Genomic DNA, 57,163 nt, shown 5'->3' with positions numbered 1-57,163 from the left:
ATGGCCCAGGAACCACAGGTTCCAGCCAAGATAGCCGGTGGCGGTGACATCGAACTGCTGGTCGTTGCGCAGGAACTGCTCCGTTTCCTGATCCTTGCGGTCCATCCTGGACAGCGTTTCCTCGAGGTGGTCCCGGGCGAGGGAAAAGTCGCCGAGCCATAGTGAGGCATTGCCGTAGAGGTAGTGTCCAAGTGCCGTGAAGGCATTGGCGTGTACCGATTCGGCCAGTTCGATCATGCGGCCTGCGATCAGGCGGCTTTCGCTGAAGGACTTGCGGCTGCTGGCACCGAACCAATAGCTGCGCAGCAGCGCCAGGCTTTGCCGGGGTTCGACGTCGTGGTCCTTGCTGATCTCCAGTGCGCGCCGGTAGAGACGTTCCGATTTGGCGCCGTAATACCCTTGGGTGATGGCAAGCGGATAGGCCAGATTGATCAGCAGATCGAGTTCGATGCTCCACAACCGGGCCCTTTCAGGGCTGTGTTCCAGCAACTGCAGCCCGCGTTCGAAATGACTGGTGGCCTCGACGTAGGCTGCCATGCCGGCTGCGTCGCGGCCGCTTTTGAGCCACCAGCCGACCGCGTCTGCGTAACTGCCCGTTTCCGTCAGATGCCAGGCGATGGCGCCGGCATCGGGATCGTTTTCCGATTGCAGCAGCGCGGCGTATTGCTGATGCAGTGCCCGCCGTTGGCTGCGCGTGGCCGATTGATAGGTCGTCTGGTGAACCAGGGCATGGGTGAAGTGGTAATGTTCGTTATCGTCCGCGGGCTGGTCGATGAGATGGCGTTGCGTCAGGCGATCGAGTCCCGCAGAGACCGTTTCTTCCGGCAACTGGAGCAGACCGGCAAGATGGGCGGTACTGAATTCGCGGCCGATGATGGCTGCCGCACGCAGCAGCGGCTTATCTGCGCCGGCCTGCTCGATACGGGTACTGATCAGTTCCTGAAGCTTGCCAGGCAGCGCGTCGTCCAGGGCATCGTCGTGGAGCATGTGGGTCAGTTCCACGATGAACAAGGGGTTGCCTTCCGATTGTTTGGCGATCACCAGGGCGAAGTCTCCGCTGGTCTTGTCGGGCGGGGCGATACGCTGGGTGAGGTGGAGCGAGGACTTCAGGTCGAGTGGCCGGAGCTGCAGGATCCGGGCCCTGTCAATGAGGTTGGCGGGAAGGCAGGCGGTACTGCGCATGGTCAGACAGATGTGAACGCGTGCCCGGGCGAGCCGCGTGGCCAGATAGCCCAGCAGCGCCAGCGTGGAAGGGTCTGCCCAATGGAGATCCTCGATCACGAGCAGCAAGGGCGTCGCTTCCGCGCTCGTTTCCAGCAGGGCGGCGACGGCCTCGGCCAGCTGATGGCGCTCGCCGTCGCCGCTGTGGGCATTCGTGTCCTGCTCCTGGGGACTCGATGGGCGCGCGAGCAGCCATTGCAATGGCTTGATGATGGCTTCGCCCTGGTTCGGGAACCCGGCATAGTGCTCGCTTAGCGCCCGGGTCACGAGCGTGTCGGGGCAATGCCGCGGCAGATCGAGATGGCGCCGGAAGAAGTGCATGATCGGGTGGTAGGGGGTCTGCTGCATCAGGGGATCGCAATAGGTCTCCCGCAGCAGGGGGCGGTCGGCCTTTTCGTGCAGGGCCTGCAACAGCCGGGTCTTGCCCAGGCCGGCATCGCCGACGAGTACGGTGATCGTGCATCGTCCGCTCTGGGCCTGTTCCCAGTCGTCGAGCAGGCATTCGAGTTCGGCATCGCGGCCGATCAGCGGCGGTTTCTGCGCACGGCCGTCCATCAGTGCGCCCTGGCTGCCCCGATGGACGCGCCAGACGGACAGGGGACGTTTTTGTTCCGCCATACTCAGCGGCGGCAGGGCCGTGAGTTCGAAATGATCGCGTATGCAGCGTCGCGTGGCTTCGCTGATCGCGATGATGCCTGGACGCGCGGACACCTGCAGACGCACCGCGATATCGGTGGTCATGCCGATGGTATCGGGGCGCGAGGTTTCGCCGGTCAGGATGATGGGGCCGGTGTGGATGCCGGTGGCGAGCTTGCGTCCGATCGGATCGGACACCTGATTGACGACACCGATGGCGGCGCGTACGGCATGCGTGGCGGCGCGCTCGTCCGCGGTTGGCCAGCCGAAATACGCCAGGATGCCGGTGCTGCGCGCCGCGGCGATCCAGCCGTTGTGCTCCTCGATGATGCGTACGGCCAGGGCGATCGGTTCGGCAACCTCCTCTGCAAATGCTTCGGGATCCTCGATGTCCTGGTAGGCGAATCCGCACCGCAGGACCGTGATCTGCCGGTACTCGTGCGCGAGCCCGGCATGGTGTTCCCCGTGCCATGCGGGATTGCGCGTCCGGGTGTCGGTTTGCGGGGTTGCGGTCTGTTCGATGCGCTCGAGCAGCCTGCGGCTTTCGGGCGAGGGGGCGATGCCCAACTCGCGATCGAGTGATTCGGCCATGGCGCGGTAGTGGGCAATGGCGGCGCCGCGCTGGCCGTTATCGGCGAGCAGGCGAATCAGGCGGCGGTGCCCGTCTTCGTCCCAAGGGGCGAGTTCGACATAGCGGCCGGCCCAGCGCAATGCAGCCATTGGGTCGTTCTGGGATTCGTAGCGCGTGCAGGCCGCTTCCAGCATGGTCAGCATCAGGCGATGCGTACGCGCGCGTCGCTCCTCCAGCCACAACCCGAAATCCTCTCCCGCCTCGTTGCGCAGATCTTCCATGAACATGCCGCGATAGAGACCGAGGCGGTACAGCAGCGATTCCATGTCGTCGTCGCGCGCATGGAGGAACTGATCGAGATCGAGGCGGTAGTCGCTATGTCGGTTGAACCAGACGCGGTGGCGGTCGGTTTCAAGGAAGTCGCCCGCGGCACCGTTGCCAAGCAGGCTGCGCAGCCGGAACAGCGTTTGGCGCAGGTTGTGGCGCCCGCGCTCCGCCGGCAGGTCAGGCCACAGCATTTCGGCCAGCGCTTCGCGGCTGTGCGGCCGGTCGCTTTCCGCGGCCAGATAGGACAGCAGCATGAAACCCTTGTCATGCGGCGCGCCCGAAAATTGCCGGTTCTGAAACTCGATTTCGATCGGGCCGAGCAGCGAGAGCCTGAGTGCCTGCATTGTGTCGCGGATCCTGATGAATCCGTCTCCCACATCAAGCCTGACGGACGTGTGACGGAACCCCTTTATGATTTTGACCGAGTCTAACAGGTTCCCCCTGCCCGGCGTATAGGCGAATCCGGACGCCGCCGCGTCGGTTGCGTGAGGGGCGGCGTTCAGGGCGTGCCCTGGCCGGCGATCCCGGTGACGGAGTGCCGGGTGGGGACGCAAAGGGGTGTGCCGGAGCCGCTGACGGTGGCGTGACGGTAGGGGGAATACCCTGCAAGTGTGGCAATGGAGCCTGTCTTGATGCGATCAGACGAGGGTTGAACGATGGCGAACGAACGGAAGGCATGGTGGCAATGGTGGCGGCGACCCCGCACGGCGACGGTGGGTGGGGTCGATCCATTGGCCGATGTACGCAATTTGTACCGCGATCTTGGTCTTGAGCCCTCGTCGTATCAGCGCTTCGACGAGCCGCCGCCGCCGCCGTCGGCGTGGGTCGACGAAAGCCGGTCGGAAGAATTCATCCCGCCTTCGAGGGCGCAAGGCACGACCGCAAGGCGGCACGTCGAAGCCGGGGGCGATGCGGTGATGACACTGGAACGCGCGGATCTGCCGCGCGCGGATATCCCGGCGCCATCGGAGCCGGTCGCCCGTTCGCGTGCCGCTGTGACCGGGCAACCGCTTGCGCCGTCTCAAGTGGTTAAAGCGCCCGAGCAGGCGACGTCGGCCTCGCGATTTTCCCTGCTGAACCGGCTTGAGTCCGGTGGCCGGCAGGATGAGCGGACGCTGGCGCCGGTCATCGGGCTGGTGTCCTACACCGGTGGCGTCGGCAAGAGCACGCTGGCCGCAGCGCTCGGTGCTGCCTTTGCTCGCCTGAATCGGCGCTGCGCCCTGGTCGGACAGACTCCGTACTCGCCATTGGCTTATTACTTCGGCGGGCCCGATATCGAAAGTGCGCGCAGTGGTGCGGCAATCGTGCATTACTCGCAGGCCATCGAGGGTGGCGGCAAACCGGTCGACTTGCTGATCGGCGACGCGCCGACCGCGGAACTGATCGAGAATGTCCGCCATCGTGCGTCGCAGGCATCGGTGGTGGTGATGGATATGGAGGCCTCGCCCCACGTGGCCGAGGATTTGCCTTTCTTCGACATGGCCATCGTCCCCGTGCGTCCGGACATCAACGCCCTGGTGATGATCGAACGCATCGAGCGGGCGCTTGACGAGGCTGTCCATCGTCCGCGTTACGGCACGTGGTATCTGCTCAATCAGTTCGACGCCGCGCGTGAGTTGCACGTCCAGGTTTCGGAGGCCTTGCGCAAGCGCCTGGGAAGCCGTCTGCTGACGCTTTCGTTGCCGCTGGACAATTCGGTGCAGGAGGCGCTGGCCAACGGTCAGCCGCCCCAGGTTTACCGTGCCTACACACCGTTCGCCCGCGCCATCGACGAATTTGAAGCCTGGCTCGAGGACATGATTCAGCCGGATTCGACCAGCACCCCGCCGGGAGGTGCGTGAGATGGATCGTATCAAACGTGTGTTCAGGCTTGAGGAAACCCTACTCATGGCCGCCTTCGTGGCCGGAGTGATCCTGTTCTCGCCGATGATCGCCGTGCCGTTCGAATGGCAGGCTCAGGCCTTGCTGGGCCTTGGGTTCGTAGTGCTCGCGATTCTGGTTAATCGTCTGTTCAAGGCGCACTGGATAACCTATTTCCTGATGGCGCTATCGTTGTTCGCAACGGCCCGTTATGCCTACTGGCGCGCTACGGAGACACTCGGTTTCGGCGTGGCCGGCTACCACTGGTATGACATCGCGATCACCCTGACCCTGTTCCTGGCCGAGGTCTATGCCTGGCTGGTGCTGGTGCTCGGCTTTCTGCAGACGGCCTACCCGCTGCAACGCAAACCGCAGCCGCTGCCCACCTCGACGCAGGACTGGCCGACGGTCGACGTTTACATCCCCACCTACAACGAATCGCTCGATGTCGTACGGCCCACGGTGCTGGCGGCCATGCAAATGGACTGGCCGCGGGACAAGTTTGCCGTGTATCTGCTCGACGACGGCGTGCGCAGCGAATTCCGTGATTTCGCGCGCGATGTCGGCGTGGGTTACATCACCCGCTCGGAGCACAAACATGCCAAGGCAGGCAACCTGAACCATGCGCTCGGCAAAACGGACGGCGAATACATTGCGATCTTCGATTCCGATCACGTGCCGACCCGTTCGTTCCTGCAGGTGGCGATGGGCTGGTTCCTGCGCGACGACAAACTCGGCCTGGTGCAGACGCCGCATCACTTTTATTCGCCCGATCCCTTCGAGCGCAACCTGAATGTGTTCAAGCGGGTGCCGAACGAAGGCGAGCTTTTCTACGGTGTGGTACAGGACGGCAACGACCTGTGGAATGCCGCTTTTTTCTGCGGATCCTGTGCCGTGATGCGTCGGGAAGCGCTGGAGCAGATCGGCGGCATCGCGACGGAAACGGTCACCGAGGACGCGCATACCTCGCTCAAGCTGCAGCGTCTCGGCTGGAATTCGGCCTATCTCAACGTGCCGCAGGCTGCCGGACTTGCCACGGACAGTTTCTCGGGGCACGTCGGTCAGCGTATCCGCTGGGCGCGCGGCATGGCGCAGATCATGCGCGTCGACAACCCGCTGACCGGCCCAGGGCTCAAGCCGATGCAGCGTCTCTGCTATCTCAACGCGATGCTGCATTTCTTTTTCGCGGTGCCGCGGCTGATCTTCCTCACGGCGCCGCTGCTGTATCTGTATTTCGGCGTTTACGTGATCAACGCCTATGCGCTCAGTATCGCGGCCTATTCGCTGCCGCATCTGGCACTGGCCATGATCGCGAACTCGCGCGTGCAGGGGCGTCATCGCAACTCCTTCTGGAACGAGGTCTACGAGACGGCGCTGGCGCCGTACATCCTGCTGCCCACCCTGCTGGCGGTGATCAACCCGAAGCTGGGCAAGTTCAACGTCACGGCCAAGGGTGGCCTGGTGCGCAAGGCCTATTTCGATCGGCGTTTCGCCGCACCTTTCGTGGTGCTGTTCCTGCTCAACGCGGGGGGGCTGGTGGCGGCGGTGATGCGCTGGCATCTGGAGCCGCATGCGGATACCGCAACCATCGTCATGACCACGGCCTGGACGATCTACAACCTGCTCATGATCAGCGTGGTGCTCGGCGTGAACTGGGAAACGCGTCAGGTGAGGGAGAAGGTCCGCGTGCCGCTCTCCCTGCCGGCCATGATCTACCGGCAGGACGGCCATCGCATGCTGGCCAAGACCGTGGATGTTTCCGAGGGCGGGACGAGCCTGCAGGTATCGGCGCGCATGCCGCTGGGCGACAGCGTGATCATCGGCGTGGTTTACGACGGAAGCGAATACCGTTTTCCGGCGACAGTGACTTTCTCGGAGGAGAATTTGATGCGGCTCAGGTTCAGCGATCTCAATAACGAACAGACCGGTGATCTCGTGCGGATCATCTATGGTCGTGCCGATGCCTGGGTGGGTTGGGGCGAGGCGCGGCAGGAAGACCGGCCCTGGCGCAGCCTGGTGCAGGTCGGATTGCTGGCCATCGTCGGCGTCGGTCGCCTGCTGCGCGGCATCTGGACGCGTGCGCCGCGCGCCCAAGCAAAACCGGCGGGCGCCAGCGCGGCCAAGAGCGGCGCGACCAGCACCATGCTGGCTGTGCTGCTGCTGACGGGGATCGCGGGGTTGGCCGGGCTGCCGCAGCCGGTTCAGGCGGAAACCGCCGCCGCGCAGGGCAGCATTTCGCGCCACTGGACCCTGGGCGACCTCGGCGCCAAGCGCGGGTTGCGTATGACCGGAGTCGACGGCGTTCAGGGCGTGGCCCTGTCGATCCCGCCCGACCAAGTCGTGGCCAAGGCCGAAATGACCATGCGCTACCATCTTTCGCCAGGCTTGCTGCCGCGGGTCAGTCAGATCAATGTCCTGCTCAACGACCAGGTAGTACGTGCCATACCGGTACAGCCCGGGGACAATCAGGGCAACGAGCATACGGTGACGTTTCCGGTCAATCCGAACCTGTTCTCGGAATACAATCACCTCGGCTTCCAGCTGATCGGGCACTATACCGACCAGTGTGAGGATCCCAGCAACAGCACCCTGTGGGCCACCATTTCGCCGCGCACCGAGCTGACGATTTCGGGCGCGCGTCTGGCGTTGAGCAACAATCTGCGTTACCTGCCCGCGCCGTTCTTCTACAAGTCGCTGCAGGATCGACTCAAGCTGCCCTTCGTCTTTTTCACCCAGCCGGGCAGTACCACGTTGCAGGCGGCGGGAATCGTGGCCTCCTGGTTCGGTGATCTGGCCAGCTACCGCGGCACCGACTTTCCGGTCGATATCGGCAGCCTGCCGTCCTCCGGCAATGCGGTGGTCTTTGCCACATCGCAAAATCTACCGCCGCTGGCCGGACTGCCCGTCGTGAGTGGGCCTATGATCGCGGTGACCGCCAATCCCAACGATACCTACGGCAAGATTCTGTGGGTGTTGGGCGAGAACGAGGCCCAACTCGTCACGGCAGCCCGTGGGCTCGTGCTTGGGTCGGCGATGCTCGAGGGTGCGGATACGCAGGTGGCAAGCGTGGAGATGCCGCCGTTGTCCAAGCCGGACGACGCGCCACGCTGGGTGCCCAGCACGGGACCGGTACGTCTGGATGCGCTGGCCGGCTGGAACCCCATGGCCGTGAAGGGTACGGGCACATTGCCGTTCACCTTCTACCTGCCGCCTTCATTGTTCCTGTGGGATCGTCCTGGAGTGCCGGTGAATCTGCACTATGGCTACAATTCGGTCCCGATTGCCGCCAATTCGACGCTTAATTTGAATGCCAACGGCAATTTCGTACATGCCTTCGATCTGCCCCAGGGCGCTGGGGTCGATCAGCAGCAGAAGCAGGAGCTGAGCTTCCCGGCCAGCGTCCTGCATCCCTATGCCAATTCCATGAGCGCGACGTTCTATTTCGTGCCGGTCAAGGGCAAGTGCACGCAGACCAACGTCTACAATGCCGCGGGCGTGATCTACCCCGATTCCACCATCGATCTGCGCGGGATTCCGCATTACACCCGCTTGCCCGCGCTCTCGATCTGGATGAACGGCGGTTATCCCTTTACCCGATATGCGGATCTGTCGCGCACGGCCGTCGTGCTGCCGGCCACGGCAGATGTATCGATGCTGCATGCTTATCTGAATGTCATGGGGATGTTCGGGCAGCAGACCGGTATGCCGGGCATACGGGTGGCGGTGGTCAGGCCGCATGAAGCCGGGAGCGTGGCGGCGAGGAATCTGCTGGCCTTCACCACACCGGATGGAGCGGCGATGCAGCAATGGGGCGATCACCTGCCCCTGGTGTATGGCCATGATGGCATCAAGCTGAACAATCTGGCTGGCTGGTTTGCCGAGTCGCGCTGGCACCTGCCCTGGTGGAATGGCGACGATCGCCATTACGGCGAGGCGGCGCTCGGACGGTTCGCGTCGTCCGGCGCGATCCCACAGGCCGTGATCGAGGAAGGCGTGTCGCCGCTGCATCACTCACGAGCCCTGCTGGTGATGTCGGCCAGGGGCGATGCCGGTTGGGAGGCGTTGCTCGACACGCTGGCGAGCGCCGACAAGCGCAAGCACGTGTTCGGCAATCTGAGTATCGTGCACGGCGACGAGGTCAGTTCGTTCATTCTGCATACGCCGGATTACTACGTCGGCAAACTGCCGGCCTGGACCTGGCTGCGTTACCACATGAGCCGTCATCCCTGGGTGATTTGGATTGGCGTGGTGATCGCTGCGCTGATCCTCGCCTGGCTGGTCGGTGCCTTGCTGCGTCGCCGTGCCGCCAAGCGGTTGCCTGCCAACTGACGATGGGACGCGGCAGCCATCTGATGGTGCTGCTACGCGGCAGCGGGATCGGCCTTGTGCTGATCCTGCTGTCGGCCTGCGCACAGGTCCATAGCGCGGTCGATCCGGCGCGCTTCGAGCATCTGTGGGACGCCTATGCCAAGCACTTCATCGATCCGCAGGGCCGGGTGATCGATCGGGCCTATCCAGACCAGCGCACGACTTCGGAGTCACAGGCCTATGCGATGTTCTTCGCGCTGGCGGCCAACCAGCCCACTCGGTTTGCCCGTCTACTGTCCTGGACGCAGGCCAATCTTGCCGGCGGCGAACTGGGCGAGCGTCTGCCAGCCTGGCTGTGGGGCAAGCGCGCCAATGGTGAATGGGGCGTGCTCGACCCGAATTCGGCTTCGGATGCGGATCTGTGGATGGCGTATACCCTGCTGCAGGCCGGTCGGTTGTGGCATCAGGATGATTACACGCGCTTGGGACGCCGGTTGGCCGCGACGATCGCCCTCAAGGAGGTCGTCGACATCCGCGGTCAGGGGCCGATGCTGCTGCCCGGTCGCGAGGGCTTCGGCCCCCATGCGGATGGTTGCTACACCTTCAATCCGAGTTATGTGCCCTTGCCCCTGTTGACCGCATTGGGCCGAGCGCTTGGCGCGCCATGGTCCGCGATGGCGAAGGGATTGCCTGGATTCATGGAGGCCGTCGCCGCGCGGGGGTTCGCGCCCAACTGGGTCCGCTGGTGCCCGAAGGGCGGATATGGCCCGCCTGAGCGATATCCGAACACAGGCAGCTACGACGCGATCCGTGTCTATCTCTGGGCGGGCATGACCCCGCCGGACACACAGGGGGCCCGCGGCTTGATGGCCGCGCTTTGGGGCATGGCGAACTATCTGCACCTTCATGCCCAACCGCCGGTTGTGGTGGACATGGCAACCGGCGTTGGGCAGGGCGATGGCCCGGTCGGTTTTTCGGCCGCGCTGCTGCCCTACCTGCACACACTGGGGACAAGCGCCCTGATGAAGCGGCAACTGAAAATCGTCGAACGGGAGCGCCAGGCGGACGGGCTTTATGGCCAGCCGGCGCATTACTACGACCAGAACCTGACCTTGTTTGCGCTGGGTTACCTGGGTGGCGTCTACCGTTTCGATCCCGATGGCAAGCTTGAGGTGAACTGGCGATGAAGCGACATATCTGGATGCCTACCGTGATGGCGGGCGTATTGAGCCTGAGCGCACCGGTGCTGACACTGGCGGCCGATCCGGCCAACAGCGCGGCGGTGCAGCTGTTGATTCAGCGTGCCGCATACTGGCAGCAGCACGGCCGCGAGGATCTTGCGGTCAAGAGCTGGCGTCAGGCGCTCGCTGCCGACCCCAATCAGGCTGAGGCGCTGGCCGGTCTTGGATTGTATTCCGCCCATCAGGGGCGTCTGGGCGATGCCAGGCGCTACATGGAGCGGCTTCAGCGCGTGGCGCCCCAGTCTGATGCCATCGCAAAGATTCGGGGGTTGCTGGTGCTGGGGCCGGATGCCGGCCCCAAGCTGGCCGAGGCCGCCCGCTATGTCAGCGAAAAGCGTTATGCGGCAGCCGTTTCGGTCTATCGTAGCGTGTTCAACGGGCCGCCGCCGCCAAAGTGGGCGGAAACCTATTACCAGACCCTGGCGAAGGTGTCGGGTGGTTGGCAAACAGCGGTCAGCGAACTGCGCAGCCAGGTTCAGCTGCACCCCAATCAGGTCGCCTACCGTCGTGTGCTGGGACAGCTGCTGAGCTATCACGCCGATACTCGTATCGAGGGCATCAAACTGCTTGCGGCATTGGCTCGGGAGAAGGTGTCCGGTGCACGTTCCGATTGGCGCCAGGCACTGGCCTGGATGGGCAACGATCCCAAGGCGATCCCGTATCTGCGCGCCTATCTGGCCAGTTACAGGGATGCCGAGCTGAGCGCGCAACTGCGGCAGGCTGAGGGGCTGCAGGCGGGGATTCAGAAACAGCGCCGCCATGGCCGCGAACTGGCCGATGCCTATGCCGCCCTGCGCGCGGGGCACCTGAATCTTGCCGACGAGCGCTTCAAGCACATCCTCGCCCGCGACCCGAAGAATGACAAGGCGGTGGAGGGGCTGGCCGACGTGGCCATGCGCGCACAGGATTTCGAACAGGCTGCGCGATACTACGACCAGGCCCGTGCACTGGCGCATGGCGCCAAGACCAAGGCGCGTCTGGTGGCCGCCGCGCGCAATGCGCGTTACTGGTCATGGATGCACGCCGGGCAGCAGGCCGTGGAAAAAGCCGATTATCGTGGCGCGGTCAACGCATACCACCAGGCGCTCAACCTCAAGCAGAAGGATCCGGCCGCCCTGGCCGCCCTGGGCGGCGCCTACCAGCAACTCGGGGAAAACAAGGCAGCCACCCGGGTATTCGAGACGTTGACCACCGCGGCGCCGGGCGATCCGAAGGCCTGGTTGGCGGCACTTCAGTCGCTGCAGGCGATGGACAGCCCCGCGCAGGTGATATCCACGAACGAGCGTATGCCCGTCGCGGTTCAGCGTCGCCTGCAGCCGAATCTGGATTATGCGAGCGTCATGGCCTGGGCGGAGGCGGCCACGGACCATCGCCCGCAGGCCATCGAGCGCCTGCGCAAGGCGATAGCAGCCGGTGGCGCACAAGCGCCCGTCGATCTGCAGTTGCAACTTGCCTGGCTGTTGTACCAAGCCGAGGACGACATGGCGCTGCACGCACTGCTGACACGCCTGCAGGGGCACGGGGATTTGACGGATGATCAGCGTTCGCAGTTGCGCGCGCTCTACCTCAACGGCGCGCGCCGCGAGGCGCAAATGGCGCTGGAAAACGGGCATCCGGAGATTGCGAAGGCCATTCTACGCGGTGCCCAGGCCTTGTATCCGAACGATGCCGGGGTGCAACGCGTGCGGGCCGATCTGTTGGTGCAGGAGGGACATTATGCCGAAGCGGTGGCGATCTATCGCCGCGTAGGCCCCGGCAAATCCGTCAGCGGCTATCAGGCAGCCGTCGGCGCCGCTCTGGCGGCGGGCGAAACCGGCCAGGCCAGCCGCTGGGTTGCCGAAGGCCTCGCGCAGCGTCCGGACGATGTGGCACTCAAGTCGCTGGCCGCCAAGGTCGATCTGCAGCGGGGCGATGCGGATGCGGCGCGCAAGGCTCTGCGCAGCGCCTTGGCGACATTGCCAGGGCAAATGGAGGCGGAAGGCGATCCGGGCGTTGGCGGTCAGGCATCGAAGGCTTATCCCTTTGCCAGCGGTGCGAATGCGTCACCCGCATATCCCTTTGCCGAGGGGGCGCAGGCGACGACGAAGCCGGCTGTGTCGCCGGTCCTGGCCTCCACGCGCACCGGGGTCGCGCCGGCCGACGCTCCCGTGGTTCGCGACCGGCTCGAACGGGAGTTGTCGGCCATCGAGGCGCACATGAGCCCCTATGTCGATGCGGCTTTCTTCGGCCGTTCGCGTAGCGGCACCACCGGTCTGGATCAGATGGCGCTGTTCGGCAGCCAGTTCGAGGGGGGCACGGCGGTGGATTACAACACGCGGGTAACGGTGCGTCTGGCGCCGATCGCCGTCGACGCCGGTACGGTAAGCGGGGCTGCCGCGAGCCTGATCGGTACCGCCCCCATTTATGGCGCCTCGCCGGGCAATTACGCCAAGGCCAGCGGGTTGGCCCTGGCGATGACGCTCAGTCGCCCCAATCTGGCCGTGACGTTGGGTACCTCCCCGCTGGGCTTTCTGGAACACAGCTTGATCGGCACCTTCAACTGGCAACCCTCGGGCGGTCCGCTTACGTTGATGGCCTTCCGGCACAGCTTACGCGATAGCGTACTGTCCTATGCCGGCATCAAGGATCCCAAGACCGGATTGGTCTGGGGTGGCGTGTTTGCCAGCGGTCTCGGCATGAGCTTTGGTCTGGACGAGTCGTCAAGGGTGCTTTACGGTAGTCTCAGTCTCGCTGCCGTCGACGGCAAGCACGTGCAGAGCAACTCGCGAGTGGAAGCGAACCTCGGCGCGAGCTGGCGGATCGTCGATCAGGAGCGCGCGCGTATCGGCATCGGCTTCGACCTGCTGTCGATGTTCTATGCCAACAATTCCAGTCATTTCACCTATGGTCAGGGCGGCTATTTCAGTCCGCAGTACTATTTCCGCCCGGCACTGACGATGAAGTGGGAGGGGCAGGCGCGCAGCCGCCTCAGCTACCGCTTCGAGGGGCTGGTCGGTTGGCAGATATTTCACGAGAACAGCAGCCAGTACTTCCCGCTGGATGCGAACATGCAAGCCCAGTCGAACAATGCCTACTATCCTGCAAACACCGTGGGGAGCGTGGGTTACGGGCTGCGCTTCACGGGTACGTACGCCTGGACGCCCCGGCTGTTCGTGAGCGGCTTCTTCGGCTCCGACAACAGTCAGGATTACACCAACCTGTCGGGTGGTGTGGTGGTGCGCTACTGGTTCAATCGCCAGCCCATTGGGGCGTCGCGCGGCACGGAAAACGCCGTCATCAAGCCCTGGATGCTCGGGCTGGACAACCCAGGAAGCTGATGTGGCAGGCTCAGGCGCGCGCAGCCTCACGGTAGCGCGCGTCGAGCCGCTCGATCCGAGATTCGAGCGTCGCGGCATCGCCGTCTTCATTGAGGATGATGTCGTCCGCCACGGCCAAGCGCGCCTCGCGGGATGATTGCGCCGCGAGTATGGCCCGGGCCTCGTCCTCGCGGATGCCGTCACGCACCATGACCCGGCGGATTTGGGTTTCCGGCGCACAGTCGACAAGCAGGATCCTATCGACCTGATCCTGCCAACCGCTCTCGACCAGCAGCGGGATCATCAGCAAGACGTAGGGGCCCTGCGCGACGGCACTGGCGCTCTGCATCGTCGCACGGATGCGCGGGTGGAGGATCGCTTCCAGGTGGCGCCTGGCGTCGGGGTCGCCGAAAATCCGCGCGCGCAAGCGGCGGCGGTCGAGCCGTCCGTCCGCCTGCAGTACTTCCGGGCCGAATGTGTGCACGATTTCGGCAAGCGCCGGCTGGCCCGGCGCGACCAGTTCGCGGGCGATCCGATCACTGTCGATGACGTTGATGCCGCGTGCGGCGAAGCGTCCGGCCACGGTGGATTTCCCGCAGCCGATGCCGCCGGTCAGGCCAACCCGGTAGATCATCCGCCGATATGCGCAAAGCGCAGATAGGCGTCGGTCAACACATGCCCCCACAACAGCGCGATCCACCCGGCTGCGGCGAGATAGGGGCCGAAGGGGATCGGTATTTCGCGCTGGTGTCGGCGCAAGGCCATCAACGAAAGCCCGACCATGGCGCCTACCAGTGAGGACAGCAGAATGGTCAGCGGCAGCAGTTGCCATCCGAACCACGCGCCGAGCAGTGCGAGCAGCTTGAAATCGCCATAACCCATGCCTTCCTTGCCGGTGAGCAGGCGGAACAGATGAAAAATCGCCCACAGGCTGAGATAGCCTGCGGCGGCGCCGATGACCGCGTCGGGCAGGGGGACGAAAAGGCCGTCGACGTTGAACAGAAGGCCGAGCCACAGCAGCGGCAGGGTGATGCTATCGGGCAGCAGCTGGGTGTCAAGATCGATGGCGGCCGCGGCGAGCAGCCCCCAGCTAAGCACGGCGCCGGCCGCGGTTTCCCAGCCCAGGCCGAAGCGTAGCCCGACCATGACGGCGAGTAGCGCGCCCATCAGTTCGACGAGAGGATATCGCACGGCAATCGGTCCGCGACAGGCGGCGCAGCGGCCGCGCTGCCACAGGTAACTGAGGACCGGGATGTTTTCGACGGCTCTGATGCGATGGCCGCAATGCGGGCATGTGGAAGCAGGGGTGATGAGGTTGTAGGGGGACTCCTCCGCTGGCGGGGCAAGGGGCGCGGATGCCGCCGTGGGTGCAGGTATAGCGGCCAATTCGGCGCATTCCCGTCGCCATTGCCGTTCCATCATGCGCGGCAGCCGATGAATGACGACGTTGAGGAAGCTGCCAACCACGAGTCCGGTCAAGCCAAGCAATACGAGATACGGGAGCGGTAAGGGTGGGTTCATCGGACAGGGTATCGCTGCGAGTTGACGGGTCGCGAGCTAGCGGGCGCGTGCTCGCGGCGATACGGCGAGGGGCTCAGACGACCTTGCCGAGGTTGAAGATCGGCAGATACATGGCGATGACCAGGCCACCTACGATGACGCCGAGGATGACCATGATCAAGGGTTCGAGCAGCGTCGAAAGGCCGTCGACCATGACGTCGACCTCTTCCTCATAGAAATCGGCAACCTTGGCGAGCATGTTATCGAGGGCGCCGGATTCCTCGCCGATGGCCACCATCTGCAGGCTCATATTCGGGAACAGGTGGGTGAATTGGCGCATCGACTGCCGCAACTGGGTGCCGGATGCCGTGTCCTCGCGCATTTTCATCGTGGCTTCCGCGTAATGCACGTTGCCGGTCGCGCCGGCAACGGACTCCAGGGCCTCGACCAGGGGAACGCCCGCGGCGAACATCGTGGACAGCGTGCGTGCGAAACGTGCGATGGCGGATTTGCTGGCGAGCGTGCCGAAGATCGGCACATGCAACGTCCAGCCGTCGATCAGGCGGTGAAATGCATACGAGCGTTTGTAGGCGCGCGCAAAAGCCCAGATGCCGACGCCGATACCGGTGAAGATCACCCACCACCACTGCTGGAATAGCTTCGACAGATGAATGACAAAAAGGGTGAAGGCCGGCAGCGAGGCGCCGAAACCGTCGAACAGTTTCTGGAATTGCGGCACTACGAAGATGAGCAGGATGGCGGTGACGATGAAGGCGACGCTGACCACCGCGGCGGGATACATCATGGCCTTCTTGATCTTGGCCTTGATCGCCTCGGTTTTTTCCTTGTAGGTGGCGATCTTGTCCAGTAGGTTCTCGAGCGAGCCAGATTGCTCGCCGGCCTGAACAAGATTGACGAACAGCTCGTCGAACTGGTCGGGGTACTTGGTTAGGGCGTCGGCCAGCGTATTGCCGCCCTCGACGTCGCCCTTGAGGCCGAACACCATCTTCTGCATGGCGGGCTTTTCGTGACCTTGGGCGATGATATCCAGCGACTGGACCAATGGGACGCCGGAACTCATCATGGTCGCGAGCTGGCGGGCGAGGACGGCGATGTCCTTGCCGTCGATCTTTTTGCCGCCACCGAACAGGGATTTGGCCTTTTTGCGGATTTTGGTCGGATTGATGCCCTCACGCCGGAGCTGGGACTTGAGCAGGGCCTCGCTCTGGGCCTCGTTTTCGCCCTTGATGCGGATGCCCTTGCGGTCGACGCCTTCCCATACGAAGATCGATTTGCTCAGTGCCTTTTGTGCCATGGCTTCGTCTCTGTTCTGCGTGTGGCGTCAGTGCGGTTCAGTCCTTGGTGACGCGGTTGAGTTCGTCGAGGCTGGTGATGCCGTCCTTGACCTTTTTGAGTCCGGAGGCACGCAGGTCCGCAATACCCTCCTTCCCCGCTTGCGCCGCCAGATCCATGGCATTGCCGCCCGCCATGATCAGGCGCCCCATTTCCTCGGAAACGGGCATGACCTGATAAATACCCAGCCGCCCCTTGTAGCCGCCGCTACACTTGTTGCAGCCTTGCGGGTTGGGTTTGTACAGCTTGATGCTGCCGACTTCGCCGGGCGAAAAGCCTTCCTCGATCAGCGCCTCATCCGGCACATCATGCACTTGCTTGCAGTGCGGGCAAAGTCTGCGTGCGAGGCGCTGGGCGATGATGAGCGAAACCGAGTTGGCGATGTTGTAGGCGGGAACGCCCATGTTCATCAGTCGCGTCAGGGTCTGGGGCGCGTCGTTGGTATGCAGCGTGGATAGCACCAGATGGCCGGTCTGGGCTGCCTTGATGGCGATTTCCGCCGTCTCGAGATCGCGTATTTCGCCCACCATCACGATGTCGGGGTCCTGACGCAGAAACGCGCGCAGGGCCTCGGCGAAGGTCAGGCCCACCTTGGGATTGACGTTGACCTGATTGATGCCGGGCATGTTGATTTCCGCCGGATCCTCGGCGGTGGAGATATTCCGGTCCTCGGTGTTGAGAATACCAAGGCCCGTATACAGGGTCACGGTCTTGCCGCTGCCGGTGGGGCCGGTGACCAGGATCATGCCGTAGGGCTTGCTCAGCGCATCCATGTAGAGCTTACGCTGGTCGTCCTCGAAACCGAGGGCCTCGATGCCGAGCTGGGCGCTGCTGGGATCGAGTATGCGCAGCACGATCTTTTCGCCGAACAGCGTTGGCAGGCTGTTGACGCGGAAGTCGATCGCCCGGTTCTTGCTGATCTGCAGCTTGATGCGGCCGTCCTGCGGCTTGCGGCGCTCGACCACGTCCATGCGCGACATGACCTTGATGCGAGAGGATATCTTTGCAGCCATGGCGACCGGCGGCCGCGCGAGTTCGTGTAGCATGCCGTCTACGCGCAGGCGCAGGCGGAAGTATTTTTCGTAGGGCTCGAAGTGGATATCCGATGCGCCGCGCTTGATGGCATCGAGCAGAACCTTGTTGACGTAGCGGACTACCGGCGCGTCGTCCTGGTCGGAGGCGGCAGCCGTTGCTGCGTTGGCGTCTTCCTGCGTATCCGCGACCTCGAGCTGGTCTAGGCCTTCGAGGTCGGCGTCACCCATCAGATCGCTCATGGACGAATCCATGGCGCTCAAGGCTTCGTCGATGGTCTTGTCGAGCTTGTCGTCCTCGACCATCAAGGGTTCAGTCTGGATCCCGGTGTTGAACTTAAGCTCGTCGACCGCGCCCAGATTCATGGGGTCGGCAATGGCCACGAAGAGGCGGTTGCCGCGCTGGAACAGAGGCAGGGCGCGGTTCTGGCGGACCTGCTTTTCGTTGATGAGGGACTTGGGAAGATGTTCGAGATCGAAAACCGAAAGGTCGAACAGGGGAATGCCGAATTCCTCGGCGGCGGCGAGCGCGACCTGCGGCGGTGTCAGACGGCCTTCCTTGGTCAGCAGGCTGACCAAGGGGATGCGCTTCTGCTGCGACTGTTCCTGCAGCCGGTAAGCCTCCTCCTCCTTGAGCAGGCCACTGCGAACCAGATGACGCGCGAGGCCGCTGAGCCTCAACTGCGTCGCAGGTGTTGACATGAATGGGCTCCCGGGGTTCTGTATTTTTAGCTTAGTAATGTCAGTATGTTAGCGCCTGTGGGTATAAAGTCAACGGAGGCGCTTAAGGTGCGTCGTTTGCACCGCTTTTCCGTGAGCGGCGTGGCCTGCCAGCGGATCAATCCGACATGACGGAGTGTCGAATATGCAACGGAATGGCCGCGTGAGCCGGGTTGTGTGTCGTTTACGGAAATCCTGGAAGCCGGGGCAGCTGGTGCAGGGGACGGTATACATGACCTTCGGCATGGCGGGGCGAACCCTTGTGCAAGGCGTGGTGTTTATCGCCGTTGCGCGAATAATGGGGGCGGGGAATTACGGCGCATATGCAGCAGTGCTGGCGCTGGCCATGGCGATGGGCGGGTTTGTGGGTGTTGGAGCTCCTGTGTTGATGATGCGTGAGGTTGCACGTGCAGAACAGCCTTTCGGGCGGATTTGGGGTGGAGTGCTCACGGTGATGCTGGTGAGCATGCCTGTAATATTAGTGTTGTATTTGGCGACGACATGGTGGCTTCTCCCTGAAGGGGTGGGTCTTACAGTGATTGTGATGGTGGGGTTTGCTGAAATTGTATGCGCGCCTTTCACGCTTTCAGCCATACAGGCGTATCAAGGCCATGACCGGATAGGGAGGGCGTCCACGCTGGTGTTTGTCCCCGTCCTGCCGAGATTCGCAGCTGTGGGAATACTGATTGCGTTCGAATACATCGATGCATCAGTAAATCTCCTGGAGGTATGGTCTTTCTTGTATGTGTGCTCGTCAACGCTCTCAATGATCTACGCGCTGACGCTTGTCAGAAAAGAGCTGGGATGCGCGATATTCCCCGGGTGGCATGAGGTATTGCATACACTGAAATGCGGATTGCCATTTGCATTCGTGAATACCGCGTTGAAACTGTATGCAGATATTGATAAAGCATTGATTGCGCGATTGGTCACGCTGGAGGCGGCCGGCGCTTATTCGGCAGGTTATCGCGTGATGGATCTCGCGATGATTCCCATGAATGCATGGTTGACTGCAACGACTGCGAGGTTTTTCAAGGCGGGGCAGTCCGGGTTGGGCGACGCGTTGAAATACGGGTGGCGTATCGTGCCATTGCCGGCTGTATACGCCGTTGTGGTCGGTTTTGCATTGTATGCATCGGCGGATATGTTGCCGCATGTGCTGGGCCGGAGCTACGGCGCAGCAGTCGATGTGCTGAAATGACTGGCTTGGTTGCCGCTCCTGGCATTGCCGAGGTTGTTTCTTCAATCGTCCCTGGTTGGAGCGGATCGTCAAATCATGGTGGTCAGGGTCATTGCGATTGGAGCGCTTGCCAACGTGATTCTGAATCTATGGCTGATACCTCGCTGGGGATGGAGAGGCGCCGTTGCGGCAACGTATTTTGTGGAAATTGCAATGACATTTGGGTTCGCTGTTTATTCTTATGCGGTTCGTTACCAGGTGAGATGATGAGGCGCTCGCCATCCTGAATCGATTGATAGATGGAAATAACCGGCGTTCGTGTCTATATAGATATTTGGGTCTTGCAAGGTGGAAATGAATGATCGGGTGATTGCGGTTGCAATCAATTATTTCGGTGCGGACGTGACCGAGCGATGCGTGAAAAGTCTTTTGGGACAGGTGTCGTCGTTTATTATCGTGGATAATTCCGATGATTCTATGGAATTTTCCCGTTTAAACGAGCGATTGCGGTCATTGGCGGATACTGTGGCCGGGTTTGATATGACGATTATCGATGCCGGAGACAATCTGGGTTTTGGGCGTGCCGCGCAGCTGGGTATCGATGTGGCTAAGCGCGCCGATTCCTGCGCGGCAATCCTGCTCATCAATAATGATGCGATAGCGTGTGAGGGCATGGTTGAGGGACTGGTCGAGTGTCTGGACAGACATGCGTCCCCTGCGCTTTTGGCGCCAGTGTCGACGCATGGCTCGGTGCCAGGGCGCCTTTGGTACCACAAGATTCTCGGCCTGATCATGACGCATCCCGTCCCGGGAGCGATCAGTTATCTCAATGGCGCATGCTTGTTGATACCTTATGCATTGGCAAAGGCGGATCTTTTCGACCCTGATTTTTTTATGTATGGAGAGGACGTGTTGCTTTCATGGCGATTGGTCAATCAGGGTGTGGAGTTGGTGGTTGTCGAGCACGCATGCTATGCCCATGCGGGTGGATGGTCCTCAAGAAAAGGGGGTGTTTTTTACGAGTATCATATGGCTAGAGCACATATCCTGCTTGCAAAAAAACTTGCAACCTCTGCACCAGAGCGTTGGCTTTTTTTGCTGGGTAGGATTTTAGGGTTGAGTGCGCGCGCGGTGGCGCGTTGCGCTCGTTTTAGAACGCTTTCGCCAGTGCGGGCCTTGGTGCATGCGTGGTTGGGCCTGCCCCCTGGTCAATACTGACCACAGCGGGGTGGCGATAATAACGATTGATATAGATTCAAGTATTTATCTATTGCGGTTTCTTCCGAGAACTGGCTGGTGGCCAGTTGTCTGGCCGCAAGGCTGATTTGTTCGTATCTTGCGCGATCGGCTGCGAGCAGGCGGATTGCGGATGCAAAATCTCCTGTCTGATCGGTTTTGCAAAGAAATCCACTGATGCCGTGTTTTACGACTTCCGGCAGGGCGGAGCCATTCGTAGCAATGACTGGAAGCCCGCAGGCCTGTGCTTCCAGCGCGACCATGCCGAAGCCTTCCAGTCTGGACGGGAATAACAGGGCGTCGCATTGGCGGTAAAGTTGCGCGAGTGCCGTTTCGTTTTCGCATCGCGGTATTTGCTTGATGTTGGGTGGCAGCGCATCGAGCTGTCGGCTCCTGAGTCCGGCGCGGACCCAGAGTTCGAAGTCCATGCCTAGTGTTTGCATGATCGGGGCAAGCAGATCCGCGCCTTTTCGCGCCGACCAATTGCCTACGAACAAGAGGCGGAAGGGTTTGTGTGGCTTGTCTGGTGCTGGATATGCCTGAAACGCACCCTTCGGGTCGATGCCGATCGGTACGACGTGTATGCCAGTGGTGCCAAACGTGGCTTGTATCTGTCGGGCGCTATATTCGCTGATGCTGATGACGCGAGCCGCTCGCTCGAGATTCTGGCGTTCCACTGCCTTGATCCACAGCTTGTGGTAAAGACTTTGTGCAAGATTTTTGTATGGCGTTAATGCGGGGTCGTGTACGCAATGCAGCGCGGTGGCAACAACCGGTAACCCGTCGGGAATGAAGCGCGGTGGCAGCCAAGTGTTGATGTGTATGATATTGGCCCATTTCGGTGCGGGTATGACGGGTACGCTCCAGGGGGCATATTCGGCATGATGCGGCAGCCAGGCGATTTCGGCTCGGACGTCTCGTGCACGTAATCCTGCAACCAATCGCTCCGTAAAAACATCGGCCCCGCTGCCGGCATGGAGGGTTGGAAACCAGATGGCGGGTGGCCTCATGGTATCGGACATGACGGATGTGGCCGCTAGCCGCTGCGAAATAAAGCTGTTGAATGAGTCGGCTGATGGTCTATGGCCATGTCGTGGAGTCGGGTTGGGTTGGCGGAATGGCGTGGGACTATTGTGTGTGTTTGCCTGATCGATTACGCGATAAGCGAACGCATTCTGATGATTTTGATCCACTACCGTTCTCGGGCATGTTCTTCGAAAAAACAGCGCTATAGCCTAAGGGCATGAAGCCCACGTCTTGAAACACTGAAGCGAGCAGTCGGCCTGAGATGTTGTTGAATAAGATCAACATTGCCCCTATGGGCGCTAACAGAACCTTGATATGGCGCTGTGTAAACGCATCAAGAATGCCTTTTGCCAGAGCCAGGTTGGTTAAGGTGACGGCTGTTTCTATCGCATTACTATGAGGTGTCAGTTCCGTCAGTATGACCGGGTACCTGTTTTCGTGTTGTTGTATGCCTTGGATGGTCCAGCGGTAAAAATCGTACGGTAAATCGTGTATCGGGTAGATGAACGGGGTCTGCCAGTAGATTTTACCTTGATGCCGAGTCACTCTGACTGCTTCTGAAAAGGCCTTTTCCGGCTGAGGGATATGTTCCAGGACATCAAGCAGGCAAACAGAATCGAAGGTCTTGTCAGCAAATGGGAGTTGTTGGCCATCAGCGAGTATGTGGGGTTTGCCTGCATAGCCCAGCCCAGTTGTCGCGGGATAGTCGAGGCCAATATATTCGACTCGATTATGGAGCTGGGCGCGCAGATTCTGATTGCCGCAGCCGACGTCCAGTAGCCTACCGCTTACGATGTCGACTGCTGGCCATTGCTTACGCCGTTTCCAGGATCGGTACATAAGCCACTGGGGGTGTAGTGGCGTGTGCTTGAGCGGCGCGAGCATCCGGCGAAATTTCGCGTGTATCATGGCGTAATTTGAGGCGTGTTCGCGATTGTGTCGGCGGTCATTGTGTCTTGGCGCATGTTTTTCGTTGAATGTTCACCTGATCCGGCAGATGTCGCGTAAGCGTATTGCGAAAATTTCCCACGCAAACCTTGATGCGAACAGGCGCGCTGAATGGCACCGAATCGTTTGGGGGGCTGAGGCGGACAGCTGAGTGCATACCGCATGCGCAAAGCTCGCGTAGTCATCGCGCGGGATTAATGCGCCAGAGACGGTGTCTGCCAGGGCGTCGCCGACACCCCCCACATCGAAGGCAACCGTTGGCAGGCCGTGGGCCGCTGCTTCTATTGCTACCATGCCAAAGCCTTCGTTGTCGTATGGGCGCTGCTGCGCCGGGAAAACAGACACATCCGCGGCGAAATAGGCGGCATCGAGCTCCGGATCGTCTTGGACGCGTTCGCCGAGGAACAGTACATGGGATTGCAGGGCTGTGTCATTCAATGAGGCATTGATGCGTGTGCGTTCGCCGGTGGTTCCCAGTAGCGAGCCTGAGGGCTCGTCGCCGATGACGACGAGTTTGGCAGCAGGGCAGCGACGGATAATGTCTGGCAGCGCGTGGTCAATGAAGTCGGCGAGTCCTTTGCGCGCCGTGATGCGGCCTACATACAGCATGATCGGGCCGTCGCCAAGATCGTAGCGCTTGCGGAACTGCTCGCGCAGGGAGGCAGCTGTCGCAAGGTCGGGTAGGGCGACGCCTGGATGCAGAAGCGCGATGCGGGACTCATCAACGCCCGCGTCGATCGCAAGTCCGCGTGTAAAGCGGCTGTTCACCAGGACGCGATCGAAATGTTTGAAGCAGGGGCGCCACAGCAGGCGGTAAACGGGATGGCGTGCCTCGATATCGAGGCCGTGCAGGTACACCACACAGCGACCGCCAATGAGTCGTGCCGCCAGCCAGGCGAATGGGGCGGTCAGGCCGCTGCCGGCGACGACGAGTTTCGGGCGCAGGCGCAGGCTTTGCTTCAGCCCGGAAAAAAGCGCACCCAGCAGAAAGCGCCACAATGGCCGGAGTGGGGTCTCGCTGGCACCGACATCGGGTGGCAGGTGAGCGGAACAGCGTTCGGGGCCGACGACCTGAACCTGCCATTCCTCGCGCAGGCCCTCGACGATATGCCATACCAGCCGTTCCATGCCACCGATCATTGGCGGGAGGTTGCGTGTGATGACGAGCGCGTGCGGCTTGCTCAAGGTGCTTCGTCGCGGGTCTGGGCGTACATCAGGTTTGCGATCTGCTCGGAAATGAGGCCGAGCAGAAAGACCAGGGCGCCGGTAACGAACAGCAGGACGCTCATGTTGGTGAAGGTCCCGTTGTGCAGATAGGTGTACAGATAACGTAACAGACCGAAGGCAAAGAAAACGGCGCCGGTGGGGGCGAAGACCTTGAGAGGCGAATACAGCGTACCGATCTTGAAGATGATCAGGAGGAATCGCAGGCCGTCACGCAGCGGCCGCACATGGCTTTTGCCACCGCGCTTGAGCGCCTCGATCGGCAGATAATCGACCGCATAACCGGCCCTGAAAAAGGCCATGGTGATGGTCGTTGGGTATGAAAAGCCGTTCGGCAGGAGATACAGAAAGCGCCTAAAGCGGGCGGCGCGCACGGCGCGGAATCCGGATGTCAGATCGTGGATCGCATGGCCGGTTACCCAGCTCGCGAGGTGATTGTAGAGGGTGTTGGCGGCAAGGCGCCCGAACGAGGCCTGCGATCCGGCATCCCGTGCGCCGACCACCATGTCGTAACCGTCTTCTATGCGTGCGAGCAGGCGTGCGACGTCCTTCGGCTGGTGTTGGCCATCGCCATCCATGAACACGATGACATCGCCGCGCGCCGCGCGCGCACCGCTCTTGATGGCCGCGCCGTTGCCCATCGCGTACGGGTGACTGATGACCCGGTCCGCGCCATTTGCGCTGGCTACCTCGTCGGTATGGTCGGTCGAACCGTCGTCGACGACCACGATCTCGGCCTGAGGATACAGGTCGCGCAGCGACGGCAGCAGCTCACGGAGGTTGTCCGCCTCATTGCGGGCGGGCAGGACGATGCTGATGCGCGTTTCATTCATGGGCCTTTAGCTCGGCTTTTTTCGCGGGCATGCGTTCGTGTTGTTTGGCGGCACCGGCACGGATTTTACGCGCCTCCGCCAGCCTTGCTCGCAGGTTTTTCAAGGCGTCGTCCAGGTGATTGAGGCGATTGAGTCTTTGCAGGTGCGCGATATCCTGTTCGGCAGCCGCAAAGTCGCCGAGATAGATGTCGAGCCGGGCCAGGTTGATCCAGTATTGCGACAGGTTGGGCGCGAGCTTGACCGCGGTTTTCATGAGCTGCCGGGCAAGCGAGTAATCATGCAGCACGTTGAGGGCGTAATTGCTGTAGATGGTGATGAGGTTGGCGCTGTTCGGGCTTTGCTCGAAGGCCGCCTGGAACACGCGGATCATCCGCCCGGTGGGGAAGGAGCATCCGCCCATGGCGCAGTTGACCATGGCCGTGAGGCCATTGATGTCCTGTGCCGTGGCCGGGCGTCGCGCGAGGGTGTGTTCGATGTCCTGCCACCATTGGGTCTTGAGCGGCAGCTTGAGCTTGGCGTGCATGATCAGCAGCGCAGACGCCGGCAGAATACTGGCGTGCGGCACGGCCGCGGCCTTTTCCAGGGCTGCGGTCGCCAGCGGCAGCATGGGGGACTGGGCGTTGTCTACCAGACTGGCGTAGGTGCGTCCAAGCCCGTAGGTGGCGCGCGGCGAGTGGGGATGTGCCGCTGCGGACAGGACCGCAAACCGGATAGGATTGGCCCATTCGTGCACGCGCAACGCGGTAATGGCGCCATAGAGCGCTATGAGTCCGACGATCAGGATGCGGCGCGGCAGCGCGAGTCGCTGGACCGGCGCTTCCAGCAGGGTCATCGAAAACAGGGCCATCAGCAGGCCGAAATCGGGCAGGTAGTTGCGTTGCTCGAACACGAGTTCCAGATTGAATATAGTTGCGGTCAGCAGCTGGCCGCCGAGAAACCAGAGTATGCCGAGACTCAGTAACGGGCGTTGACGTCGCTGCCATAGGGCCAGGGCGACGAGCGCGACGATGCCGAGGATCGAGAGCAGGGTGGTCGGCGGCGAGAGCAGGCCGGTGGAAAAGGGAAAATCGTCATGATAGAGGCTAAGTGCGCCGAGATTGGGCAGTAGCGACCAGGCGATATAGAGCAGCACCACGCGCGGCTCGGTGAGCAGGCGCTCGTGCATGGTGAATAATCGCCCCGAGTGCTCGAAGGTGGCCTGAATGCCTGGCCACATCCACGCGAGCCCGGCGATGCCCGGGAGTATCAGGACGAGAAGATAGAGCAGGTAAAGGCGCCGGTCGCGCCGGCCGTCGACGCGCGCGAATCCAAAGAGAGTCCACTCCAGTATCAGCGTGTAGACGGGGATCAATGCACCGTCTTCCTTGGACAGCACGCTCAGGGGCGCGAACACGAGAAATCCGAGCAGAATCCGCCACAGGCCCGGCCTCCCTTCGAGCATGCGCAGGCGTCCGCTCAGGTACAGCCCGATGGCGATCAGGGCGAAGGTCGCCGACAGGCTGGTCATGCGCTGAACGATGTAGAGCACGGCCGTGAGATTGATCGGCAGCAGCATCCAGGCGGCCGCGATCGCCAGCGCGGTCCAGGCTAGCAGACCCGCATCGAGTTCGGGGCGAAAACGGCGTCGATACGCCTTGAGTATCAAAGAGGCGACCGCGAAAACGAGCAGGCCGTTGAGCGCATGGATGACGATATTGGTAGCCTTCATCGAATAGGGGGCTGGCCCCCAGAAATACTCGTCGAGGGCGAAGCTCAGCATGCTGATGGGGCGGTCCAGCGGCCCGGAATGCGAAGAAAAGGCAGCGGCGAGCAGGGTGTTGGGATGCAGGTTGTGGATGTGGAGTGCCGCGTTCTGCACGATGTTGCCGTAGTCGTCCAGCAGGAATCCGCCGTGTACGCCTGGCCAGTAGATCCAGGCCGTCAGTGCGGATGTGAAGAGCAGGGTTATCCAGAGTAGCGTACGTGATCGCGCGGACATGCGTGTCCTCAGGGTGGAGAGGCATCGTGGATTGTACCGGACTCGCGGCCGCCGCGAGTCCGGGCGGTAGAGAGGGGGCTAGCGGCAGACCGCAGGGGCGTACTTGCCGGGCAGTGTGGCGGTGTTGCTGCTCAGGGGCGTCTGCGCGGGTTTGTTGGCCGCGTAGCAGGTCCATTCGATCACGCCGTCGTGTGCGTAGGGCTGCAGCAGGAGCGTCCTGCCGTTGGCCGTGCCGCCGAGGTTGTTCTTGTAGGTGATGATGATCAGGCCCTGGCTGCCGATCGTGACGTTGCTGGTGTTGGTGCCCGATATGGTCGCGGGCAGCCCGTAGCTCGCATTGCCGCCGGCTGCGGGGAAGGTGCCGAGGTAGCCGTAGGTGTCCCACACGGCGGATTTGGCGGTGTTGGCCAAAGTCAGGCCCTCGGTGATCTTGGCGCGGATGCTGTAATCCTGGTAGGCCGGGATGGCAATGGCGGCCAGGATGCCGATGATGGCCACCACGATCATCAGTTCGATGAGCGTGAAGCCGCGCTGCGCATGGTGGGTGATGTTCATAAAGGTCGCCGTGTTGGAATTGTTATGGAATGTCGTGGACAACCCAATTCAAGCAAAACCCGCGCCATTTTGCTTGTTTTGGTGTGTTATGCCTATGATTTTTAGGCAAAAAAATGCCCCGCTCGAAGGCGGGGCGCCAGCTCAGGCCTGAAGATCCTGGGTAGTTTTGCTTATCTTAGGTTGGAATTGTTCGAAGCTCTTCAGGTCGCTTGTTGTTGTCTGTTTAGCGGCAGTTGGCCGGGGCATACTTGGCGGGCAAGGTGCCGGCTCCCGGGGGAGTGGGCGTGGCACCTGTAGGCGCCGATGCGCCGGCTGCCATGCAGTACCACTGGATGCTGCCGGAATTGGCGATATTCGGCGCCAATACCAGGGTGCTGCCGGAAACGGCCGTGCCACCAAGGTTGTTGTAGGTGATCGTGATCACGCCGTTGGCCCCCACAGACACGCCTTGCGTGTACTGGCTGTTGATGGAGGTCGACGTGGCGAGTCCGTAACTGGCATTGCTGCCGGATGAGAAGGTACCGTTGGCCGCATACGTCGTCGCAACCGCCGTTTTGGCTGCCGCCGCGAGATTAAGGCCGTCGGTGACCTTGGCGCGAATGGTGTAATCCTGATAGGCCGGGATGGCGATGGCGGCCAGGATACCGATGATGGCCACCACGATCATCAATTCGATGAGGGTGAAACCCTGTTGAACCTTCTTCATTGTGAAATCTCCAGATGCTTGCGTGTTCTGCGGGGTCCGCGAGGTTGGGCCAATTCGGCGCCCTATTCGAGGGTATACAGTTATCGTGCCACTTTCATGGATGCGTTTGCGTGCGGCGTCTGGCAGCCCTGGGTCGGGTGCTGGCGTCAGTAAATGACGGCATGTGTCAATAAGTGACAAAAATTGTCACTCGATGCCCAGCTTTTTGAGGCGGTAGCGTAACTGCCGGAAACTGATGCCGAGCAGTTCCGCGGCCTGCGTCTTGTTCCAACGGGTTTGTTCGAGCGCGCGGCGAATGGCTTCGCGCTGCTGATTGGCCAGGTGGACGTCAAGTGCGCTGTCGCCCGTCGCGGCCGTGGTGAGGTCGTCGCCCGCAAGCGGGATGCCCGCGACGGTGGCGGCGGGCAGATGCAGATCGGTGGTGTGCAGGGTGCGGCCTTCGCACAACGTGGCCGCGCGTTCAAGGATATTTTCAAGTTCGCGCACGTTGCCCGGAAAGGTGTGGCGCTGCAGGGCTTGCAGGGCGTCGTCGGCAAGTGCCAGCGGCGTTTGGCCCCACCGTGCCGCGATGCGTTCAAGCAGGTGTGCGGCGAGCAGGGGGATGTCATCAACCCGGTCGCGTAGCGGCGGGGCCTGCAATTCGATCACATTGAGGCGAAAGTACAGGTCCTGACGAAAGCGGTTGCCGGCAACCTCCGCCGCGAGATTCTTATGGGTGGCGCTGAGGATGCGTACATCGACCGGAATTTCCTGGCTGGCGCCGACCGGGCGAATCTTGCGTTCCTGGATGGCGCGCAACAGTTTGACCTGCATGGCGAGCGGCAGGTCGGCAACCTCGTCGAGAAACAGGGTGCCGCCATCGGCGGCCTGAAACAGACCGGGTCTGTCCGCCGATGCGCCGGTAAAGCTGCCCTTGAGATGGCCGAAGAACTCGCTTTCCATCAGTTCCGGTGGGATGGCGCCGCAATTGACGGGTACGAACGGGGCGGTGCGTCGCGGACCGAGGTCGTGGATTTGCCGTGCGATGAGTTCCTTGCCGGTGCCCGATTCGCCGTGGATGTAGACCGGGGCCTGGCTGCGGGCGAGCTTGGCTACCGTTTCACGGATGTTCTGCATCGCCGGCGAATCGCCGAGCAGGGGTTGCCGTCTGCGCTCGGGCTGGGCCGGCGCGCCATCTTGGCTCAGTCTGAGCGCGCTGCCGACCAGGGCGCGCAAACGCTCGAGGTCGAGCGGTTTGGCGACGAAGTCGAAGGCGCCTGCCTTGAGCGCGGCAATGGCGGTTTCCATGGTGCCGTGGGCGCTGATCACGGCGACGGGCAAGTCCGGATGCTGCCTCTGGATGAAATCGACAAGCTGGATGCCGGACCCGTCGGGCAGCCTGAGATCGGTCAGGCAAAGGTCGAAGCTGCCCTCGCGCAAGCGTGTGGTGGCTTCCTTCAGGTCGCCTGCGGAACGAGTCTCCAGGCCCATGCGCCCCAGCGTGATTTCGAGCAGTTCACGGATGTCGGGCTCGTCGTCGACGATCAGTACGTGTCGGATGCTCATGTCCGGCAAAGCGCGTGCGGGTTGTGTCTCGGGCCTTCGATCATGGCATCAATATAGCGTGTCAGGGCGAAGTGGCGCACCCTGCCCCCGGCATGCCGCGATGGTCAAGCCCCCGTACTTGCCCGCCGCAGAACGGGCAGGAAGCATCGAAAACAGCTGCCGCCGCCGGGGACGGGGATGTACTCGAGGTGGCCACTGTTGAGCGTACACAGTTCGCTGGCGATATAAAGGCCGAGTCCCGTGCCGGAAGTCGAGGTCGTGAAGAATGGTTCGAAGAGGTGGGAAACCACCTCGGGCGGCACGCCCGGTCCCTGATCGATCACGTCGAGGCGAATCTGCTGAGCTCCCGGCGGGCGATGGGCCGCGAAGGTCAGTGACAGGCGTCCGTCCGCCTGTCGGCGTCCATAGCGATTCGCGTTCTCGCACAGGCTCCAGAATATCTGCGCCAGATGGCCTTCGTCACAGACGGCGATGAGGCTGGTATCGTCAAGATGGAGGCGGATTTCCGCCCCGGCTTCGCCGAGTCGCGCGCGTACTTCGCTGGCCTGGGTTTGCAGCCAGACCTTGAGATCGAGCGGGCGGGTGCGCGGCGGATCCTTGCGCGAGAGGCGCAACACATCGTCGACGATGGCGTCCATGCGCGTGCTTTGGGTCCGGATGATCTCAACGAGGCGGACGTCTTGAGCGCCGAGCGAGGGTGATTCATGTAGCAGCTGCGCGGCGTGACTGATTGCCGAGAGCGGGTTGCGAATCTCGTGTGCGATGCTGGCGGCGAGGCGTCCGAGCGAGGCGAGCTTGGCAGATTGGACCTGCGCGGCGAGTTCGGCTTGATCCTCGAGCGTGATCAGCGTGGCCTGACGGTCGAGACCGAGGGGGATGAAGCGGATGCGTAGTTCCAGGCCCTGTCCCGGCAGGGCCAGCGTGCGGTGCAGCCCGTCCGGTGCCGCCTGCCATTGCTGATAGAGCGTGTTCAGTGCGGGCGACAGGCGCGGCAGGGCATCGAGATGGGCGCCGCTGGCATGTCCCATCAACTGCCATGCGGCGTCGTTGATCAGGCGTATCTCGCCGTGCGGTTCGGCCACGATCAGGCCGGTATTGAAATGCTCGACGATATGTTCGTTGAGTTCGGCCAGATTGGCCAGGTCGAGTCCGCGCCGTACCGCCAGCGCCTCGTTGGCGCGTGCACGGTGCGCAAGGGCGGCGCTGACCACTGCGGTCACGAACAGGGCGAGCCCGAGCAGTCCGCTCTGGGTGTAGGCGGTTTCCGCCTGCAGGCCGCTCAGATGCAGGTAGATCTGGTCGAGCAGCAGCAGCAACGAAGCGCTGGCGGCGGCGAACAGGGCGCTGATCTCCGAGAGCAGCAGCCCGGCGGCGCCGATGGCGGGTATCAGGAGGACTTCGACGCCGCTGGTGACGCCGCCGCTACTGTGGGCGAGCAGGATGACCGCAAGCACGTCGCCGGCTGCCAGCAGGTTGGCCTGGATATGAAACGCAGGCCAGCGCAGGCGCATCATGGCCATGGCCAGCAGGCCGAGCCCGAGGTAGGAGATCAGGGTCAGGAAGAACAGGCCGGGCGAGAGATGGCCGAGGGACTGCGGCGCCAGGCCGAAACGCCACAACGCCAGGAACAAGGCGGCGACGAACAACCGGTAGACGTTGAACAGGCGCAGCGGTTGCCAGCTCTGGCGTTCCCCGCCGGCGCGATCGGTTCCGGGCATGATTCAGTGTTTTCCGGCGTCGTCGGTTTCCATGTGCTCGCGCGAACAGTAGCGTCGGCCCCGATGCGTCAGCGACTCGGCCGCGGGCAGGTGGATGCCGCAGTGATCGCAGCGCACCATGTCAAGTTCCCGCACCGGTGGCTGCTGCGTGTCGCCGGACGGTCTGGCGATGAGGCGGCGGTAGAGATAATAGCCGACGACGGCCAGTGCAAGCAGGAACAGCAATCGTGACATGGTGCCCTCGGTCGAGCGGGGTGGCTTTGCTCCCCAGGATTTTTCCCGCACAATAAAGTGCGGTTGTGATCGGCCGCATGTCCGCGCCGAGTACGGCGCCGCCCGGTCGCGGTAGCGGTCAGCATAAACGACCTTAAGGATAAAGCACTCGCCCATGCACCTGCACGAATATCAGGCCAAGGAGGTTTTCTCCCACTACGGTATCCCCGTGCCCCGGGGCGTAAGGGTCGAAAGTGGCGAGGCCGTCGCCGAGGCGATCGAGACGCTGGGCGGCGGCGCCTGGGTGGCCAAGGCCCAGGTGCATGCCGGCGGCCGGGGCAAGGCGGGCGGTGTCAGGCGCGCGGTGGGCGGCAAGGCCCTGCGCGAGACCGTAGAGAGCCTCCTGGGCTCGCGGCTCGTCACCGGGCAGACGGGGCCAGAGGGATTGCCGGTCGCCTCGGTGCTGATCGAATCGTTGACCGACATACAGCGTGAACTCTATCTCAGCCTGCTGGTGGATCGCGGTCATCGGCGCGTGGCCGTGGTGGCTTCGAGCGCCGGCGGCATAGATATCGAGAGCGTGGCTGCCGAGACGCCCGATCTGATCCTGACCGCGCATGCGCATCCGGTGGCCGGTCTGCAGGCGTGGCAGGGGCGGCAACTCGGTTTTGCCTTGGGGCTTGACGCGCCGCAGGTCGCGCAATTTAGCGTGCTGCTGTCACGCCTTTACCGATTGTTCACGGATATCGATGCGGCGCTGATCGAGATCAATCCGCTGGTGGTCACCGGTGGCGGCGATCTGATCGCGCTCGATGCCAAGATCAATCTCGACGACAACGCGCTGTACCGTCAGCAGCGGCTGGCCGAACGGGAAGACGAAACCCAGACGGACCCCGCCGAGGCCTTCGCGCGCGGGCACGGACTCAACTACATCAGGCTCGACGGAGACATCGGCTGCATGGTGAACGGCGCGGGCTTGGCGATGGCCACCATGGACCTCATCAAGCTGAGCGGCGGACGGCCGGCGAATTTCCTCGACGTCGGCGGTGCGGCGACCGCGGAACGGGTGGCCGAGGCCTTCAAGCTGATTCTGTCCGGCGAGCACATACGTGCGGTGCTGGTGAATATCTTCGGTGGCATCGTGCGCTGCGACCTGATCGCCGAAGGCATCGTGCAGGCCGTGCGCGAGGTGGCCGTGAGCGTGCCTGTCGTGGTGCGCCTCGAGGGTACGAATGCCGACAAGGGGCGCGCCATCCTGGCCGATTCCGGCCTCAACATCCTGCCTGCTGAGGATCTTGCCGATGCCGCCGCGCGTGCGGTCGCGGCCGCGGGAGGCGAGGCATGAGTATCTTGGTCGATCAGTCGACGCGCGTCATCTGCCAGGGCTTTACCGGCAAGCAAGGCACCTTTCACTCCGAGCAGGCACTGGCCTATGGCACCCGCCTGGTGGGTGGGGTGACGCCCGGCAAGGGCGGGCAGACGCATCTTGGGCTGCCCGTATTCGATACCGTGCATGACGCGGTGCGCGAGACCGGCGCCGAGGCGAGCATGATCTACGTGCCCGCAGCGTATGCCGGGGACGCTATCCTGGAGGCCGCTGATGCGGGGATTCGGGTGATCGTGTGCATCACCGAGGGCATCCCGGTGCTCGACATGCTGCGGGTGCGTGCCACGCTGGCGGACTATCCGGATGCCTGCCTGATCGGACCCAACTGCCCCGGCGTCATCACGCCGGGCGGGTGCAAGATCGGCATCATGCCGGGCGCCATCCACATGCCCGGACGCATCGGCATCGTATCCCGCTCCGGAACGCTGACCTACGAGGCGGTACATCAGACTACGCGCGCAGGGCTTGGACAGTCGACCTGCGTCGGCATCGGCGGCGACCCCATTCAAGGGCTCGATTTCGTCGATTGCCTGAAATTGTTCAACGAGGATCCCCGGACCGAGGGCGTGATCCTGGTCGGGGAGATCGGCGGTCAGGCCGAAGAGGAAGCGGCCGCCTATATCCAGGCTCAGATGAACAAACCGGTAGTGGCCTACATCGCCGGCGTGACCGCTCCGCCTGGCAAGCGCATGGGGCATGCCGGCGCGATCATCTCCGGCGGGCGGGGTACCGCGGCGCAGAAGTTCTCCGTACTGGAGGCCGCAGGCGTCGCCATCGTGCATTCGCCCGACGCCATGGGGCGGCGAATGCACGAGTTGTTAGCCGACCGCCGATGAGCGCGGCGCTGCGGATCGCCCTCGCCCAGTGCAACCCGCTGGTCGGGGACGTGGAGGGCAATGCGCGCATGATCCTGGAACAGGTGCGTACGGCGCGCGAGCGTCTCGATGCCCAGCTGATCGTGTTTCCTGAGCTGGCTTTGACCGGTTACCCGCCGGAGGATCTGTTGTTGCGGCCCTCCCTGCACGTGCAGGTCGAGACCGCGCTGGCGGCCATGGCGCCGTTGATCGACGACTGCCATGTCGTGATCGGGGTGCCCTACCGAGACGAAATCGGTTTGCGCAACGGCGCAGTGATGCTGGGCGGTGGGCGCGAAATTGCGCGCTACGCGAAACGTTGCCTGCCGAATTACAGCGTGTTCGACGAAAAGCGATATTTCGTCGAGGGCACATCGCCGTGCGTGGTACAGGTCGACGGCGTCGCCGTGGGGCTGACGGTTTGCGAGGATATCTGGTTTCCCGAGCCGGCGCGATCGAGTGTCGACGCGGGTGCGCAGTTGCTGGTCAATATCAATGCCTCTCCGTTTCACGCGAGCAAATACGACGAGCGCATGGCAACCTTGCGTCAGCGGGTGGTGGAAACCGGCGTTCCGCTGGTCTACGTGAACCAGGTGGGCGGTCAGGATGAGCTGCTGTTCGACGGCCAGTCGCTGGTGCTCGACGCGACGGGCGAACTGGTCCTGCGCGCACCTTCGTTCGAAACCGGGCTTTATCCCGTGTCGCCGGGGGAGGCGGCTGCTCTTGCCGTGATGGCACCGCAGGAAGGACTCGAGGCCGATGCCTATCGGGCGCTGGTGCTGGGCGTGCGCGATTATGTGCGCAAGAACGGTTTCCCCGGCGTGGTCATCGGACTTTCCGGCGGCATCGATTCCGCGCTGACCCTGGCCATCGCTGTCGATGCCCTGGGGGCGGAGGACGTACTCGCGGTCATGATGCCCTCGCGCTATACGGCATCGATGAGTCTCGAGGACGCACGTATCCAGTGCGCGAATCTCGGCGTCAAGGCGCTCGAAATCCCGATTGAGCGGCCATTCCAGGCCTTTCTCGGCGTGCTCGATCCCTTGCTCGCGGGTCGCCCGCCGGATACCACGGAGGAAAATCTCCAGGCCCGGTGTCGTGGCGTGATTCTGATGGCCATTTCAAACAAGACCGGCCGCATGGTGCTGACTACTGGCAACAAGAGCGAAATGGCCGTCGGTTATGCCACCTTGTACGGCGACATGGCGGGAGGCTTTGCCCCGCTCAAGGACGTACCCAAGACGCTGGTGTATCGCCTCGCCGCCTGGTGCAACCGAGACCGGGCTGCGATCCCCGAGCGGGTGCTCACGCGCCCGCCGTCCGCCGAGCTGGCGCCGGAGCAGAAGGATTCCGACTCGCTGCCGCCCTACGAGGTGCTCGATCCCATACTCGAGTATTTCGTCGAGCGGGACTGGTCGGTCGGCGAGATCGTGGCGGCCGGCTACGATCGTGAGGTGGTCGAGCGTGTGGTCGGATTGGTATTGCGCAATGAGTACAAGCGGCGCCAGGCGCCGCCGGGTGTGCGCATTTCGTCCCGTGCGTTCGGCAAGGACAGGCGTTATCCGATCACCTCCGGTTACGGGCGCGCGCTGCGTTGATCGTGGCCCCCGCCCCGTTTCGAACACACAACAAGACATCTGAGGAGTAGAGCGCATGAAAAAGATCGAGGCGATCATCAAACCGTTCAAGCTGGATGAGGTCCGCGCGGCCCTGATGGAGATCGGCATCGCGGGCATCACGGTCACCGAGGTCAAGGGCTTCGGTCGCCAAAAGGGGCATACCGAACTTTACCGTGGCGCAGAGTACGTGGTCGATTTCCTGCCCAAGGTCAAGCTCGAGGTGGTGGTCGGCGATGATCAGCTCGACGCTAGCATCGACGCGATCGTCAGCGCCGCGCACACGGGCAAGATCGGCGACGGCAAGCTGTTCGTGACGCCCGTGGAACGCATCATCCGTATTCGCACTGGCGAGGAAGGCGAGGCCGCGATCTAAGACCGCCGGGTCCGCGATGCAGGATAGGCGCCGTGCGCGTGATTGCCGCCGGTGAGGCCGCCTGGCCTGCGCCGTCGTGCCGGGTTAGGGGCGGAACACCACCTCGTCGAGGTGCCGCCGTGTGGTCGGTTCGGGGAGTTCGGCCGGATAGCCGAGCGTGAGCAGGGCGACCGGGTTCAGCGTCGGCGGCAGCTCCAGCAGACGCGCAATCTCCGCGCCATCGAAGTAGCCGACCCAGGCGGAACCCAGCTCGGCGGCAACCGCCGCCAGCTGGGCGTAGGCGGCGGCAATGGTCGCATCCTGAAGCGCATAGAGTGCGCGGCCACGTTCCCCGAAGGCCAGTGCGGAGCGCTCGGCGTCGGTACAGAAAACCAGGCAAACCGGCGCCTCGGCAATGAAATCCTGGCCGGCGATGCGCGCCAGCGCCGCGCGGCGGTCGACATCCTCGATCACACCGATCTGATAGGCCTGCAGGTCCCCGGCCGAAGGGGCCGAGAGGGCGCTTTCGAGAATGGCGTGCAGCTTGCCGGCCTCGACGGGCATGTCGGGCTGGTAGTGGCGGACCGAATGGCGGCGGCGAAGGGTCGTGAAGAAGTCGCTCATGCCGCCTCCCGGTGCTTGTCAGTGCCGGGCGTGGTCGCCGGGCGTATTGAGGACCAGAACCTTGCGCGTCTGCTCGGCCAGCTCATGCATGCCGAGTTTGTCGTAGGCCGCGATCATCATTCTCAGGGCGCGTGGCGTGGCTTGCGCGCCTGGGTAGTCCTGCAGAACCAGTTTGCAGCGGTTGATCACCGCCACGTAGGCGCCCCGCTTCATATAATAGCTCGCCACGTATAGCTGGTGCTGCGCCAGCTCGTTGCGCAGGAAAATCATGCGTCGCCGCGCGTCGGGCGCGTAGCGGCTGTGCGGGTACTTCTCGACCAGCGTCTTGAAGGCAGCGAAGGATTCCTTGAGCGGGGCGACATCGACGCGCGAAGGATCGACCGGAAACAGGCGGTCCATGATGCCGGTGTGGGCATTGAAGTTGGCCAGCCCCTGCATGTAGTACGCATAGGCGACTTCAGGCGACAACGGGTTTTCCTTGATGAAGCGTTGCGCCGCTTCGACCGTCGACTTGGGTTCGTTCTGCTTGTAGTAGACGTAGATAGTCTCGAGCTGGGCCTGCCGCGCCAGCTGCCCGAAGGGGTAGTGTCCGCGCAGAGCCTCGAACATGTTCAGGGCGCGGGTGTAGTTGCTGTCCTTCAGTGCTTGCTCGCCGGCCTTGTAATACTGCTCGGCGGTCCAGTGCTTGGTGTCGGTACGGGTGGACGCACACCCTGCGAGGGCGGCGCTGATGAGAACGAGCAGTGCGGCGTGTCGCCAGATATGCATGGCAGTCCCGGGTAAAAGCCTGAATAATAGCCGGCGAGTATAACTGACCCGATTAGCCGCGTATGCCCCCCAATGCCAGTCTGCAGTTTGATATACCGCCCGAATTCGCCGGTCGCCGGGTGGATCAGGCGCTTGCCCAGCTGATGCCGGATTATTCGCGTACGCGCATCAAGGACTGGATCGAGGCGGGGCGGGTCACCCTGGACGGGCGCGTGCCGCGTCCGCGCGACAGCGTGACGGGAGGCGAGGCGGTGAGCGTGCGGCCGTTGGTGGCGGTCATCCACGAGGATCGTGCGCAGGCCATCGCGCTGGATATCCGGCACGAGGATGACAGTCTGTTGGTGCTGAACAAGCCGGCCGGCCTGGTCGTTCATCCCGCCGCCGGCAACCCTGAAGGCACCCTGCTCAACGCGTTGCTGCACCATGCCCCCGATCTCGCGACCCTGCCTCGCGCCGGCATCGTGCATCGGCTCGACAAGGATACCAGCGGCCTCATGGTGGTCGCCAAGACACCCGGGGCGCATCAGGCACTGGTGGCGGCGCTGGCGGCGCGCGAGGTCAGCCGGGAGTATCTGGCGCTGGTGCAGGGCGAGCTCATTGCCGGCGGCACGGTTGAGGAACCGATCGCGCGTCACCCGCGGGACCGCAAGCGCATGGGCGTGGTGCCGGGCGGCAAACCGGCGATCAGCCACTACCGTGTGATCGAACGCTTTGTCGGCCATACCCTGGTGCGGGTCGCGCTTGAAACCGGGCGGACCCACCAGATTCGCGTTCATATGTCGCACATCCGCCATCCCATCGTCGGCGATCCCGTGTATGGCGGGCGTTTGCGCCTGCCCCCGGGCTCGGACGAGGCGTTGACGAATACGATGCGCGGTTTCCGCCGCCAGGCTTTGCACGCCACTCGGCTCGCACTGGCGCACCCCGTCAGCGGCGAGCACCTGGTCTGGGATGCGGAGCCGCCCGACGACATGACGACGCTGCTGGCCGCTTTGCGCGAGCATGTCCGGGGGCGTGGTGACTGAGGCGCCGACGCACGACTGGCCGTGTCCGGACTGGCCCGCTCCCGCGCCGGTACGGGCCTGGGTCACGACCCGCGCCGGCGGCGTCAGCCTGGGTGCGTATGCCGGCCTGAATCTGGCCGCCCATGTGGGTGACGATCCTGCCGCTGTGGCGGAAAACCGTGCGCGGCTGCGTGCCGCGGCGTCGTTGCCTGCAGAACCGGTGTGGCTCGATCAGGTGCACGGGCGAAGTGTCGCCGTATTGGGCGCCGACAGCACCGCCGGTATCGAGGCGGATGCCGCCGTGACCGACTGTCCGCAGGTCGTGTGCGCCGTGTTGACCGCCGATTGTCTGCCCGTTTTGCTGTGCGACCGCGCCGGCACGCGCGTCGGTGCGGCGCATGCCGGCTGGCGCGGCCTGGCGGACGGCGTGCTGGCCTCGACGGTGGCCGCCCTGGACACCTCGCCGGACGATCTGCTCGCCTGGCTCGGGCCCGCTATCGGCCCGCAGGCCTTCGAAGTGGGCGACGAGGTGCGGGCGCGTTTCATGCTCGAAGACGAGCGTGCGCAGGCGGCCTTCAAGCCTTCGCCGGCGGGGCGCTGGCTGGCCGATCTTTATGCCTTGGCGCGTCTCGCGCTGGCGCGCGCCGGCGTCACGGCCGTATGGGGGGGCGGCGACTGCACCTACGGCGATTCTGAGCGCTTCTATTCTTACCGCCGCGATGGTGCCACGGGCCGCATGGCCAGCCTGATCTGGCTGGCGCGTTGAGTTCGCGCGGGCGTCAGGCCGTATCGCCGCTGCCCGGCGGCAGCCTGTCTGCCGGCTGCGTGGTGCTGCGGGCCAGACTGGTAAAGGTGTCGAGATAGGCGCAGTAGGTCGAGGCGATGCTCATCGGCCCGATTATAAGCAGTCCGAGGCCGAGCGGAATCATGGCGACGAGGGTGAGGGCGAGGTAGACCAGCCCGAAAATCAGCCAGGCACCGATATTGTGCATATTCGCGCGCAGGCTCAGTTTCAGCGCAGCCAGCGGCGCCATGTCAGCGAGCATGACCAGCGGTACGGCGAAGAACAGGGCCGCGGCATAGATCAGTGCCAGCAGCAGCACGCCCAGCAGCGCGAACAGGCCGATGCCGGCGCCTGCGCCGACCAGGGCCATCCCGCCCATATGGCCGCCGCCCATGGCGCCGAACCCCAGCAGGCTCATGATGAAACTGCCCCCCAGCAGTATTGCGGCCAGCAGGGCGATGACGTTGACGACCAGTGTCCAGAGGCCCAGGGTGAGCATGCCACCGCGCAGCCGTGGGTCGGAAAAGGCCGCAAACAGCTGGCCGAAGCCGGGGGCTTGGCCGTGCGCGGTCGTTTCGATCGCGACCAGCAGTCCGCCCATGAGCGCCGGCGTTGCCAGCAGGGCGATCAGTTGCCCCGCGACCGGCACGCTGCCGAGTCCGAGGAGTATCACCGAGAAGATCACGAACAGCAGCACCAGCATCCCGGCCTGACGGCGGAAAATATCCCAGCCGCCGGCGACCCATTCCCATCCCTGTGCCGCGCCGAGTTTTCTGATCTCGTGCATCGCGCCCTCCCGGTGTGTGCGCAAAACATAGCACGATGGCGCGCAGGCGTGACATCCTGAACCCCAGACATTGAAAAAGGCCGCCGGTGGCCGCATCCCTTAGGGCATTCACCGATTATCCAGAGGGGATTTCGACATGCGCATGGACAAGCTGACCAGCAAGTTCCAGATGGCGCTGGCCGACGCGCAATCGCTGGCTGTGGGCCGTGACCACCAATTCATCGAGCCTTTGCACCTGATGCATGCACTGCTGGACCAGGAGGGCGGCACTGTGCGGCCGCTGCTGGCTCAGGCCGGCGTCAACGTCAACCAGTTGCGCGCGCGGCTGGACGAGGCCCTCGACGGTCTGCCGGAAGTCGAGGGCGTGGCCGGTGAGGTACATCTGTCCAACGATCTGGTCAAGCTGTTGAACGTGACCGACAAGCTGGCCCAGAAGCGTCAGGATGCCTATGTATCGTCCGAGCTTTTCGTGCTTGCGGCGCTGGAGGTCAAAGGCCATCTGCAGGATCTGCTGACCCAGTGCGGCGGTTCCCGCGGCGCGCTGGAGCAGGCCGTGGAGTCGTTGCGCGGCGGCGCCAAGGTCGACGATCCCAACGCCGAGGAACAGCGCAAGGCCCTGGAGAAATACACCATCGATCTGACCGAGCGTGCCGAGCAGGGCAAGCTCGATCCGGTCATCGGCCGCGATGACGAAATCCGCCGCGCGGTGCAGGTGCTGCAGCGTCGTACCAAGAACAATCCTGTGTTGATCGGCGAGCCGGGCGTCGGCAAGACGGCGATCGTCGAAGGTCTTGCGCAGCGCATCGTCAACGGCGAGGTGCCGGAGGGGCTCAAGCACAAGCGCGTATTGTCGCTGGACATGGGCGCGCTGCTGGCGGGTGCCAAATTCCGCGGTGATTTCGAGGAGCGGCTCAAGGCCGTGCTCAACGACATCGCCAAGGCCGAGGGCAATGTCGTGCTGTTCATCGACGAAATCCACACCATGGTCGGTGCCGGCAAGGCCGAGGGCGCCATGGATGCCGGCAACATGCTCAAGCCGGCATTGGCCCGGGGAGAGCTGCATTGCATCGGCGCAACCACTCTTGACGAATACCGCCAGTACCTCGAAAAGGACGCGGCGCTGGAGCGGCGATTTCAGAAGGTGCTGGTCGACGAGCCGAGCGTGGAGGATACGATTGCCATTCTGCGCGGGCTCAAGGAGCGTTACGAGGTGCACCACGGCGTCGAGATCACCGACCCGGCCATCGTTGCCGCGGCGATGCTTTCGCATCGCTACATCGCCGACCGCCAGCTGCCGGACAAGGCCATCGATCTGATCGACGAGGCGGCCAGCAGGATCCGCATGGAAATCGATTCAAAGCCCGAGGAGATGGACCGTCTCGAGCGTCGGCTGATCCAGCTCAAGATCGAACGCGAGGCACTCAAGAAGGAGTCGGACGAGGCTTCGCGCAAGCGTCTGGCCGATCTGGAAGGTCAGATCGGAACCCTGGAACGCGAGTACTCCGACCTGGAGGAAATCTGGAAGTCGGAGAAGGCGGCGGTGCAGGGCACCACGCACATCAAGGAGGCGCTGGACCGTGTGCGCACCGAGCTCGAGACGGCCAGACGGGCAGGCGATCTCGCGCGTATGTCCGAGCTTCAGTACGGTCGAATCCCCGAGCTTGAGCATCAGCTGGATATGGCCTCGCAGGCCGAGATGCAGGAAATGAAACTGTTGCGCAACAAGGTGGGGGACGAGGAGATCGCCGAGGTGGTGTCGCGCTGGACGGGTATCCCCGTGGCCAAGATGCTCGAAGGCGAAAAGGACAAATTACTGCGCATGGAGGACGAACTCGCCCGCCGCGTGGTGGGGCAGACCGAGGCCGTGCGCGCAGTGTCGAACGCCATACGTCGTTCACGCGCCGGCCTGTCCGACCCCAATCGCCCCAACGGCTCTTTCCTGTTCTTGGGGCCGACCGGCGTGGGCAAGACCGAGCTGACCAAGGCGCTGGCCTCGTTCCTCTTCGATACCGAGGACGCCATGGTGCGCATCGACATGAGCGAATTCATGGAGAAGCACTCCGTTGCCCGTCTGATTGGCGCGCCGCCCGGATATGTCGGTTACGAGGAAGGCGGTTATCTGACCGAAGCGGTGCGTCGCAAACCGTACTCGGTGATCCTGCTCGACGAGGTCGAGAAAGCGCACCCGGACGTGTTCAATGTGTTGCTGCAGGTCCTCGATGACGGGCGCCTCACCGACGGCCAGGGACGGACGGTGGACTTTCGCAACAGTGTGATCGTGATGACGTCCAATCTGGGTTCGCAGGCGATCCAGGAAATGGCCGACGAAGAGCACTACGAGGCCATGAAGGCGTCGGTGATGGAGGTCGTGGGCGGGCATTTCCGGCCGGAATTCATCAACCGTATCGACGAGGTCGTAGTGTTCCATCCTCTCGGTCGCGAGCAGATCCGGCTGATCACGGCAATCCAGCTTGCAGCCCTGCGCGCGCGGCTGGCCGAGCGCGACATGCGGCTCGAGGTCAGCGAGGCGGCGCTGGATCGCCTCGGAGAGGCGGGTTTCGATCCGGTATACGGGGCGCGTCCGCTCAAGCGCGCGATACAGCAGGAAGTGGAGAATCCGCTGGCCCAGCAGATACTGTCCGGACGTTTCTCGCCTGGCGACGTCGTGCACATCGATAGCGAGGCGTCGGGTCTGGTGTTCAGCCGGGAGGAAGTTTCGGTGGCATGAAAAAAGCCCCGCGGAACATCGTTCCGCGGGGCCCTGGTCGCTGTGCCGGCAGCGCTTTTACTTGGCTTCGAGCTTGGCCAGGGTCATCTTGGTCAGATGGCCGGTCGCCTTCAGGCCGTTGGCCTTCTGGAAGCTCATGATCGCGGAGCGGGTCTTGGGGCCCATCATGCCGTCTACCTTGAGCATGGCGCCGTGCTTGTTGAGGGCTTCCTGGGCCTTCTTCACCGACAGGCTGGCATGCATGACGTGCTTCATGGCCGGCTTGTGCGCGGGCTTGGCGGGCGTCATCGGCTTGGCGGCCTCATGGGCCGGCGCGGCCGGCATGGCGTTTTCGGCCATGGCGGGGAGACTGAGGGTCAGTGCGCCCAGCACGGACATCGCAACAACATAGCTTTTCATCGAATTGTCTCCTGAGGATACGGTCCCCTCGCGACTGAGGGGCGACACGGATATTAGGGCCGGCGGAGAGTTCGGTAAATGGATTAAATTATTATTTTTTATGTTGAAACGTACGTCGGTTGTCGTCTGCCAACGACAAGCGGTGATTGCTGATCGCACACCAATGATAGGGATGCTTTATGAAAGTCGAAATGGGTGACGAGGGGCTCGAAATACTGGGTCTATCGCGGGATCAGGTGGCCTTGTTGGCGGATGCGCTCAAGTCGGCTCCCAATCAGGCCTTCATGGAGGACGAGGAATTGCGCCGTCTATACAAGTTGATGGCGATCCTGCAGTCGGATATTTGGGACGACATGACGGCCGGCCGATTCGATTTCACGCCTTACCGCCGCCAGTAGGTCTCATGCGTTCTCGTTGCGCGAGATACGCGCCAGCAAACCGTCCAGCGCGCGCGTCGGCAGCAGGCGGCGCAACGTGCCGAACAGGCGAGTGGGGAAGGTGACATAGTAGCGTGCGCGCGGTCGCGGGCTTTCCAGGGCATGCAACAGCGCGTTGACCACGGCTTCGGGGCCCAGTTCGAAGGCGGCCCTGGCCGATTCGGGCTTGGCCAGACGTCGCTCGGCACCGGCGTAGGCGACGGCAAAGGGACTGTTCTCGCGGTCGATATGGCGTTTGAAGGCGGCGTAGGCGTTGGCGCGAAAGCGGCTGGTGATCGGGCCGGGTTCGATCAGGCAGACATGGATGCCGCTGCCGCGCAGCTCCAGGCGCAAGGTGTCGCTCAGTCCTTCCAGGGCGAATTTGCTGGTGACGTATGCGCCTCGGAAAGGCAGCGCGATCAGGCCGAGAATGGAGCTGTTGTTGACGATGCGCCCGTGACCCTGGCGACGCATGACGGGCAGCAGCCGATTGGTCAGTTCCAGCCAACCGAGCAGATTCACCTCGAGTTGCTCGCGCATGACCGCGCGGGTGAGATCCTCGACGGCTCCGGGCTGGCCGTAGGCGCCATTGTTGAACAGGGCGTCCAGGCGGCCGCCGGTGGCATCAAGTACCGCCACGGTTGCCTCGGCGATGCTCGCGCTGTTGGCCAGATCGAGTTGCAGGGCGTCGTGCAACCCCCGCTCGCGCAACCTGGCCACATCCGCTTCGTGTCGGGCGCTGGCGAATACCCGCCAGCCGCGGCGCTGCAGCGCCAGCGCCGCGCACAGGCCGATGCCGCTGGAGCAGCCGGTGATCAGGATGCTGCGGGACGTGCTCATGGCGTTCAATAGGTCAGAACCGCGACGCCTTCCTCGGCCACTTCGCCGATGAAGGCACCGCCGCCGCGCGCGCCGTCGAGTTCGGGGATCGCATTGTCGGGCGTCAGGCCATGTTCGTCCATCGCACCCGCGCATGCATAGAATTTGGCACCGGCTTCATGGGCGTCGCACATGAAGTCGTAGACCGATTTTTCCTGGCCGCTGCCGGGATACAGGCGTGACGCCTCTCCCTTCATCAACAGGCGAGTGGTACGGGCTGCGAAGTATATCTCCACCTCGAGATCCATGGCGGCCGCGACGGCGGCCTGGAAGAACGGCGTGCCCAGCGTGCCGGGGTAGTCCGGGTTGAGGTTGAGCAGCATGATGACGATCTTGTCGGCCATGTCGGTTTCTCCTGGTCTCGTCTCGGTTGCGGGCGGGTGACGACAGACTGGTTTTTATCGAAATCGTCCCCATATAATCGCGCACATATTGGCTGAGTTTGGGAGTATTTGAAAATGCCGATCTACGAATACCGATGCGAGGCTTGCGGACATGAGCTGGAAGCGATTCAGCGCATGAGCGACGCGCCCCTGGTGGAATGCCCCGGTTGCGGCAAGCTATCGTTGAAGAAGCAGATTTCCGCGGCTGGCTTCCGCCTGGCCGGCGGCGGTTGGTACGAAACCGATTTCAAGAAGGACAACAAGCGCAATCTCGCGGGCGATACGGCCTCAAAACCGGCCTCCAAGCCGCCCGAAAGCAAATCTGCCGCACCCGCCTGAGCGGGAGCCGCTCAACCTGAGGACGTCCTGCCATGGCCGCTTGGCTGCGCCGTTACCTGATTGCGGGCTTGCTGATCTGGGTGCCGCTGGTGATCACGGTCACGGTCATCGATGTCCTGATGGGCTTCATGGACCGGACGCTATTGCTGCTGCCGCCGCAATGGCGTCCGGAGGCTCTCCTCGGTTATCCCATCCCGGGCCTCGGCCTCGTGCTTACGGTAGCTATCGTGCTTTTGACCGGGCTGCTTGCCGCGAACCTCTTCGGTCGCAAGGTGGTGGCCGTCTGGGAGGCCCTGCTGGCGCGAATACCTCTGGTGCGAAGCATCTACTCGGCGGTCAAGCAGGTGGCCGAAACCGTGTTCGCGGCCAACGGAGAGGCCTTTCGCAAGGTGCTGCTGATCGAATATCCGCGGCGCGGCATCTGGACGCTGGCCTTTCAGACCGGCAGCGCGAGCCGCGAGATCCAGGAGCGCACAGCGGCGGAGGTGATCACTGTGTTCGTGCCGACCACGCCCAATCCCACCTCTGGATTCATCATGATGGTGCCGCGCGATGAGGTTATCGAGTTATCGATGACGGTGGAGGAGGCGCTCAAGCTGGTGGTGTCGCTCGGCGTGGTCTCGCCACGCGATCTTCCGCGCGCCACGGCCGCCCCCGAGGTTTGAGCCGCCTGGCGTCGCGGTTGCGCCTCCTGCGGTCTCGCCTTAACATTGCCGATTCCGCGCCGCCGCCTGGCGGCGCTTTTGGTTTTACCGATTGGGATATCCGAACGTGAGCATGCGTAGCCATTATTGCGGGACCCTGGAGGCCTCGCTGGTCGACCAGGAGGTGGTGCTGTGCGGCTGGGTCAACCGCCGCCGTGATCATGGCGGGGTGATCTTCATCGACCTGCGCGACCGCACGGGCTTGGCTCAGGTGGTCTTCGATCCCGACCTGCCGGAAGTCTTTGCCCAGGCCGAACGCGCGCGCGGCGAGTACGTGCTGCAGGTTCGAGGGAGGGTGCGTCGCCGGCCGGTGGGCACCGAGAATGCCGCCATTCCGTCCGGCGAGATCGAGGTGCTGGGACGCGAACTGCGTGTGCTCAATGCTGCGGATACCCCGCCCTTCCAGTTAGACGAAGACGATGTCGGAGAGGAAACGCGCCTGCGCTATCGCTATATCGATCTGCGCCGTCCCGAGATGCAGCGTCGCTTGATGCTGCGTGCGCAGGTGACGCGGACCTTGCGCCGCTTCCTGGACGACCGGGGTTTTCTCGATGTGGAAACGCCGATGCTGACCAAGGCGACGCCGGAAGGTGCGCGCGACTACCTGGTGCCGAGCCGAACACATAACGGCAGCTTCTTCGCTCTGCCCCAGTCCCCCCAGCTGTTCAAGCAGCTGCTGATGATGAGCGGACTGGATCGTTACTATCAGATCGTCCGCTGCTTCCGCGACGAGGATCTGCGCGCCGACCGCCAGCCCGAGTTCACCCAGCTCGACATCGAGACTTCTTTCCTGGAGGAAGAGGATGTCATGTCGTTGATGGAGAGCATGGTACGCGAGCTGTTCGCGCAGGTACTCGAGATCGCGCTGCCCGAAACCTTCCCGCGCATGACCTACGCCGAGGCCATGAGCCGCTTCGGATCGGATAAGCCGGACCTGCGCATTCCGCTGGAGCTGGTCGATGCGACCGATCTCATGCGCGAGGTCGAATTCAAGGTCTTTTCCGCCCCCGCCAACGACCCCGCAGGTCGCGTGGCGGTGCTGCGTCTGCCCGGCGGCGGTTCGCTGTCGCGCAAGGAGATCGACGACTACACCGCGTTCGTCGCGCGTTTCGGCGCCAAGGGACTGGCCTACATCAAGATCAACGAGCTGGCCGCCGGCCGCGAGGGATTGCAGTCGCCGATTCTCAAGTTCCTCCCCGACAACGTGGTCGATGCGCTGGTCGAGCGCAGTGCCGCGGCGGATGGCGACCTGCTGTTCTTCGGTGCCGACAAGGCGAGCGTGGTCAACGATGCCCTCGGCAATCTGCGCGTGCGTCTGGGACACGACCGAGACCTGGTCGAGCACGGCTGGCGCCCACTGTGGGTAGTCGATTTCCCCATGTTCGAATACGACGACAAGGCCGGCCGCTGGGTCTCTTTGCATCATCCCTTCACCGCGCCGCGTGTTGCCTCCGCCGAGCGTCTCGGCGACGCCCCGGGTGAGGTGCTGTCGCGCGCCTACGACATGGTGCTCAACGGGTCGGAGGTCGGCGGCGGCTCCGTGCGCATCCACGATCCCGCCATGCAATCGGCCGTGTTTCGCCTGCTCGGTATCGGCGAGGACGAGGCGCGCGAGAAATTCGGTTTTTTGCTCGATGCGCTGCGTTACGGCTGCCCGCCACACGCAGGTATCGCGTTCGGTCTGGACCGGCTGGTCATGCTGATGACCGGCAGCAGTTCGATCCGCGATGTCATCGCCTTCCCCAAGACGCAGACGGCAGCTTGCCCCCTGACCGATGCCCCGACCGCCGTGGACGACCGACAGCTGCAGGAGCTGGGTATCCGCCTGCGCCGCCCCCAGGGCTGACGACGCAAGAGGCTGAGGTCGGGATGGCCTGGAAGCGTCCCGAGTCGGTGTTGGTGATCGTCGCTGTACGCGACGGACGCATGCTGTTGCTGGAGCGTCGCCGGCCGCGAGGTTTCTGGCAGTCGGTGACCGGCAGCCTCGAAGCTGGCGAGACGCCTGCCGCCGCCGCCCGGCGCGAACTGTGCGAGGAGACGGGATTGTGCGACGTGCCCTTGATCGATGCCCGTATCGCCCGCCGCTTTCCCATCGTCATGCCCTGGCGCCATCGATACGCCCCGGGCATCCGCGGCAATCTCGAACACGTCTTTTATGTCGGCTTGCCGCGGCCGAGGCCGGTCGCGCTGAATCCGCACGAACACCTGCGTTACCGCTGGCTGGCGCGCGGAGAGGCTTTGCGGCGAACCTGTTCGTGGACCGATCGCGCGTCGATCCGACGTGGAGCGCATAGGCATGCGTGAGGCCGTAGTCTCGCTGCACGGGTTGTGGATGACCGGGCTGGAAATGCGCCTGCTGCGTACCCGCCTGCAGCTGCGCGGTTACGAGCCGTATCCGTTTCGTTATCCGAGCGTGCGCCGCTCGCCGCGCGCGAACGCGCAGGTGTTGCGCGCATTCGTCGACCGGATCGACGCGGAAGTGGTGCATTTCGTTGCGCATTCCCTCGGCGGACTGGTGGTGTTGCATCTCTTCGATCTGGCGCCGCTGCAGCGGCCGGGCCGCGTCGTGATGCTGGGGTCGCCTCTGGCGGGCAGTCGTGCCGCGCGCCGCGTGGCGCAGTGGCCGTTGCTGGGGCGCGCGCTGCTGGGCGCCAGTCTGTCCGGCGGACTGCAGGGCGATGTCCCGCCCTGGCAGGCTGGCCGCGAGCTGGGTGTGGTGGCAGGTACCGGCAATACGCTGGGCGTGGGCCGGCTGTTCGGCGGGCCGCTGCCGCGCCCGCACGACGGCACGGTAGCGCTGAGCGAGACGCGGGCGCCCTACGTGTCGAGTCATCTCGAAGTGCCTTGCGGGCATTTTGGTCTGTTGTTCAGGGCGGATGTCGCGGAGGCGGTGGCCCATTTTCTGCGTGAGGGGGTATTCCCTCGCGGCTAGGGGGCGTCTCTCCGTGGAGCGGGCCGGGGCATGATAAAATCGGCCATCGCATCGATATGTATCGCTTGAAGAGGTGGCGGCATGGCAGGGCATAGCAAGTGGGCCAATATCCAGCACCGCAAGGGTGCCCAGGACAAGAAGCGCGGCAAGCTTTTCACCAAGCTGATTCGCGAGATCACGGTTGCGGCGCGCATGGGCGGCGACGACCTGAGCGCCAATCCGCGGTTGCGCATCGCAATCGACAAGGCGCTGGCGGCGAACATGCCCAAGGATACGATCGAGCGCGCCCGCAAGCGCGGCGCGGGCGAACTCGACGGCGACAACTACGAAGAGGTCCGTTACGAGGGCTATGGGCCGGGCGGCGTGGCCGTGATGGTCGACTGCATGACGGACAACCGCAACCGTACGGTGGCGGAAGTACGGCACGCCTTCACCAAGGCGGGCGGCAATCTCGGCACCGATGGTTCCGTGGCCTTCATGTTCACGCATACCGGCGTGCTCGGTTTCCCGCCGGGGCTGGATGAAGATCGCGTCATGGAGGTGGCCTTGGAAGCCGGTGCCGAGGACGTGGTCACGGATACGGACGGCAGCATCGAGGTGCTGACGCGGCCGGATGCTTACGAGGCGGTGGCAGCGGCGATGCGCGAGGCCGGCCTCGAACCGGAACGCGCCGAGGCAACCATGCGGCCCGACAATCTCACCCCGATCGATGCCGAGACCGCCGAAACCATGATCCGCCTGATCGAAACCCTTGAAGATCTGGATGACGTGCAGTCGGTGTACGCCAACGCCGATTTCCCGGACGAAGTGCTGGAACGCATGGCTGCCGGCTGATGCGCATCCTCGGCATCGACCCCGGGTCGCGGATCACCGGCTATGGCTTGATCGACAGCGACGGGCGCCAGAGCCGGCATGTCGCCAGTGGTTGCATCCGTTTGCCGGAGGGCGCGCTTGCCGAGCGGCTTGGCCGCATCTTCCGCGAAGTCGGCGAAATCGTCGCAGCGCACACGCCCGCGGTGATGGTCGTCGAACAGGTTTTCGTGGCGCGCAATCCCGCCTCCGCCCTCAAGCTGGGCCAGGCGCGCGGCGCCGCGATCTGCGCGGGGGTGGTGGCTGGATTGTCGGTGCATGAGTATGCGCCGCGCGAAATCAAACTTGCCGTCGTCGGCACAGGCGCGGCGGACAAGACACAGGTGCAGCATATGATCAGACTTCTGCTCGGCCTGGATGCCAAGCCTCAGGCCGATGCCGCCGATGCCCTTGCCATCGCCGTGTGTCACGCGCATACGGGTCTGCGTTTGCCGCGCGTTGTCGGAGGCCAGGCATGATCGGGCGGCTCCGAGGCCTGCTGACGTTCAAGCAGCCCCCGCAGCTGCTCATCGAGGTGGGTGGCATCGGTTACGAGGTCGAGGCGCCGATGTCCACTTTCTACTTGCTGCCCGATGTCGGCGAGGAAGTGCTGCTCTACACGCATCTGCATGTCCGCGAGGATGCCCATCAACTTTTCGGTTTCGCCGCCGAACGCGACCGCGCACTGTTCCGCGAGCTGCTCAAGGTCAACGGCGTGGGTGCGCGGGTCGCCCTCGCGATTCTTTCGGGCATGGATGCGGAGACGTTCACGCAGTGCATCCATGCCGGAGACAGCGCGCGCCTGACACGTTTGCCGGGTATCGGCAAGAAGACCGCCGAACGTCTGATCATCGAGCTGCGCGACCGGCTTTCGGCACCCGTTGCCAGCACGCGCGATGCCGCGCCTGCCCTCGCACCGGTGCGCCCGGTCGATGCCGAAGAGGAAGCGGTCAGCGCACTGGTCGCGCTGGGCTACCGCCCGCCAGAGGCGAGCCGCATGATCGCGGCCGTGTCTGGCGAAGGCCTCGATGCCGAGGCGATGATTCGCCAGGCCCTGCGAGCGGCGGTGCGGTGAGCGAGCGCGAACGCCTGCTGAGCGGCGAATCACTGGGCGGCGACGGCGAAGCCGAAAACGGCATACGCCCGCAACGGCTTGCCGATTATGTCGGGCAGTCGGTCGTGCGCGAGCAGATGGAGGTGTTCATACACGCTGCACGTGCGCGCAGCGAGGCGCTGGATCACACGCTGATCTTCGGGCCGCCTGGCCTCGGCAAGACCACCCTGGCGCATATTATCGCCAACGAGCTGGGCGCGAGTCTTCGTCAGACCTCCGGTCCGGTGCTGGAAAAACCGGGTGACCTGGCTGCGCTGTTGACCAACCTGGAACCTCATGATGTGCTTTTCGTCGACGAGATTCACCGCCTGAGTCCGGTGGTGGAGGAGATTCTCTACCCGGCGATGGAGGACTTCCAGCTCGATATCATGATCGGCGAAGGGCCAGCCGCGCGCTCGATCAAGCTGGAGCTGCCACCCTTCACCCTGGTGGGCGCGACCACCAGGGCCGGCTTGCTGACCTCGCCGCTGCGAGACCGTTTCGGTATCGTGCAGCGATTGGAGTTCTACGATACCGCCGATCTGACGCGCATCGTGACCCGTGCGGCGCGTATTCTCGGCGTGGCGATCGATGCCGAAGGCGCCGGCGAGATTGCCCGCCGCGGTCGCGGTACGCCGCGTATCGCCAACCGGCTGCTGCGGCGCGTGCGCGACTTCGCGCAGGTCAAGGCCGATGGCGCGATCGACGTCGCGGTGGCGGCGCGTGCGCTCGATATGCTCAATGTCGACCGTTTCGGTCTCGATCACATGGACCGCCGACTGCTGCTGGCGGTGATGGAGCGTTTCGACGGCGGGCCGGTCGGCGTGGACAGCCTCGCGGCTGCCATCGGCGACGAGCGCGGCACCATCGAGGACGTTATCGAGCCCTATCTGATTCAACAGGGGTTCCTGGCGCGCACCGCCCGCGGCCGGGTTGCGGGGCGCCGGGCCTGGGCGCATTTCGGGCTGACGCCGCCCGCGGGCGGAGAACTTTTCGCGCACGATGAAGATTAAGTGGCTATCCGGCGCCGGCCCGCGGCGCTGGCCACCGCATTCGCTGGGTGGGCTGGTGCTGGTCAGCTTTACGCTGGTGGTGCTGCCGCTGTTGCTGGTGGTGCTGGGCGCGGCTTACGCGGTGAACCGCATCGCCGGGCAGAGCGAGGAGATCGTCAACGAGGGCGTACAGCTGACGCAGGGCAGCCTGCTGCTGATGGAGGAGCTGGTCACCATGGAGCGCAGCGCCCGTCAGTATCTCGTGGTGGGCGATCCCGGGTTGCTGCAGGTGTTCCGCTCCAGTCACCAGCAGTTCGATCACACGGTGCACGGCTTGATGTCGTTGTCCATGGGCGAGCGTCTCGGTACCCAGATCGCGCAGCTTTCGGCGGGCGAGCGCGAGCTGGCAAACCGGTTTCTGCAGTCGACACAGGCCAAGCCAGCGGCACCGAATCGCATCGACGGGTTCGACCGTCTCAGCCGCGAGGCGCATCAGCTCTGGATCGACAGCAGCCGCGTCGTCGGCCATCGTGTCGATGCCCTGAGGACGCGGGCGGGTTGGCTGCAGCAAGTGCTGGTCTGGGGCGCCTTGCTGTTGGTGCCGTTGACCTTTGCCCTGGCTTACGGGCTGAGCAGACTGATCTTGCGCCCGGTGCGTCAGATCGATCATGCCATCCATCACCTCGGCGATGGCCGTTTCGATCAGCCGGTCGCGGTCAGCGGACCGCGCGATCTCGAATATCTGGGCGAGCGCCTCGACTGGACGCGCCGTCGCCTGCAGGAACTCGAAACCGGCAAGCAGCGTTTTCTGCGTGACATGTCACACGATCTCAAGACGCCGCTGACGACCCTGCTCGAAGGCGTTTCGCTGCTGGACGAGCAGGTGCTGGGCATGCTCAATGCCGAGCAGGCCAGTCTGATGCGCATATTGGCGGCCAGCGGTCGGCAGCTGCAGGAGCGCATCGAGCAACTGCTGCAGTACAGCCGTCTGCAAGGGCAGTTCGCAAGCCTGAATCTGAAGCTGCTCGATTTCGCACAGCTGATCGAACAATCGCTCAAGGCGCTGATGCCGGCAATCGCCGGGCGCGGCCTGCAGGTCGACAAACATATGACCCGGGCCGCACTCTGGGGAGACGAGGCCAAACTGCGTCAGGTGGTCGACAATCTGCTCTCGAATGCCATCAAATATGCGCCTCGGGGCTCGACCCTGCATATCGTGGTTTCACTCGCCGAGGGCTGGGTGGCGATGCGTCTGGTGGATGAGGGGCCGGGTATCTCCGGCGAGGATCGCGCGCATCTGTTCGAGCCATTTTACCGCGGCAGACCTCCGCAGGAGGGTATTGTGAGAGGATCCGGTCTGGGACTCGCCATCGTGCAGGAATATGTGCAGGCGCACCGTGGCCGTGTGCGTCTCGATGTGCCGCGCGAAGGAGAGGGTGCCGTGTTCGTGGTTGAGTTGCCGCCGGATTTGCGCGAGGAGAATGCGGAATGAGCATCGGCCGCCTTGGGGGCTTGCTGTTGCTGACGGGCCTGCTGTCGCTGGCCGGTTGCGCCAGGCTGCCGGCGTTTCTGAAAGCGCCGGCCCCCATGGAGACGACGCCGTCGGTCCCTGGACCGAAGCGGCCCGAAACCCCGCCACCGCCTTTGCCGTCCCCCTCGGCCGGTATCAAGGCGCTGCTGAGTTATGCGGGTGCGGCGGCCGCGTTGTCCGAGAATCGGCAGAAGGCGGTCTGCGAACAGGCCAAGGCGCGTTATGCCCAGCGCCCTGACGACTATGCGCGGATCACGCTTGCGACGCTGGCCACCGTGGTGCCGCAGTGCCTGTCCGTCGAACAGCGGGAGGATCTGCTTCAGGTTCTGGCCGCCAAGCGGGATACGCCTTACCGCGGATTGGCGCTCATATTGCGTCAGGTCGCGCAACGCGAACAGTCGGATGCGCAGGCATTGGCCGCTGCGCACCAGGAAATCGACACCCTGCAGGCAAAACTGAAGGCGTTGACCCGAATCGAAACGCAGCTCAATCAGGTGAAGGATCGTGAGTTACAAAACCTCAACTAAGACGCGCGTGCTATTGGTGGATGACGAGCCCGATCTGCTGCATGTGCTCTCCCTGCGACTGAATGTGGCCGGATACGACGTGGAGACCGCGCAGAGCGGAGCGGAAGCGCTGTCCAAGCTGCCTGTGTTTCGGCCGCAAGTGGTGATCACGGATCTGCGCATGGAAGGGATGGACGGCATGGCACTGTTCGACGCCATCGCCCGTGCCTATACCGGTTTGCCGGTCATCATCCTGACGGCGCACGGCAATATTCCGGACGCCGTGGCCGCGACGCGGCGCGGCGTGTTCGGTTTCCTGACCAAGCCCTTCAACCACCGCGAGCTGCAGACCCAGATCGACTCCGCGGTACAGTTGGGGGGCGGCTTCCCCGGGGAGACGGAAATCGAGGCGGCGTGGAGCGCAGGCATCATCACGCGCAGTCCGGAAATGCAGGCCGTGCTGGCGGAAGCCAAACTGGCCGCGCGCGCCGATGCGAGCATCCTTATCCGAGGCGAAAGCGGTACCGGCAAGGAATTGCTGGCGCATGCGATCCATCGCGCGAGCCGCCGTCACGAAGGGCCTTTCGTGGCCGTGAATTGCAGCGCGATTCCCGAAAATCTAATCGAATCGGAGCTTTTTGGCCACCGCAAAGGCGCCTTTACCGGGGCGGCCCACGACCATCCGGGTCTGTTCCAGGCGGCGCGTGGCGGCACGCTGTTTCTGGATGAAATTGGCGATATGCCGCTATCGGCACAGGCCAAGCTGCTGCGCGCATTGCAGGAGCGGGCCGTTCGACCGGTGGGTGCGGTGTCCACTATTGCGGTGGATGTTCGCGTGGTTTCGGCCACGCACCGGGATCTCGATGCGGCGGTGCGCGAGGGGCGTTTCCGTGAGGATCTTTATTATCGTCTCAACGTGGTCACGCTGAGCTTGCCCTCGCTTTCCGATCGGCGCGAGGACATCCCCTTGCTGGCGGCCCACTTTCTCTCCGCGGCGGCCGATCGGGCTCCCCAGGAAATCAAGGGTTTCTCGCCAGACGCGATGTCGCGGCTGGTCGCCTACGATTGGCCGGGCAACGTGCGCCAGCTTCACAACGTCGTCGAGCGGACGATCGCGCTGACCACCACGCCCCTGATCCCGGCCAGCCAGGTGGAGAAGGCGCTAAACGAAGGTCCGGCCGAAATGCCGTCGCTGGTGGAGACGCGGGAACAGGCCGAGCGCGAATACATCACCCGCATCCTGACGCTGACCGACGGCAACGTGACGGCGGCAGCCAAGCTCGCCAAGCGCAACCGTACGGAATTCTACAAGTTGTTGAATCGCCATCATATTGACCCCGCCTTGTTCAAGCGCGCCTGAGACTGTCGCCATTGGGCGACAGGTAAATTCCTTCCATATCAGTCGTTTAACATGAACGTCACGTGATCTGTCGTCATATGCCGACGCTTTGTCGCGCGCCTGCCACCCTGATTTTATTTAATGCATTGATTATTAATTAATTTAGTTGGTTGGCACGCGAATTGATACGTTAAGCAGGAGAATCGACTGATTACGCCGGCACAAGCGGATGGGAGCACGGATGAAAAAGCGCGTGTTCTTGGTCATCTTCGCCATGTTGGCAACCGGTCCGGCGTTTGCGCTACTGGGGTGGATGACTGCCAGTGAGGCCTCGCCCCAGGGAGTGGTGCAAGCGGTCAAGTCTCCGTCCGATGCACCGCATAGCGCATCCGGGGCGTCGCGCTGAACCCGATGGGCTGCGCGATATTTGCAACACACTTTGATGGATGAGGATTTTTATGAACAGGAATCAGCTGAAGATCGCCGCAGTTGCCATCGTGCTCGGAGCCGGTCTGCTCGCCGGTTGCGGCAAAAAGGAATCCAGCACCCCGGCAACCTCGAATTCGAGCGGGTCCGCCCCGACCGCTGCGGCGCCATCCTCGGCGACCTCGATGCCTGCCGCGCCGGCCACGAGCATGCCCGATTCGGGCACGCACGCGCCGGCCGCGACCACCAGTACCCCGGCTTCCTGATAGCCGGATAGTTTTCGCCTGCCGCTTCTTGACGGTGGGCTACGTTGTCGCTCCTTCCGGCGATGACGTCACAACACATTCTCCCTCGGGTTGTTGTGACGACATCGCCGGCTATTTAATCCCAATTCCCCGATTCGCCGGCCAGGGTGTGGCCGACTCCGGGCGACAAAAAGACTGCGAAACATTCTCGGATTTGACAGAATACCCCCCTGTTGCCTTCCGCCCAGCCATGTGCGGAGTGCCTCGGGAGTGAACCATGGAAGTGTTTACCTGGCCGGTACGCGTCTATTACGAGGACACGGATACGGCGGGCGTCGTCTACTACGCGAACTATCTCAAGTTCATGGAAAGAGCGCGGACCGAGTGGCTGAGAAGCTTGGGATTCGAGCAGGACAGCCTGATGCGAGATCCCGGCGTGATCTTTGCGGTGCGCGCGGTGGACGTTGACTACCGACAACCGGCCCGTTTCAACGATGCCCTCGACGTAACCGCTGCGGTCAGACACGTGCGGCCCGCGAGCGTCGTGATCGAGCATGAGGTTCTCCGGGCCTCCGAGGCGAGCGGCGACAGGCCGTTGCTCGCATGTGGCAGTGTCAGGCTGGCTTGCCTCGACGCAGCGTCGTTCAGGCCGGTCGCATTCCCCGAAAATTTATTGGAGGCCGTCGTTCGTGTCAGTTGATCCCACTTTCTACGAGTTGGTCATCAACTCCAGCCTGCTGGCCCAGCTGGTCCTGGTGCTGCTGATGATCGCTTCGGTGCTGTCCTGGGCGATGATTTTCGTGAAGTGGCGCATGCTCAAGCGCGCACGCCGTCAGGCAATGGTGTTCGAGGACCGTTTCTGGTCGGGTGCGAACCTGTCGCAACTCTACGAATCGGTGCGTACTCAGGCGCAACGCGGTGGTATTGAAGGCATCTTCGCGGCCGGTTTCCGCGAATACCTGCGTCTGCAACGACCCAATCAGGAAACGGTACCCAATTTCGTCATCGACGCTGCGCAGCGGTCCATGCGAGTCGCCTCCTCGCGCGAGGAGGATGAACTCGGTCGCTGGCTCAACTTTCTGGCTACGGTCGGTTCGGTCAGTCCCTACGTGGGTCTGTTCGGTACCGTCTGGGGCATCATGCACGCGTTCATGGCCCTGGGTAACGTGCAGCAGGCATCCTTGGCGATGGTGGCGCCGGGTATTGCGGAAGCCTTGATCGCGACCGCCATGGGGCTGTTCGCGGCGATTCCCGCCGTCGTCGCGTACAACCGTTTCGCCGATGAGTTGGAGCGTCTGATGACGCGCTATGACAATTTCCAGGATGAATTCCTGGCATTGCTACAGCGCCAACTGGTCATGAGCTGATCGAGTCCCCGATGTCACGCAGAAATCGCCGCCGCAAACCGATGGCCCAGATCAATGTCGTTCCGTATATCGATGTGATGCTGGTGTTGTTGGTGATCTTCCTGGTGACTGCCCCCTTGCTGAAGCAGGGCGTCAAGGTCGATCTCCCGCACGTGCCGTCCAAGCCGGTTTCCAGCCAGCCTACGCAAACGCCACTGACCGTCACGGTGAACGCCCAGGGCGCTTTTTTCGTCAATCAGGGCGCCAATCCTACGCAAGCGCTAGATGCCGCCGCCTTGAGGCATATCGCCGGAGAAATTTTGAGCAAACACCCCAAGATTCAGGTCTACGTACGTGGCGATAGCCATGTAAGTTACGGGAAAGTGGTTGAGGCGATGGGCATCCTGCAACAGGTTGGGGCGGACAAGGTGGGGCTGGTGACCGAGCCGCCGGCCGCCGATTCACGGCACTGACACCATGTGGCGTGAGCTGAAACAGCACCCATGGGCATTGCTGGCCGCGATTCTGCTCAACCTGTTCATATTGGTTCTCTTCGGCGTCGGGCTCAGTTTCGACCGCAATATCACCCCGGCCTCGTCCGGTGCGCCTATCCAGGCCTCCTTGGTCACGCCACCGAAGACCGATAGTGCC

The 57,163-nt window shown here is 63.3% G+C and carries 51 protein-coding genes (1 of these 51 cut by a window edge); 30 read left to right on the top strand and 21 right to left on the bottom strand.

Features of this window, described 5'->3' with window-relative positions; all coding sequences use genetic code 11:
- A protein-coding gene (locus THPRO_RS06985) for an AAA family ATPase (protein ID WP_065089421.1) crosses the window boundary here: on the bottom strand, nt 1–3,099 show its 5' portion. Its footprint begins 711 nt before the window's first position; the window shows 3,099 of its 3,810 coding nt (coding positions 1–3,099); its start codon is at nt 3,097–3,099; the stop codon falls past the left edge of the window.
- A gap of 312 nt (nt 3,100–3,411) precedes the next feature.
- Here THPRO_RS06985 and THPRO_RS06980 point away from each other — a divergent pair, with 312 nt between their 5' ends.
- From THPRO_RS06980 to THPRO_RS06965, 4 genes are read left to right on the top strand one after another with little or no spacing between them, the layout of a single operon-like run.
- On the top strand, nt 3,412–4,596 hold the full coding sequence (locus tag THPRO_RS06980; protein ID WP_082954502.1) for a nucleotide-binding protein: 1,185 nt from the start codon (nt 3,412–3,414) through the stop codon (nt 4,594–4,596).
- Between the two features lies 1 nt (nt 4,597).
- Nucleotides 4,598–8,944 (top strand): UDP-forming cellulose synthase catalytic subunit, encoded by a 4,347-nt coding sequence (gene bcsA / locus THPRO_RS06975; protein WP_065089420.1) that lies wholly within the window; start codon nt 4,598–4,600, stop codon nt 8,942–8,944.
- Nucleotides 8,945–8,946: 2 nt separating this feature from the next.
- Complete coding sequence (gene bcsZ, locus THPRO_RS06970; RefSeq protein ID WP_038088899.1) at nt 8,947–10,110, top strand: cellulose synthase complex periplasmic endoglucanase BcsZ; 1,164 nt, start codon at nt 8,947–8,949, stop codon at nt 10,108–10,110.
- Nucleotides 10,107–13,481, top strand: a complete 3,375-nt coding sequence (locus THPRO_RS06965; protein ID WP_038088895.1) for a cellulose synthase subunit BcsC-related outer membrane protein — start codon at nt 10,107–10,109, stop codon at nt 13,479–13,481. Before bcsZ ends, THPRO_RS06965 begins: the two co-directional genes overlap by 4 nt.
- A 10-nt stretch (nt 13,482–13,491) precedes the next feature.
- On the opposite strand, the gene coaE is transcribed toward THPRO_RS06965, so the two are convergent.
- From coaE to pilB, 4 genes are all read right to left on the bottom strand, one after another.
- On the bottom strand, nt 13,492–14,094 hold the full coding sequence (gene coaE, locus THPRO_RS06960; protein ID WP_201786959.1) for a dephospho-CoA kinase: 603 nt from the start codon (nt 14,092–14,094) through the stop codon (nt 13,492–13,494).
- Nucleotides 14,091–14,981 (bottom strand): prepilin peptidase, encoded by an 891-nt coding sequence (locus tag THPRO_RS06955; protein WP_038088893.1) that lies wholly within the window; start codon nt 14,979–14,981, stop codon nt 14,091–14,093. Before THPRO_RS06955 ends, coaE begins: the two co-directional genes overlap by 4 nt.
- A 73-nt stretch (nt 14,982–15,054) precedes the next feature.
- Entirely contained in the window at nt 15,055–16,275 is a 1,221-nt protein-coding gene (locus THPRO_RS06950) for a type II secretion system F family protein (RefSeq protein WP_038088888.1), read from the bottom strand.
- A gap of 37 nt (nt 16,276–16,312) precedes the next feature.
- Nucleotides 16,313–18,046 (bottom strand): type IV-A pilus assembly ATPase PilB, encoded by a 1,734-nt coding sequence (pilB, locus tag THPRO_RS06945; RefSeq protein ID WP_038088885.1) that lies wholly within the window; start codon nt 18,044–18,046, stop codon nt 16,313–16,315.
- Between the two features lie 163 nt (nt 18,047–18,209).
- Between pilB and THPRO_RS06940 the strand changes: the two genes are divergently transcribed.
- Complete coding sequence (locus THPRO_RS06940; RefSeq protein ID WP_065089419.1) at nt 18,210–19,265, top strand: oligosaccharide flippase family protein; 1,056 nt, start codon at nt 18,210–18,212, stop codon at nt 19,263–19,265.
- Between the two features lie 327 nt (nt 19,266–19,592).
- Entirely contained in the window at nt 19,593–20,462 is an 870-nt protein-coding gene (locus THPRO_RS16645) for a glycosyltransferase family 2 protein (RefSeq protein WP_145930732.1), read from the top strand.
- Here THPRO_RS16645 and THPRO_RS06930 read toward each other — a convergent pair.
- From THPRO_RS06930 to THPRO_RS06885, 10 genes are all read right to left on the bottom strand, one after another.
- Nucleotides 20,453–21,502: a glycosyltransferase family 4 protein gene (locus tag THPRO_RS06930; RefSeq protein WP_082954500.1), complete on the bottom strand. Its 1,050-nt coding sequence runs from the start codon at nt 21,500–21,502 to the stop codon at nt 20,453–20,455. The genes THPRO_RS16645 and THPRO_RS06930 overlap by 10 nt on opposite strands.
- A gap of 106 nt (nt 21,503–21,608) precedes the next feature.
- Nucleotides 21,609–22,391 carry a class I SAM-dependent methyltransferase gene (locus THPRO_RS16250; protein WP_161489945.1) on the bottom strand — a complete coding sequence of 261 codons (783 nt, stop codon included), beginning with the start codon at nt 22,389–22,391 and terminating at the stop codon, nt 21,609–21,611.
- Between the two features lie 96 nt (nt 22,392–22,487).
- A complete protein-coding gene (locus THPRO_RS06920; protein WP_038088875.1) occupies nt 22,488–23,639 on the bottom strand; it encodes a glycosyltransferase family 4 protein in 1,152 nt (383 codons plus the stop codon).
- Nucleotides 23,636–24,511, bottom strand: a complete 876-nt coding sequence (locus THPRO_RS06915) for a glycosyltransferase family 2 protein (RefSeq protein ID WP_038088872.1) — start codon at nt 24,509–24,511, stop codon at nt 23,636–23,638. Before THPRO_RS06915 ends, THPRO_RS06920 begins: the two co-directional genes overlap by 4 nt.
- Nucleotides 24,504–26,489: a tetratricopeptide repeat protein gene (locus tag THPRO_RS06910; RefSeq protein WP_065089417.1), complete on the bottom strand. Its 1,986-nt coding sequence runs from the start codon at nt 26,487–26,489 to the stop codon at nt 24,504–24,506. Before THPRO_RS06910 ends, THPRO_RS06915 begins: the two co-directional genes overlap by 8 nt.
- Before the next feature lie 78 nt (nt 26,490–26,567).
- Nucleotides 26,568–27,044 (bottom strand): pilin, encoded by a 477-nt coding sequence (locus tag THPRO_RS17260; RefSeq protein WP_038088870.1) that lies wholly within the window; start codon nt 27,042–27,044, stop codon nt 26,568–26,570.
- A 223-nt stretch (nt 27,045–27,267) separates the two neighbouring features.
- Entirely contained in the window at nt 27,268–27,750 is a 483-nt protein-coding gene (locus THPRO_RS06900; RefSeq protein WP_038088865.1) for a pilin, read from the bottom strand.
- 186 nt (nt 27,751–27,936) lie between these two features.
- Nucleotides 27,937–29,295, bottom strand: a complete 1,359-nt coding sequence (locus THPRO_RS06895; protein WP_065089416.1) for a sigma-54-dependent transcriptional regulator — start codon at nt 29,293–29,295, stop codon at nt 27,937–27,939.
- 104 nt (nt 29,296–29,399) lie between these two features.
- On the bottom strand, nt 29,400–31,013 hold the full coding sequence (locus THPRO_RS06890; protein ID WP_065089415.1) for a two-component system sensor histidine kinase NtrB: 1,614 nt from the start codon (nt 31,011–31,013) through the stop codon (nt 29,400–29,402).
- Nucleotides 31,014–31,016: 3 nt separating this feature from the next.
- Nucleotides 31,017–31,247, bottom strand: coding sequence for a PP0621 family protein (locus THPRO_RS06885; protein WP_038088862.1), 231 nt, complete (start codon nt 31,245–31,247; stop codon nt 31,017–31,019).
- A gap of 154 nt (nt 31,248–31,401) precedes the next feature.
- Between THPRO_RS06885 and sucC the strand changes: the two genes are divergently transcribed.
- From sucC to THPRO_RS06865, 4 genes are read left to right on the top strand one after another with little or no spacing between them, the layout of a single operon-like run.
- Nucleotides 31,402–32,571, top strand: coding sequence for an ADP-forming succinate--CoA ligase subunit beta (gene sucC, locus THPRO_RS06880; RefSeq protein ID WP_065089414.1), 1,170 nt, complete (start codon nt 31,402–31,404; stop codon nt 32,569–32,571).
- Nucleotides 32,568–33,449 (top strand): succinate--CoA ligase subunit alpha, encoded by an 882-nt coding sequence (gene sucD / locus THPRO_RS06875; RefSeq protein ID WP_038088857.1) that lies wholly within the window; start codon nt 32,568–32,570, stop codon nt 33,447–33,449. Before sucC ends, sucD begins: the two co-directional genes overlap by 4 nt.
- A complete protein-coding gene (locus THPRO_RS06870; RefSeq protein ID WP_038088856.1) occupies nt 33,446–35,065 on the top strand; it encodes an NAD+ synthase in 1,620 nt (539 codons plus the stop codon). Before sucD ends, THPRO_RS06870 begins: the two co-directional genes overlap by 4 nt.
- Before the next feature lie 55 nt (nt 35,066–35,120).
- Complete coding sequence (locus THPRO_RS06865) at nt 35,121–35,459, top strand: P-II family nitrogen regulator (RefSeq protein ID WP_038088855.1); 339 nt, start codon at nt 35,121–35,123, stop codon at nt 35,457–35,459.
- An 84-nt stretch (nt 35,460–35,543) separates the two neighbouring features.
- Here the strand turns inward: THPRO_RS06865 and THPRO_RS06860 are convergent, their stop codons facing one another.
- Nucleotides 35,544–36,062: a nitroreductase family protein gene (locus tag THPRO_RS06860; RefSeq protein ID WP_038088854.1), complete on the bottom strand. Its 519-nt coding sequence runs from the start codon at nt 36,060–36,062 to the stop codon at nt 35,544–35,546.
- Between the two features lie 18 nt (nt 36,063–36,080).
- Nucleotides 36,081–36,830 carry an outer membrane protein assembly factor BamD gene (locus tag THPRO_RS06855; protein WP_038088845.1) on the bottom strand — a complete coding sequence of 250 codons (750 nt, stop codon included), beginning with the start codon at nt 36,828–36,830 and terminating at the stop codon, nt 36,081–36,083.
- Between the two features lie 62 nt (nt 36,831–36,892).
- Between THPRO_RS06855 and rluD the strand changes: the two genes are divergently transcribed.
- Both rluD and pgeF read left to right on the top strand, forming a co-directional pair.
- Nucleotides 36,893–37,855, top strand: coding sequence for a 23S rRNA pseudouridine(1911/1915/1917) synthase RluD (rluD, locus tag THPRO_RS06850; RefSeq protein WP_038088842.1), 963 nt, complete (start codon nt 36,893–36,895; stop codon nt 37,853–37,855).
- Entirely contained in the window at nt 37,848–38,600 is a 753-nt protein-coding gene (gene pgeF, locus THPRO_RS06845; protein ID WP_269085352.1) for a peptidoglycan editing factor PgeF, read from the top strand. The genes rluD and pgeF overlap by 8 nt, the downstream gene beginning before the upstream one ends.
- A gap of 13 nt (nt 38,601–38,613) precedes the next feature.
- Here pgeF and THPRO_RS06840 read toward each other — a convergent pair whose 3' ends face one another.
- Entirely contained in the window at nt 38,614–39,405 is a 792-nt protein-coding gene (locus THPRO_RS06840; RefSeq protein WP_038088839.1) for a BPSS1780 family membrane protein, read from the bottom strand.
- A 136-nt stretch (nt 39,406–39,541) separates the two neighbouring features.
- On the opposite strand from THPRO_RS06840, the gene clpB reads away from it, so the two are divergent.
- A complete protein-coding gene (gene clpB, locus THPRO_RS06835) occupies nt 39,542–42,133 on the top strand; it encodes an ATP-dependent chaperone ClpB (RefSeq protein ID WP_065089412.1) in 2,592 nt (863 codons plus the stop codon).
- Nucleotides 42,134–42,190: 57 nt separating this feature from the next.
- Here clpB and THPRO_RS06830 read toward each other — a convergent pair whose 3' ends face one another.
- Complete coding sequence (locus THPRO_RS06830) at nt 42,191–42,532, bottom strand: peptidoglycan-binding domain-containing protein (RefSeq protein WP_052064224.1); 342 nt, start codon at nt 42,530–42,532, stop codon at nt 42,191–42,193.
- 179 nt (nt 42,533–42,711) lie between these two features.
- On the opposite strand from THPRO_RS06830, the gene THPRO_RS06825 reads away from it, so the two are divergent.
- Entirely contained in the window at nt 42,712–42,930 is a 219-nt protein-coding gene (locus THPRO_RS06825; RefSeq protein WP_065089410.1) for a hypothetical protein, read from the top strand.
- Between the two features lie 3 nt (nt 42,931–42,933).
- On the opposite strand, the gene THPRO_RS06820 is transcribed toward THPRO_RS06825, so the two are convergent.
- Complete coding sequence (locus THPRO_RS06820; RefSeq protein WP_038088835.1) at nt 42,934–43,788, bottom strand: SDR family oxidoreductase; 855 nt, start codon at nt 43,786–43,788, stop codon at nt 42,934–42,936.
- A gap of 5 nt (nt 43,789–43,793) precedes the next feature.
- Complete coding sequence (locus tag THPRO_RS06815) at nt 43,794–44,171, bottom strand: DsrE family protein (protein WP_038088832.1); 378 nt, start codon at nt 44,169–44,171, stop codon at nt 43,794–43,796.
- A 114-nt stretch (nt 44,172–44,285) separates the two neighbouring features.
- Here THPRO_RS06815 and THPRO_RS06810 point away from each other — a divergent pair, with 114 nt between their 5' ends.
- From THPRO_RS06810 to tolR, 16 genes are all read left to right on the top strand, one after another.
- Nucleotides 44,286–44,549 (top strand): FmdB family zinc ribbon protein, encoded by a 264-nt coding sequence (locus THPRO_RS06810; RefSeq protein ID WP_038088825.1) that lies wholly within the window; start codon nt 44,286–44,288, stop codon nt 44,547–44,549.
- Between the two features lie 32 nt (nt 44,550–44,581).
- Nucleotides 44,582–45,214: a DUF502 domain-containing protein gene (locus THPRO_RS06805; RefSeq protein ID WP_038088824.1), complete on the top strand. Its 633-nt coding sequence runs from the start codon at nt 44,582–44,584 to the stop codon at nt 45,212–45,214.
- A 112-nt stretch (nt 45,215–45,326) separates the two neighbouring features.
- Nucleotides 45,327–47,099, top strand: a complete 1,773-nt coding sequence (aspS, locus tag THPRO_RS06800) for an aspartate--tRNA ligase (protein ID WP_038088817.1) — start codon at nt 45,327–45,329, stop codon at nt 47,097–47,099.
- A 23-nt stretch (nt 47,100–47,122) separates the two neighbouring features.
- Nucleotides 47,123–47,557: a dihydroneopterin triphosphate diphosphatase gene (gene nudB, locus THPRO_RS06795; RefSeq protein ID WP_038088815.1), complete on the top strand. Its 435-nt coding sequence runs from the start codon at nt 47,123–47,125 to the stop codon at nt 47,555–47,557.
- A complete protein-coding gene (locus tag THPRO_RS06790; protein WP_065089409.1) occupies nt 47,550–48,185 on the top strand; it encodes an esterase/lipase family protein in 636 nt (211 codons plus the stop codon). Before nudB ends, THPRO_RS06790 begins: the two co-directional genes overlap by 8 nt.
- 81 nt (nt 48,186–48,266) lie before the next feature.
- Nucleotides 48,267–49,019: a YebC/PmpR family DNA-binding transcriptional regulator gene (locus THPRO_RS06785; protein ID WP_038088814.1), complete on the top strand. Its 753-nt coding sequence runs from the start codon at nt 48,267–48,269 to the stop codon at nt 49,017–49,019.
- Nucleotides 49,019–49,513: a crossover junction endodeoxyribonuclease RuvC gene (gene ruvC, locus THPRO_RS06780; RefSeq protein WP_038088813.1), complete on the top strand. Its 495-nt coding sequence runs from the start codon at nt 49,019–49,021 to the stop codon at nt 49,511–49,513. The genes THPRO_RS06785 and ruvC overlap by 1 nt, the downstream gene beginning before the upstream one ends.
- On the top strand, nt 49,510–50,109 hold the full coding sequence (gene ruvA, locus THPRO_RS06775) for a Holliday junction branch migration protein RuvA (protein ID WP_038088812.1): 600 nt from the start codon (nt 49,510–49,512) through the stop codon (nt 50,107–50,109). The genes ruvC and ruvA overlap by 4 nt, the downstream gene beginning before the upstream one ends.
- Nucleotides 50,106–51,140: a Holliday junction branch migration DNA helicase RuvB gene (gene ruvB / locus THPRO_RS06770; RefSeq protein WP_038088811.1), complete on the top strand. Its 1,035-nt coding sequence runs from the start codon at nt 50,106–50,108 to the stop codon at nt 51,138–51,140. Before ruvA ends, ruvB begins: the two co-directional genes overlap by 4 nt.
- Complete coding sequence (locus THPRO_RS06765) at nt 51,130–52,611, top strand: HAMP domain-containing sensor histidine kinase (RefSeq protein WP_038088807.1); 1,482 nt, start codon at nt 51,130–51,132, stop codon at nt 52,609–52,611. The genes ruvB and THPRO_RS06765 overlap by 11 nt, the downstream gene beginning before the upstream one ends.
- Complete coding sequence (locus tag THPRO_RS06760; protein WP_038088804.1) at nt 52,608–53,177, top strand: hypothetical protein; 570 nt, start codon at nt 52,608–52,610, stop codon at nt 53,175–53,177. Before THPRO_RS06765 ends, THPRO_RS06760 begins: the two co-directional genes overlap by 4 nt.
- A complete protein-coding gene (locus THPRO_RS06755) occupies nt 53,155–54,516 on the top strand; it encodes a sigma 54-interacting transcriptional regulator (RefSeq protein ID WP_038088800.1) in 1,362 nt (453 codons plus the stop codon). The genes THPRO_RS06760 and THPRO_RS06755 overlap by 23 nt, the downstream gene beginning before the upstream one ends.
- A gap of 437 nt (nt 54,517–54,953) precedes the next feature.
- Entirely contained in the window at nt 54,954–55,187 is a 234-nt protein-coding gene (locus THPRO_RS16965; RefSeq protein ID WP_161489944.1) for a hypothetical protein, read from the top strand.
- A 256-nt stretch (nt 55,188–55,443) separates the two neighbouring features.
- Entirely contained in the window at nt 55,444–55,866 is a 423-nt protein-coding gene (ybgC, locus tag THPRO_RS06745) for a tol-pal system-associated acyl-CoA thioesterase (RefSeq protein ID WP_038088792.1), read from the top strand.
- Nucleotides 55,856–56,533: a protein TolQ gene (gene tolQ, locus THPRO_RS06740; protein ID WP_038088788.1), complete on the top strand. Its 678-nt coding sequence runs from the start codon at nt 55,856–55,858 to the stop codon at nt 56,531–56,533. Before ybgC ends, tolQ begins: the two co-directional genes overlap by 11 nt.
- A 41-nt stretch (nt 56,534–56,574) precedes the next feature.
- Complete coding sequence (gene tolR, locus THPRO_RS06735) at nt 56,575–56,985, top strand: protein TolR (protein WP_052064223.1); 411 nt, start codon at nt 56,575–56,577, stop codon at nt 56,983–56,985.
- The last annotated feature ends 178 nt before the right edge of the window (nt 56,986–57,163 follow it).

This window comes from Acidihalobacter prosperus, from assembly GCF_000754095.2.
Lineage (GTDB): Bacteria > Pseudomonadota > Gammaproteobacteria > DSM-5130 > Acidihalobacteraceae > Acidihalobacter > Acidihalobacter prosperus.
This window is presented reverse-complemented; position numbering and strand designations above follow the sequence as displayed.

What these genes read in the sequence shown, in the direction of transcription:
- THPRO_RS06980 (WP_082954502.1), top strand. Translation starts at nt 3,412, where the DNA reads ATGGCGAACGAACGGAAGGCATGGTGGCAATGGTGGCGGCGACCCCGC.
- bcsA (WP_065089420.1), top strand. Translation starts at nt 4,598, where the DNA reads ATGGATCGTATCAAACGTGTGTTCAGGCTTGAGGAAACCCTACTCATG.
- bcsZ (WP_038088899.1), top strand. Translation starts at nt 8,947, where the DNA reads ATGGGACGCGGCAGCCATCTGATGGTGCTGCTACGCGGCAGCGGGATC.
- THPRO_RS06965 (WP_038088895.1), top strand. Translation starts at nt 10,107, where the DNA reads ATGAAGCGACATATCTGGATGCCTACCGTGATGGCGGGCGTATTGAGC.
- coaE (WP_201786959.1), bottom strand. Translation starts at nt 14,094, where the DNA reads ATGATCTACCGGGTTGGCCTGACCGGCGGCATCGGCTGCGGGAAATCC.
- THPRO_RS06955 (WP_038088893.1), bottom strand. Translation starts at nt 14,981, where the DNA reads ATGAACCCACCCTTACCGCTCCCGTATCTCGTATTGCTTGGCTTGACC.
- THPRO_RS06950 (WP_038088888.1), bottom strand. Translation starts at nt 16,275, where the DNA reads ATGGCACAAAAGGCACTGAGCAAATCGATCTTCGTATGGGAAGGCGTC.
- pilB (WP_038088885.1), bottom strand. Translation starts at nt 18,046, where the DNA reads ATGTCAACACCTGCGACGCAGTTGAGGCTCAGCGGCCTCGCGCGTCAT.
- THPRO_RS06940 (WP_065089419.1), top strand. Translation starts at nt 18,210, where the DNA reads ATGCAACGGAATGGCCGCGTGAGCCGGGTTGTGTGTCGTTTACGGAAA.
- THPRO_RS06930 (WP_082954500.1), bottom strand. Translation starts at nt 21,502, where the DNA reads ATGTCCGATACCATGAGGCCACCCGCCATCTGGTTTCCAACCCTCCAT.
- THPRO_RS16250 (WP_161489945.1), bottom strand. Translation starts at nt 22,391, where the DNA reads ATGCTCGCGCCGCTCAAGCACACGCCACTACACCCCCAGTGGCTTATG.
- THPRO_RS06915 (WP_038088872.1), bottom strand. Translation starts at nt 24,511, where the DNA reads ATGAATGAAACGCGCATCAGCATCGTCCTGCCCGCCCGCAATGAGGCG.
- THPRO_RS06910 (WP_065089417.1), bottom strand. Translation starts at nt 26,489, where the DNA reads ATGTCCGCGCGATCACGTACGCTACTCTGGATAACCCTGCTCTTCACA.
- THPRO_RS17260 (WP_038088870.1), bottom strand. Translation starts at nt 27,044, where the DNA reads ATGAACATCACCCACCATGCGCAGCGCGGCTTCACGCTCATCGAACTG.
- THPRO_RS06900 (WP_038088865.1), bottom strand. Translation starts at nt 27,750, where the DNA reads ATGAAGAAGGTTCAACAGGGTTTCACCCTCATCGAATTGATGATCGTG.
- THPRO_RS06895 (WP_065089416.1), bottom strand. Translation starts at nt 29,295, where the DNA reads ATGAGCATCCGACACGTACTGATCGTCGACGACGAGCCCGACATCCGT.
- THPRO_RS06890 (WP_065089415.1), bottom strand. Translation starts at nt 31,013, where the DNA reads ATGCCCGGAACCGATCGCGCCGGCGGGGAACGCCAGAGCTGGCAACCG.
- THPRO_RS06885 (WP_038088862.1), bottom strand. Translation starts at nt 31,247, where the DNA reads ATGTCACGATTGCTGTTCCTGCTTGCACTGGCCGTCGTCGGCTATTAT.
- sucC (WP_065089414.1), top strand. Translation starts at nt 31,402, where the DNA reads ATGCACCTGCACGAATATCAGGCCAAGGAGGTTTTCTCCCACTACGGT.
- sucD (WP_038088857.1), top strand. Translation starts at nt 32,568, where the DNA reads ATGAGTATCTTGGTCGATCAGTCGACGCGCGTCATCTGCCAGGGCTTT.
- THPRO_RS06870 (WP_038088856.1), top strand. Translation starts at nt 33,446, where the DNA reads ATGAGCGCGGCGCTGCGGATCGCCCTCGCCCAGTGCAACCCGCTGGTC.
- THPRO_RS06865 (WP_038088855.1), top strand. Translation starts at nt 35,121, where the DNA reads ATGAAAAAGATCGAGGCGATCATCAAACCGTTCAAGCTGGATGAGGTC.
- THPRO_RS06860 (WP_038088854.1), bottom strand. Translation starts at nt 36,062, where the DNA reads ATGAGCGACTTCTTCACGACCCTTCGCCGCCGCCATTCGGTCCGCCAC.
- THPRO_RS06855 (WP_038088845.1), bottom strand. Translation starts at nt 36,830, where the DNA reads ATGCATATCTGGCGACACGCCGCACTGCTCGTTCTCATCAGCGCCGCC.
- rluD (WP_038088842.1), top strand. Translation starts at nt 36,893, where the DNA reads ATGCCCCCCAATGCCAGTCTGCAGTTTGATATACCGCCCGAATTCGCC.
- THPRO_RS06840 (WP_038088839.1), bottom strand. Translation starts at nt 39,405, where the DNA reads ATGCACGAGATCAGAAAACTCGGCGCGGCACAGGGATGGGAATGGGTC.
- clpB (WP_065089412.1), top strand. Translation starts at nt 39,542, where the DNA reads ATGCGCATGGACAAGCTGACCAGCAAGTTCCAGATGGCGCTGGCCGAC.
- THPRO_RS06830 (WP_052064224.1), bottom strand. Translation starts at nt 42,532, where the DNA reads ATGAAAAGCTATGTTGTTGCGATGTCCGTGCTGGGCGCACTGACCCTC.
- THPRO_RS06825 (WP_065089410.1), top strand. Translation starts at nt 42,712, where the DNA reads ATGAAAGTCGAAATGGGTGACGAGGGGCTCGAAATACTGGGTCTATCG.
- THPRO_RS06820 (WP_038088835.1), bottom strand. Translation starts at nt 43,788, where the DNA reads ATGAGCACGTCCCGCAGCATCCTGATCACCGGCTGCTCCAGCGGCATC.
- THPRO_RS06815 (WP_038088832.1), bottom strand. Translation starts at nt 44,171, where the DNA reads ATGGCCGACAAGATCGTCATCATGCTGCTCAACCTCAACCCGGACTAC.
- THPRO_RS06810 (WP_038088825.1), top strand. Translation starts at nt 44,286, where the DNA reads ATGCCGATCTACGAATACCGATGCGAGGCTTGCGGACATGAGCTGGAA.
- THPRO_RS06805 (WP_038088824.1), top strand. Translation starts at nt 44,582, where the DNA reads ATGGCCGCTTGGCTGCGCCGTTACCTGATTGCGGGCTTGCTGATCTGG.
- aspS (WP_038088817.1), top strand. Translation starts at nt 45,327, where the DNA reads ATGCGTAGCCATTATTGCGGGACCCTGGAGGCCTCGCTGGTCGACCAG.
- nudB (WP_038088815.1), top strand. Translation starts at nt 47,123, where the DNA reads ATGGCCTGGAAGCGTCCCGAGTCGGTGTTGGTGATCGTCGCTGTACGC.
- THPRO_RS06790 (WP_065089409.1), top strand. Translation starts at nt 47,550, where the DNA reads ATGCGTGAGGCCGTAGTCTCGCTGCACGGGTTGTGGATGACCGGGCTG.
- THPRO_RS06785 (WP_038088814.1), top strand. Translation starts at nt 48,267, where the DNA reads ATGGCAGGGCATAGCAAGTGGGCCAATATCCAGCACCGCAAGGGTGCC.
- ruvC (WP_038088813.1), top strand. Translation starts at nt 49,019, where the DNA reads ATGCGCATCCTCGGCATCGACCCCGGGTCGCGGATCACCGGCTATGGC.
- ruvA (WP_038088812.1), top strand. Translation starts at nt 49,510, where the DNA reads ATGATCGGGCGGCTCCGAGGCCTGCTGACGTTCAAGCAGCCCCCGCAG.
- THPRO_RS06765 (WP_038088807.1), top strand. Translation starts at nt 51,130, where the DNA reads ATGAAGATTAAGTGGCTATCCGGCGCCGGCCCGCGGCGCTGGCCACCG.
- THPRO_RS06760 (WP_038088804.1), top strand. Translation starts at nt 52,608, where the DNA reads ATGAGCATCGGCCGCCTTGGGGGCTTGCTGTTGCTGACGGGCCTGCTG.
- THPRO_RS16965 (WP_161489944.1), top strand. Translation starts at nt 54,954, where the DNA reads ATGAACAGGAATCAGCTGAAGATCGCCGCAGTTGCCATCGTGCTCGGA.
- ybgC (WP_038088792.1), top strand. Translation starts at nt 55,444, where the DNA reads ATGGAAGTGTTTACCTGGCCGGTACGCGTCTATTACGAGGACACGGAT.
- tolR (WP_052064223.1), top strand. Translation starts at nt 56,575, where the DNA reads ATGGCCCAGATCAATGTCGTTCCGTATATCGATGTGATGCTGGTGTTG.